The organism is Bacillus sp. PK6-025 (genome assembly GCF_056530265.1).
On sequence record NZ_CP096509.1, the window covers coordinates 160104 to 217774 of the forward strand.

A 57671-nucleotide genomic window follows, 5' to 3' on the forward strand; every position below is an offset into this window, starting at 1 on the left:
GGATTCAGCGTTCCGGATATGATGGGAATCACTGTACGGCCGACGATTGAAGGAGAAAAGGTCGTGCCGGTTGAAAGATTCGGAGTCAAAGTAATTTCGATGGGATTTTTTGTTGAAGACAATGCCCCTGTCATTTGGAGAGGCCCTATGCTTGGAAAAATGCTGAATAACTTTTTCCATGAGGTTGAATGGGGAGATGTCGATTATATTATCTTAGACCTGCCGCCGGGAACAGGCGATGTAGCGCTTGATGTTCACTCAATGCTTCCAAGCTGCAAAGAGGTGATCGTGTCGACGCCGCACCCTACTGCCGCGTTTGTCGCTGCAAGAGCGGGCGCGATGGCTTTGAAGACCGATCATGAAATCTTGGGAATCGTTGAAAATATGGCTTATTACGAAAGCGTCAAAACAGGCGAAAAAGAATACGTATTCGGCAAAGGCGGAGGCGAGAAGCTCGCAGAAGAACTCGGTGTTCCGATTCTGGGCAAAATTCCGCTGAAGCAGCCCGATTGGGATGACAGCGAATTTGCGCCGTCCGTTTATGATGAAAGTCATCCGACCGGTGCCATTTATTTGGATATCGCCAAAAAAATCGACGAAAGCATTGGCGTAAAAGCTTAAAGATCAGAAAAAGCTTCCTCCGCGGAAGAAGCTTTTAGTGAATGAAAAGCGGCTTAGCTTTGTTTTTCTTCGCCGCCTTTCATTTCTTCTTTCATGCTTTCAGAAGCAGCTTTTTTCAGTTCCTCTTCAAACTGCTTTCTGTAGAGCGGGCTTGACAGAGTGTCGGATATTACTTCCTGCAGGTGGGTTCGGAATTCCTGGCTTCTGACAAGTTCGCCGTATTTTTTGGCCATTTCAGGATCCTGCATGACCTGGATCAGCATTTTTTGGTACTCAGGATCTTTCATCAGTTTTTTCAGCACTTTTTCATGTTCATTTTGAAGTGTTTTGGCAAAGCCTTCTGCGAATTTTGGATCTTCGAAGACTTTTTTCCAAAATTCGGCTCCTTTTTTGGAGGTCATTGTTTTTTCAACGGTTTCTTTGACGGTTTTTTCATCCATCACAAGTGTTTCATTTAATTTGTCATCATTTAATATTTCTTGAATCGCTTTTTTTCCGTCATCTGTCTTTAATATATCGACAACCATCTTTTTGGTTTGATCATAGTCCATCTCAGCTGCTTGGTCCGTGGGAGCACAAGCTGTTACAGATAGAAACAGAAAACAGCTTATCGATAGCATTGTGGTCTTGAACATGCTTAAGCTCCTTTCGAAAACTCGTCTTACCTTTAATATGAATGTCTTTTATAAATTTATACATAACAAAATATCGCTGCTACAGCGTTTACTTAGGGGTTGGGAAGTCTACAATGAAAAGCCGTAATCTCGTCCGATTTTTCTTTTCCGTGTTGGGTGTCGGAGCTTTGACTACAAGTATTGTCGGTTTTGCCATTGAGTGGGGAAGATATAAGGAGCTGTTTCTTTCCTTCGAGGTATTGGAGATTCTTTCTGTTCTATTTTGGTTTATCGGGGTTGGCATGATCTTTAGCGTGATTGCTCAAATGGGGTTTGTGATTTTCTTAACGATTCACCGTTTTGCACTGGAAATCTTCAGATCTCATTCTTTGTGGAATTCGATTCAGCTGTTTTTGATTGTATTTGTCGCGTTTGATTTGGTTTACTTGCGTTTTCTGTTTTTTGAAAAAGAGGGAGGCTCCATCATTCCGTATATTTGGCTGCCGCTCTTTATTTTGGCGGTAAGCATTGCGGCCGCTTATGCAAAGCAAAAACAGTCCTCTAAAAAAACGTTCGTTTCCGCATTATTTCTAATGTTTGTTTTTACTGTGATGGAGTGGTTCCCGGCGTTAAGGGTCAATGAAGAGGACTGGCTCTATTTAATGCTGCTTCCTTTATTAGCCTGCAACGCTTTTCAACTTTTAATGCTGCCAAAGTTTCAGGCCCGCGCTTAGACCGGTTGCTATTTTACTTCTGATGATTTTGCATCCGTATTTGCAATTAAATCGCTAACGGTTACATTTTTGAGTCCCTTGCTTCTGAGATGGTGCACGATCTCAGGCAGGGCTTCTTTTGTTTGTTTGGCCGAATCTGAAGCGTGAAAGAGCACGATATCACCAGCGCTCACCGTTTCATTTACGTTTTGTACGATCTTTTGAACCCCCGGGTTCGTCCAGTCATCCGAATTGATACTGTAGTGAACGACGGTATAGCCGTACTGTTTAGCGACATCAAGTACGTTTTTATTAAATTGGCCGGTCGGCGGCCTTAAAAGCGTGAGATCCTCAAGACCGAGTTTTTGAAAAGAGTTTTGTGCTTTTGTTAAGTCTTTTTTGATTTCGCTTTTCTTCATTTGCGAATAGTTTTTATAAGCATAGCCCATGCTCCCGATCTGATGACCGTCTTTACGGATTCTTTCCACGACATCCGGATGTCGCTCCGCCCATGAAGCTGAAAGAAAAAAGGTCGCGTCTTTAATACCGTTTGATTTTAATGTATCTAAAATAGGCATGGCCTTTTGATCTCCCCAGCTAATATTAAAGGTAAGAGCGACTTCGTTTGTATCTGAGTCTCCTCTATATACCGCTTTTGCTCCGCTTTCTGTAGAAAACACAGGAAGAGGGAGCAGGTTTTGTACATAAAAAAAGCTTGCTGTCGCAAAAGCGGCTATCATAATAATGATTAACTGCTTAATCCGTTTCATATGCCACACATAAAAATGGTTCACAGAGAAACTCCTCCTTGTCCATGCTGCTTTGTATTCATCCTATGCTCGTTTAAAATAGAACATAACAATAATTCACCTTAAGAAAAAAATTAAAAAGAGGGTTGACCAGATTTGAATTAACATGTTATATTATTATTCGTCGCTGATAAACAGCTGACATGAAAAAGCTCCAAAAAATAATTTTGAGAAAAGTTATTGACAAATATGTGAGCTTGATGTTATATTATTAAAGCCGCTGAACGAAGCGGAAATGATCTTTGAAAACTAAACAAGACAAACGTACCTGTTAATTCATTAAATAAATCGTACATGCGAATGTGCGTAGTCATTATCAAACTTCATGGAGAGTTTGATCCTGGCTCAGGACGAACGCTGGCGGCGTGCCTAATACATGCAAGTCGAGCGGACAGATGGGAGCTTGCTCCCTGATGTCAGCGGCGGACGGGTGAGTAACACGTGGGTAACCTGCCTGTAAGACTGGGATAACTCCGGGAAACCGGGGCTAATACCGGATGCTTGATTGAACCGCATGGTTCAATTATAAAAGGTGGCTTTTAGCTACCACTTACAGATGGACCCGCGGCGCATTAGCTAGTTGGTGAGGTAACGGCTCACCAAGGCAACGATGCGTAGCCGACCTGAGAGGGTGATCGGCCACACTGGGACTGAGACACGGCCCAGACTCCTACGGGAGGCAGCAGTAGGGAATCTTCCGCAATGGACGAAAGTCTGACGGAGCAACGCCGCGTGAGTGATGAAGGTTTTCGGATCGTAAAACTCTGTTGTTAGGGAAGAACAAGTACCGTTCGAATAGGGCGGTACCTTGACGGTACCTAACCAGAAAGCCACGGCTAACTACGTGCCAGCAGCCGCGGTAATACGTAGGTGGCAAGCGTTGTCCGGAATTATTGGGCGTAAAGCGCGCGCAGGCGGTTTCTTAAGTCTGATGTGAAAGCCCCCGGCTCAACCGGGGAGGGTCATTGGAAACTGGGGAACTTGAGTGCAGAAGAGGAGAGTGGAATTCCACGTGTAGCGGTGAAATGCGTAGAGATGTGGAGGAACACCAGTGGCGAAGGCGACTCTCTGGTCTGTAACTGACGCTGAGGCGCGAAAGCGTGGGGAGCGAACAGGATTAGATACCCTGGTAGTCCACGCCGTAAACGATGAGTGCTAAGTGTTAGAGGGTTTCCGCCCTTTAGTGCTGCAGCAAACGCATTAAGCACTCCGCCTGGGGAGTACGGTCGCAAGACTGAAACTCAAAGGAATTGACGGGGGCCCGCACAAGCGGTGGAGCATGTGGTTTAATTCGAAGCAACGCGAAGAACCTTACCAGGTCTTGACATCCTCTGACAACCCTAGAGATAGGGCTTCCCCTTCGGGGGCAGAGTGACAGGTGGTGCATGGTTGTCGTCAGCTCGTGTCGTGAGATGTTGGGTTAAGTCCCGCAACGAGCGCAACCCTTGATCTTAGTTGCCAGCATTCAGTTGGGCACTCTAAGGTGACTGCCGGTGACAAACCGGAGGAAGGTGGGGATGACGTCAAATCATCATGCCCCTTATGACCTGGGCTACACACGTGCTACAATGGGCAGAACAAAGGGCAGCGAAGCCGCGAGGCTAAGCCAATCCCACAAATCTGTTCTCAGTTCGGATCGCAGTCTGCAACTCGACTGCGTGAAGCTGGAATCGCTAGTAATCGCGGATCAGCATGCCGCGGTGAATACGTTCCCGGGCCTTGTACACACCGCCCGTCACACCACGAGAGTTTGTAACACCCGAAGTCGGTGAGGTAACCTTTTGGAGCCAGCCGCCGAAGGTGGGACAGATGATTGGGGTGAAGTCGTAACAAGGTAGCCGTATCGGAAGGTGCGGCTGGATCACCTCCTTTCTAAGGATATTATACGGAATATAAGACCTTGCGGTCTTATAGACAGGTGCGTTTAGATCTTGTTTAGTTTTGAAGGATCATTCCTTCAAAACGTGTTCTTTGAAAACTAGATAACAGTAGACATCACATTCAATTAGTAATGCAAGATATCACGTAGTGATTCTTTTTAACGGTTAAGTTAGAAAGGGCGCACGGTGGATGCCTTGGCACTAGGAGCCGATGAAGGACGGGACGAACACCGATATGCTTCGGGGAGCTGTAAGCAAGCTTTGATCCGGAGATTTCCGAATGGGGAAACCCACTGCTCGTAATGGAGCAGTATCCATATCTGAATTCATAGGATATGAGAAGGCAGACCCGGGGAACTGAAACATCTAAGTACCCGGAGGAAGAGAAAGCAAATGCGATTCCCTGAGTAGCGGCGAGCGAAACGGGAACAGCCCAAACCAAGAGGCTTGCCTCTTGGGGTTGTAGGACACTCTGTACGGAGTTACAAAAGAACGAGGTAGATGAAGAGGCCTGGAAAGGCCCGCCATAGGAGGTAACAGCCCTGTAGTCAAAACTTCGTTCTCTCCTGAGTGGATCCTGAGTACGGCGGAACACGTGAAATTCCGTCGGAATCCGGGAGGACCATCTCCCAAGGCTAAATACTCCCTAGTGACCGATAGTGAACCAGTACCGTGAGGGAAAGGTGAAAAGCACCCCGGAAGGGGAGTGAAAGAGATCCTGAAACCGTGTGCCTACAAGTAGTCAGAGCCCGTTAATGGGTGATGGCGTGCCTTTTGTAGAATGAACCGGCGAGTTACGATCCCGTGCAAGGTTAAGTTTGAAAAGACGGAGCCGCAGCGAAAGCGAGTCTGAATAGGGCGCATGAGTACGTGGTCGTAGACCCGAAACCAGGTGATCTACCCATGTCCAGGGTGAAGTTCAGGTAACACTGAATGGAGGCCCGAACCCACGCACGTTGAAAAGTGCGGGGATGAGGTGTGGGTAGGGGTGAAATGCCAATCGAACCTGGAGATAGCTGGTTCTCTCCGAAATAGCTTTAGGGCTAGCCTCAAGGTAAGAGTCTTGGAGGTAGAGCACTGATTGGACTAGGGGCCCCTACCGGGTTACCGAATTCAGTCAAACTCCGAATGCCAAAGACTTATCCTTGGGAGTCAGACTGCGAGTGATAAGATCCGTAGTCGAAAGGGAAACAGCCCAGACCGCCAGCTAAGGTCCCAAAGTATACGTTAAGTGGAAAAGGATGTGGAGTTGCTTAGACAACCAGGATGTTGGCTTAGAAGCAGCCACCATTTAAAGAGTGCGTAATAGCTCACTGGTCGAGTGACTCTGCGCCGAAAATGTACCGGGGCTAAACGTATCACCGAAGCTGCGGACTGTTCTTACGAACAGTGGTAGGAGAGCGTTCTAAGGGCTGTGAAGCGAGACCGGAAGGACTCGTGGAGCGCTTAGAAGTGAGAATGCCGGTATGAGTAGCGAAAGAGGGGTGAGAATCCCCTCCACCGAATGCCTAAGGTTTCCTGAGGAAGGCTCGTCCGCTCAGGGTTAGTCGGGACCTAAGCCGAGGCCGAAAGGCGTAGGCGATGGACAACAGGTTGATATTCCTGTACCACCTCCTCACCATTTGAGCAATGGGGGGACGCAGGAGGATAGGGTAAGCGCGGTATTGGATATCCGCGTCCAAGCAGTTAGGCTGGGAAATAGGCAAATCCGTTTCCCGTAAGGCTGAGCTGTGATGGCGAGCGAAATATAGTAGCGAAGTTCCTGATTCCACACTGCCAAGAAAAGCCTCTAGCGAGGTGAGAGGTGCCCGTACCGCAAACCGACACAGGTAGGCGAGGAGAGAATCCTAAGGTGATCGAGAGAACTCTCGTTAAGGAACTCGGCAAAATGACCCCGTAACTTCGGGAGAAGGGGTGCTCTGTTAGGGTGCAAGCCCGAGAGAGCCGCAGTGAATAGGCCCAGGCGACTGTTTAGCAAAAACACAGGTCTCTGCGAAGCCGTAAGGCGAAGTATAGGGGCTGACGCCTGCCCGGTGCTGGAAGGTTAAGAGGAGCGCTTAGCGTAAGCGAAGGTGCGAATTGAAGCCCCAGTAAACGGCGGCCGTAACTATAACGGTCCTAAGGTAGCGAAATTCCTTGTCGGGTAAGTTCCGACCCGCACGAAAGGCGCAACGATCTGGGCACTGTCTCAACGAGAGACTCGGTGAAATTATAGTACCTGTGAAGATGCAGGTTACCCGCGACAGGACGGAAAGACCCCGTGGAGCTTTACTGCAGCCTGATATTGAATGTTGGTACAGCTTGTACAGGATAGGTAGGAGCCTTGGAAACCGGAGCGCCAGCTTCGGTGGAGGCATCGGTGGGATACTACCCTGGCTGTATTGACCTTCTAACCCGCCGCCCTTATCGGGCGGGGAGACAGTGTCAGGTGGGCAGTTTGACTGGGGCGGTCGCCTCCTAAAAGGTAACGGAGGCGCCCAAAGGTTCCCTCAGAATGGTTGGAAATCATTCGCAGAGTGTAAAGGCACAAGGGAGCTTGACTGCGAGACCTACAAGTCGAGCAGGGACGAAAGTCGGGCTTAGTGATCCGGTGGTTCCGCATGGAAGGGCCATCGCTCAACGGATAAAAGCTACCCCGGGGATAACAGGCTTATCTCCCCCAAGAGTCCACATCGACGGGGAGGTTTGGCACCTCGATGTCGGCTCATCGCATCCTGGGGCTGTAGTCGGTCCCAAGGGTTGGGCTGTTCGCCCATTAAAGCGGTACGCGAGCTGGGTTCAGAACGTCGTGAGACAGTTCGGTCCCTATCCGTCGCGGGCGCAGGAAATTTGAGAGGAGCTGTCCTTAGTACGAGAGGACCGGGATGGACGCACCGCTGGTGTACCAGTTGTTCTGCCAAGGGCATCGCTGGGTAGCTATGTGCGGACGGGATAAGTGCTGAAAGCATCTAAGCATGAAGCCCCCCTCAAGATGAGATTTCCCATTCCGCAAGGAAGTAAGATCCCTGAAAGATGATCAGGTTGATAGGTCTGAGGTGGAAGTGTGGCGACACATGGAGCTGACAGATACTAATCGATCGAGGACTTAACCTAAATGTTTGTGAATTGTCTGACCGTTATCTAGTTTTGAGAGAACACCTCTCATACATAGTTTGGTGGCGATAGCGAAGAGGTCACACCCGTTCCCATGCCGAACACGGAAGTTAAGCTCTTCAGCGCCGATGGTAGTTGGGGGCTTCCCCCTGTGAGAGTAGGACGCCGCCAAGCTGTTTATATATCTTTACCCTGCATGAATTGAAGCTTATCTTATTCCGCAGTAGCTCAGTGGTAGAGCTATCGGCTGTTAACCGATCGGTCGCAGGTTCGAATCCTGCCTGCGGAGCCAATGCTTCCATAGCTCAGCAGGTAGAGCACTTCCATGGTAAGGAAGAGGTCAGCGGTTCGAGCCCGCTTGGAAGCTTAAGTGAATACGTTGATATGACAAGGTTTCTCCTATGGTGGAGAAAGCTTTTTTTGTTTTATGATATTTTGCTTTCAACTTATAGAATGTATAAAAGCAGGCTTAACGCCTGCTTACTGCTATACCCTCTCATATAAAACGTTAATTGCGACTTCTAAGACAAGAAGGAACAACATATAACTCCCGTACTTTAACGTATCAGGTTCATGCTGTTTTGAGTCTTTAAAAGTCCATATAAATAATGCTACAACGCCAATAACGGTCACGATTTTGCTAAGCGTTAATAAAGACATGACAACCTTCCTTTATATTGAAAATTATTTATTATCCATCTTCCATATTTATAATTAAAATCCCTTTTAACCGTAAAAACTTTTTCTGCTATTAAACAAGCTCTCTGACTCGGATGACAGAGAGCTTGTTTAAATATGTTTAAAATCCATTTAAAATAGAGAAGATCCGATTGTTTACACTGCCAAAAGATTTGATGTTGTTTTGGATGTTAGAAAATAGAATGACGTATCTGCTCCCTGTCAGACTGAAGCTGTTTAATATGTTATAGCCGGGCATGACACCGTGACTAGAATAGCTTCCCGGCGACACATAAAAGCCCATACCGTATGTTGCTTTGTTTGGCGTAAACATTTTCATAAAACTTTCATTGGAAATGATTTTTCTTTCGTAAAGTGCTTTATCAAATAAATACATATCATAAGCGGTCATATAAATATCACCAGCCCCATAAAGCTGTGATAAATTCGGCATGTCAGGCGTATAAAGCTCTTTTTGCGGGTTTAATTTATACCCTGTCGACGGATTTGACTCTTTAGCAAATGTTTTATAAAAGCCTGCGTGTTTCATACCGGCAGGTTTAAAAACGTGCTTTTTGATGTATTGATCGACTGGTTCACCGCTTACCATGGAGACAATGTATGCCAGAACCGAGTAATTGGAGTCTCTATAATCCCATTTCCCAGTTGGGTATTTTACGCCTCGTTTTTCGATATCTTTCATTAAATCTTCCGGCGAAATATATCCGTGGCCTTCTTTGTGCCCCCTAATCCCTGATGTGTGTGTCAAGAAATGATAAAGGGTGATCTTTGAGCCGTTTGGAAAGTCAGGAAGATACTTAGAAACGGGGTCATTTACTGATAGCAATCCCTTTTCCTCAAGCTGTAAAATTGCCGTTGCAATAATTGCTTTTTGTGATGACCCAACATAAAAGACGGTGTCCGGTGTATTGGGGACCATTTCCTCGCGGTTTGCATATAAATACCCTTTGCTTGTCACAACGTTTCCGTCTTCTACAATTAATGCTGTGCCGCTGAATCCAATGCTTTTTAAATATTGATCCAATTGAGCATTATCATTTTTTGTGATGATAGGGTTCTTTTTTGTTTCATTTTGATTTGTCTTCTTCTTTGCTTCAGGCTGTTCTTTTTTTTCAGTTGCCTGTAGTTGATTTTCTTGGTGATCTCGCATACCGCTTGGAAGTGCAAGATAAATTACCCCACAAACAAGAAGAAAGGAAAGAATGATGAGCCTTCTTTTTGTTTTCTTCTTTTTTCTTTTCTTTATTCGCGTTCTGTATGTTCTTGCCATGGCGGGTACTCCTTCTTTTATATGTGACGTATTTACTGACGCAATAACCCCTTAAAAAGTTTCTTCAAAATGCTAATATTTTCATACATGGTTTGGGATAATGCCAAAATTTACATTTTATTTACACTTGAATAAGAACAAATGTTCTTATAAAATAAAGATGTGAGGTGAGACGATGAATAAGCTGTTGTATCGTTCAATGGAAGACGGTTTTCCGGTAGAAATCATTTACATGAAAGAAAGTAGTTTTTCTAAACGGGCGATTCTCGTGAAAGAAATTAAAAACGGTTATGTGAAAGCATTTTGCTTCCAAAAACAGCAGTTCAGAATGTTTAAGATAGAGGCCATTTTAACCGTGTTCCCCTATAAAAAAAGAAGCATAGCTCATTATGCCTAAAAGCTGCTCTTTCATCTTGCTGTCTTCTTTTCTGTATTCCCTTCCTGTTTTGATATTCCATCTTTTGTTATAATGAATGTAAATTCGATTTAAAGAGAGCGGGCGTTTTACATCTATGCTTCAGACGATCAATAAAACACTTGGTAAGATTATGCCTTTACTGACGCCTTTAAGTGTTGTCAGCGGGGTGTTGCTTGCGGATTACTTAAATGGGCTGGCGGGTCTTGTGCCGTGGATTTTTGCGTTTATGACATTTGCCGGCAGCCTTGGGGCAAATTTTCAGTCGCTGAAAACAGCGATGGTTCATCCCTTGCCGATGCTACTCGCTTTATTTGTTTTGCACATATTTATGCCTGTTCTGGCATGGGGCACGGGGCATCTTGTGTTTAGCGGAGATTCATTAACGATTACAGGGCTTACCCTTGGTGTTGTCATTCCGACGGGTATTACGAGTATGATTTGGGCTGCCATGTATAAAGGAAACATCGGCTTAACCCTATCGATTATTTTAGTGGACACGATTCTTTCGCCTTTCATCGTTCCGTTCAGTCTTTCCATCCTGGCCGGGGCGCATGTTGAAATGGATGTAATCGGTATGATGAAAGGTTTAGTCGGAATGATTGTGATTCCTTCTTTGTTAGGAATGCTCGTCAATCAATTTTCAATACCGGAGCGGACAGCGCGTTTAAGCGCAAATTGCGCTCCATTTTCGAAAATCGGGTTAGCCGCCGTGGTGGCGATTAACAGCTCAGTTGTCGCTCCTTACCTGAAAAACGTCGATTTAAAGTTTTTAACGATAGCCGTTACGGTTTTTTTGGTGGCATTTACTGGATACATGACAGCTTGGCTGATCGGTCGGCTGATGAAACGGCCCAAGGAGGAAATCGTGGCTTTAATTTTTACCGGAGGAATGCGGAATATTAGCGCCGGCGCTGTGTTGGCCACCGGATTTTTTCCGCCGCAAGTGGCGGTGCCCGTTGTCATCGGCATGCTGTTTCAGCAGATCCTGGCTGCGCTATATGGGCATTTGCTTGCAAGAAGCGAGCTGAAAAAAACGTATCATTTAGACAAAAAAACGAGTCTGCCCTCATAGTTGGCAGACTCAAACCTTACAGGAGTGAAAAAAAATGAAAACCAATAGGGTAAGTGTGATGATGTGGACTTTAATTTCCGCATTTTTGTTTTGTTCTTTATTAGTCACAGCTTCACTTTCTCCGCTCGCTCATTCAGGCCCCCATGCTAATGAGTTTGGCACTTTGGGGATGTGGGCGGCAATCGGAACCGTTTTACTCTTTTATATCCTTCCCCTTGCTGTTTATATGGCCGGGTTTGATGCGATGAAGTTTGTAATGGCTGTTCTTTGCGGAATTGGATTAATCATCACGCTGACCATGATTCCAGTGGTTATGTTGATTGGCGCTTTTGGCGGATATGCTTCTGCTTTATTGGGCGTCGTATGCCTTTGCATTCTGTCAGCGATCGTGAATGTGATTTGGTTAGTCGCCGCTTTTCGCAGGCCGTCAGCGGCTGCTTCTTTCTAATATTTAAAAACCGCTTTCCCGCGTTGTGTTCAAGTTCGCCAAGTTCCTTTTGCGATCAGGTGGACGTTTCCCCCGATGTGAATTTCTATGCTGTTTTCCGTTGTATGCGCTTCAATATAAAGCAGGGAAGGCCGGTTTATTTCATACCCTTGTTCAGCCCTTATGCTGAGGTCATTTTGATTAAAATAACCGTGATGCAGTAAATATCCTGCGAGATCCCCGATCGCGCTTCCTGTTGCCGGATCTTCGGGAACGCTGAGACAGTCGCAAAAAACTCGTGTATTGATATGATTTTGTTCATGATAGGTTTCCGTAGAAAAAACGAGCAGACTGGCTTCTGTTTCTTTCATAAAAGCTTCAAACCGATCCTTGTTGATTTTGCATTTTTTAACTGCACTTAGCGAATTTAACGGGACGATAACTGCTGGCAGACCTGTGGAAACCTCTTGTATCGGGAAATCCAAATCCATATCACATGTGTCGATACCGAGTACTTCTGCCATCATTTCTTTATCAAAAGTTCGATTAAATACAGGCGGATTTTGCTTCATCCAAATGATCTGATCTTCACCTTTGTCAAACGATACCGGTATTGCGCCTGCTCGAACATTTAAAATGACGCTTGAAGATGGTTCAGTTTCGATTTCATTCTTTATGATAAACGCTGTGCCCAGCGTCGGATGTCCTGCAAACGGAATTTCTTTTTCCGGGGTGAAGATTCGGACATCATACCCGCTGTTTTCCTGTTTCCCTAATATAAATGTTGTTTCGGAAAAATTAATTTCCCTAGCTATTTTTTGCATTTTATCACTTGATAGGTTCTTTTCTGCTTTAAAAACGGCGAGCTGGTTTCCTGTATATTTTGTTTCTGCAAACACGTCCACAAGGTAAAATTCCATCCGATGTCTCTCCCCTTTAAAATGACCTTCCTGCCCTAAAGGCAGTTTTACATATCTTACATGAGATGAGAATCATTGAACAGTCTAAAAAAATAAAGAAGAGCGGATCCCGCTCTTCCTAATAAAGCAAATACTTCTTTCTGATATTCATAAACCGTTTTTGATCTGCTTCGTATTTTTTGACGATTTCATCAATTGAAGCGCCTTGTTCAATCATAGCTTTGACCCATCCATTCCCGATCAGACGGTTGAAATTGCCTGAAGGGAGGAACTCAAAGTCGTCCGGGTAGAGGTCATGGACGGTTTTGATGATCGCGATACCGGTATTTACAGGCTTAAAAGCGGACCTGTTTGTCACGTAAAGCTCCACCCCGTGGCACAGTTTATTTTGATGCTTTGAAAATGTCGGAGTGAACGAGGCGGCTCTGAATCGGACGCCAGGAAGCTTCAGACCGTTTAATTTTTCGGCGAGTTCCGTACTTTTCATGTAGGGCGCACCAATTAATTCAAAAGGCTTTGTCGTGCCCCTTCCTTCTGACATATTGGTTCCTTCAATTAAACCTGTGCCCGGGTAGACGATGCCCGTATCCGGCGTCGGCATGTTCGGGGAAGGCAGGACGAAAGGAAGACCAGTGTCTTCAAAGAACATCTGTCGCTTCCACCCTTTCATTTTGATGATGGTTAAATCGGCGCCGATGTTAAATTCGTCATTAAACAGCTTTGCCAGTTCTCCTGCGGTCATTCCGTGCTTTAAAGGGATGGGATACATTCCGACAAATGAAGAATAATCTGGATCAAGGACAGGTCCTTCAACTTTTAAGCCGCTTTGCGGGTTTGGCCGGTCAAGAACAATGAATGGAATGCCGTTTTCTTTTGCCGCCTCCATCGCATAAGCCATTGTGTAAATGTAAGTGTAAAACCGCGTTCCGACATCTTGGATGTCAAATAGCAGGACGTCAACGTTTTTCAACATCTCCGGTGTCGGTTTTCTCGTATCTCCGTAAAGGCTGTAGACGGGGAGACCGGTTTTTTCATCAATATAAGAGTCAACCTTATCGCCGGCTTGAGCGTCTCCCCTTACACCGTGCTCTGGACCATAGAGAGCGGTCAGCTCAATACCGGGGGCTTGGTGAAGCAAATCGATGCTGCTTGTTAATGCTGAATTGACACCGGTTGGATTTGTGATGAGACCGACCCTTTTTCCTTTTAATATGCTTTTCTTGTTCATGATCACTTCAATACCCGGTGAGACCTTTGCTTTCTTTTCTTTGTCCGGAAAGGCCGCTGCTGCGGTTAATGTACTGAAGACAAACATTCCCGCAAGCAGCCAGATCGCTTTTTTTCTCATTATGACCCTCCTTTGTGAAGCGGCTTGCCGTTTTTAATATTCAACCCGTAGCCGAACGGGTAAAGGGTTTCTCCGGGGCGTGTGACCGAAGGAATGTCTACGGGCAATGTTCCTTTAGGCTTTGCCTTTCCGAAGATAACTTCCACTCCGGCCGGAATATTCGGCTGCCTGAAGCCCCCGTTTGCATAGCCTTTAAAGCCATATACTGCGATCACGGCAGCGGCTTCTTCAAAATTTGCCGTGTCATAAGGGTTTCGTAAGCTCATTAAGACAAATTTTTTCCCGTTTGCCTGAGCGTATTTCATGGCGGCGCGCGGAAAAGCAGTTGCCCACTTGCTTGAGTCTTGAATGCTGTCATCAATGACACCGTCGTTCACAACAGGATCGTTTTTGACTACATATGATCCTGTGATGACATAATCGGCCTCGTCAATTTTCTTTTGAATCTCTTCATCAAACGTTTTTTCTGCAAATCGATATTCGACGACCTTGATGTTTTTCTTTATTTTGCTGATGGTTTTGGCGATTGCTGCTGTTTGCTCTTCGTATGGGGCGAGAATGAGGACGGTATCCCCTTTTTTCGGTTTGAATGGCAAGGTGCTTTTTTCATTTTTAAGAATGGTGACGCTTTCTCTTGCCATTTTCCTTTCGGATTTCATGTGTTTGTTGCTGCCGACCGTTTTCAAGGCGTATTTGATTTTTTTCTGAAGCGGTTCGGAGCCGGTGTGATCGATGATACCGCGGTTTATTTTTAATTGAAGGATTCGCTCCACCGACTGATCGATTTGTTCGATAGGGATCTCACCTTTTTTAACGGCTGTCAGAAGAGCTTCGAATACACGCGCTAGATTTTTTTCGGTCTCAAGCGATGTGACTTGTGCGGGCATGAGGGCGATGTCGACTCCTGCTTTGACAGCCATGACGACGGCTTCCTCCTGTCCGAAATTATCAGAAATGGCTTTCATATTTAAAGCGTCTGTTACGACAACGCCCTTAAAGCCGAGGTCTTTGCGGAGAAGGTCTGTCATGACTTTTTTGGAAAGTGTTGCAGGCACCATGATGTCCTCGCCGTCTTTTTTGCTTTTATAGGTTGTATTGTCAAAGGCGGGGAACTGGACATGCGCTGTCATGATCATGTTAATCCCTGCATCGATCGCTTTTTGAAATGGCGCAAGTTCAATGCTTCTCAGCCTTTTTTCATCATGCGGAACAAGCGGCAATCCGTAATGACTGTCAACCGCTGTATCGCCGTGTCCGGGAAAGTGCTTTGCTGTAGCGATCATTTGCTCGTCCTGCAGGCCCTTCATCATCTGGATGCCGAGCTTTGAAGTCAGCTCAGGCTTGGAACTGAAAGAACGAACGCCGATGACCGGGTTGCCGGGATTGTTGTTGACATCAAGTACAGGACTGAAGTTCACGTTGATGCCCAGCGATGCTAATTCTTTTCCGATGATTTTTCCTGATTTGAAGGCATTTTTGCTGCTTCGCGATGCACCGACTGCCATATTGCCGGGCAGGTTTGTGCCTGATTCAAGTCTGGTGACAATCCCGCCTTCCTGATCGATCGTGATAAAGAGCGGAATGTCAGGACTCGCTTTTTGCAAGCCGTCCGTTAACCGTACAGTCTGCTCTGTGCCTGTGACATTTTCAGCAAAAAGAATGACACCGCCGAGCCGGTATTTTTGAATGATTCCCGCGACTTCGTCATTCATTTTTGTTAATCCTTTGGCGTTCGATTCCCCTTTTTTCTTCCAGTTTCTAAAGTCAGGCATCAGCATTTGTCCGATTTTCTCTTCAAGCGACATGCTGCTGACCATTTGTTTGAGGTGTTGTTCCGGCTGCTGTTTCGCTTCTGCTTCGCGAGCGGCGGGCTGCAAAGCGAGAGACGATAACAGCAATGCAATCAACGCGCATTGAAGAAATCTTTTCATATAAGGGTCGCCTCCTATTGGTGATGTAACGCCTCGTAAATAGCTGTAATGACGCTGCCGTACTTTCCGGTTGCAAATGCGTCACCTTCAAATTGATTCGGGTTTTCTTTAGGGTTGATGACAGGAGAGTGCTTTTTATTGGTTAACAACACAATGCCGATTTGATACACGGGATCGATGATAGTGACGGTTCCCGTCCAGCCGGTATGGCCGTATGCCTTGTTGCTGGCGTGCTTGCCGAACATCCACTCCATATCGGTATTGCCGTTAAGCCGCCATCCTAGTCCATATGTGGGATTTGTTTTTGACGGCTCAGTAAATTGTGAAATGACCGAACGGCTGAATAGATGTTGTTTCCCGTAACCGCCGCCGTTCAGCATGACTTGAAGGAGCACTGCTGCGTCGTCAACGGTGGAAAAAAGGCCGGCATGCCCAGAGACGCCTTCCATTGAATAGAACGCTTTTTCATCGTGGACTTCCCCTTGAAGCGTGTAAGTTCTGATATTTGGAAACAAGATGGTGCCATCTCTGGTGTTTCCCTTTCGTTCCGTAGCTGCAAAATGCGGCGGTTTAAAGCCCTTTTGGAGCGGATTAAACAAAGTATGCCGCAACCCGAGAGGCCGGTAAAATTGGTTTTCAACAAAGGTATCTAAACGCTCGTTTGTGACTTTTTCTATGATCAGCCCGAGGAGCATATAGTCGATGTCACTGTAAATTTGTTTTGTGCCGGGTTCATATGACAAGGGGGTTTTGACAAGATATTCAAGCGTTTTGCTCCGTGACTGAGAGTAGAGGTGTCCGGCTGCTTTCGGGTCGTAATAGTTCCAGCTTGCAGGGAAGCCTGCGTGATGGTGGAGCAAATCTATGACGCGGAGCCGGTTTTTTCCCTTTACATCGTCTTCCGGGTGATCATTGAAATCAGAAAGATAATGTGAAATGTTTTTGTTCAAGTCAAGCTTTCCGGTGCTCACTAAATGCTGCAAGGCAAAATTGACGGCATACATTTTTGTATTGGAGGCGAGGTCAAACATCGTGTTTGCTTTCATTTTTTTTGGATGTTTGAGCGTCGAGAGGCCGTTGTATTTCTGCTTGTAGCCGTATGCTTCTTTTTTGACGATTTTTCCGTCTTTTATCAAAATCAAGGCAGCCCCGGGAAAGCCCGCTTTGACATCCTGTTCGATCAGACGGTCCACGACTTTAAGCTTTTCCGAAGAAAAACCGGCTTCTTCAGGTGTTTTCGCCTTCGTTAATACGGGATATGTCAGCTGACCTGTTGTCTCGTTCGCAATTGCAGTCTGTGCTGATGACGGAAGCGGGAAAAAGCATGTCAGCAACAATAGGGACGATGCTGCAGCGCTGATCATAAACTTTTTCAGCTTGCTTCACTCCTTTCTGTCAAAAAATGCATAGTGGGAATTTTAAACAAACGTTTAATCAAATTCAACTGCCATATCGTCTTTAAAACCAAAGAGATATGTTAAGGCAAAGCCGGCAGCATAGGAAATAAACAAACCGAGAATATACAAAAGAACTTGGTGGGTATGGACTAAAAATGACAAAGGAAGACCTGATACGCCTATCGATTCGGTCGCGATTTTGAAATACGCTTGAAAGGCTCCACCTACTCCGGCGCCGAGGCACGCGGTTAAAAACGGACGTCCGAGTGGAAGAGTCACACCGAATATGAGCGGTTCACCGATTCCGAGCAGGCCTGACGGCAGTCCGCCGGCAATGGCTCTTTTGAGCTTTGCTTTTTTTGTTTTGAAATAGATCGCAAAAGCGGCGCCTACTTGACCTGCGCCCCCCATAGCCAGAATCGGCAGCAACGGGTCATCGCCGATTGAATTGATTAATTCCATATGAACGGGTGTCAATCCCTGGTGCAGTCCGGTTACGACGAGCGGAAGGAAGGTGGCCCCCAGTACAAAGCCGGCGATAATGCCGCCGAGATCTAAGATGGCGAGAAGTCCTGACGTAATGGCGTCAGATATCAAGCCGCCGACAGGCATGAAGACAACGTAAGTGACGATTCCTGTGATGAGAAGGGAGACTGTAGGTGTGATGATGATGTCGAGTGAATGAGGTACAATGCGCCTGACCCGTTTTTCGAGAAAAGCGATAAATGCAGCTGCGAATAAAATACCGATTAAACCGCCGCGTCCCGGCAAAAGCGCTTCACCGAAAAGCGAAATATCACCAACGGCCGGGTTAATGATTAAAATACCGGCTAATCCGCCGAGTGCGGGGGAGCCGCCAAATTCTTTCGCCGTATTGACCCCGACCAGGATGCCTAAATACGTAAATAAACCTGAACCTATTACCGTTAAAATAATGGCGGTTTGTGATGTATCAGCGAGCCAGCCTGCTTGGATAACGGCTTTGGTGATTCCGGTAATCAAGCCTGAGGCGACCAAAGCGGGGATCAGCGGTATAAAAATGCTTGCGATCCGCCGAAGAAACAATTTAAAAGGCGTCGCGTTTTTCTTGGAAATCTCAGCTTTATGTTTGGCTGCGGATTGTTTTAAGTCAACGTCTTCCGCGGATTGAAGCAACTTCCCGAATTCGTCTGATACGTGCTGTACGACGCCGGTGCCGAGGATAATCTGAAGCGTTTCCTCCTCAACGACGCCAATCACGCCTTCAAGCGCTTTGATTGAGCCGATGTCGGTTTTTTGACTGTTGACAGGCGTGATGCGCAGGCGCGTCATACAATGGGTATAATCCGCGACGTTAGACGGGCCGCCGATGTGTTGTAAAATCAGTTTTGCCAGGCCGGCATATTTTTTCTCATCGCTCATTTTATATCCCCCTTTTTTACAATTCGCTCATTCCCATCATGCGGATGGCCGCTTTTGTTTGATCAATATACTGAATGATGTCCTCGTAGCGCTCCGCGGCTATGCCTAAAAACAGAATGTCAATCATGTAAAGCTGAGTTAAACGAGAGGAGGTGGCGGCGCTGCGAAACGGCGCTTCGTTTGAGCATGACGTATACAGGGCGATATCGCTTAATGAAGAGACAGCAGACTGTCCAAACCGCGTCAGTCCAATGGTTTTAATGCCATGTTTTTTGGCGAGTCTGACTGCATTGGCGATTTCATGCGTTTCTCCTGAATGGGATATGGCAAACAGAACGTCATTCTCGCCGGCATTGGCGATTAATGTCGCGACAAGATGCATATCACTAAAAGCGGTGGCTTTTTTATTGATGCGCAAAAATTTCTGCTGGGCATCTTGTGCGACGATTCCTGAAGCCCCGATCCCGCAAAAATGAACCGTTTCTGCGTTGATCAGTATTTGAATCGCTTTTTGAAGATCTTCGTGGTCAATGTTTTCAAAGGTATCGCGAATCGCCTGAATCGAATTGCTGGTTGTTTTTTGAACGATTGAATGGAGCGGCTCTTGCGGTTCGATATCCCGGTATCCCTGATTAGACGGTTTCATTAAATCGCCGGCGACCCTCATTTTTAAATCTTGAAAGCCTTTCAGCCCCAGAGATTTGCAGAGCCGTATTGCCGCCGCCCCGCTTGTCTTTGCCGAAGAGCTCATCTCTTGAATGGTGCCGTTTACGACCTCGTGTGGGTTTTTCAAAATGTATTCGGCAAGCTTTCGTTCAGATTGCGGCAATCTGTGAAGCATATTCTGAATGATTTCCAATCCTCCTGCAGCCATTGTTTCTTCCTTTCTTCTTTAAACTTGATCTTCATAAATGGATAGAGCTTTTTCGATATCGCCTTCTGATTTCTCAAGCAGGTTTTCGGAAGCGGCCGCATCTTCGTTTGTTTTCAGCATGATGATGGCGGTTTTGACTTGGTTATGGGATTTTTCTAACGCTAGTGCCGCCGCTTCTTTTGGAACACCTGTGACCGTTTGGATGATGCGAATCGCCCGCTCCTTTAATTTGTCATTGCTTACTTTTACGTCTACCATGAGGTTTTCATAGACTTTTCCCATTTTGATCATGGCCGCCGTTGAAATCATGTTTAAAATCATTTTATGAGCGGTTGCTGCTTTCATTCTCGTCGATCCGGCAATAACTTCAGGGCCGACGACCACTTCTATGCTGTGATCTGACACCTGGCTGATCGCCGAGTTTTTGTTGCATGTCAGTGAGACGGTCTTGGCGCCACTTTCCCTGGCATACTTCAAAGCGCCGAGAACGTATGGAGTCCGACCACTGGCGGCGATTCCGATTACGGTATCATTGTTTGAGAGGTTAACGGCTGATAAATCCCGTCTGCCGAATGCCTCGTGATCTTCAGCGCCTTCGACGGCTTTGTACAGAGCTTTTTCTCCTCCTGCAATGATGCCAATGACCGACTCGGGAGATATGCTGAACGTCGGCGGGCATTCAGCTGCATCGAGTACGCCGAGTCTCCCGCTTGTACCGGCACCGATGTAGATGATCCGTCCCCCTTTCTTTAACGACCCGACGGCGAAGTCAACGGCGGTCTTAACTTCTGGTAAGACTTCTTGTACAGCTTCGGCCACAGTTTTGTCTTCATCATTGATGATTTTCAAAATATCAATCGTCTTTGACTGGTGAATGCGCCTGGATCTTTCATTTCGGCGTTCGGTCGTTAATGAACCTAAATGGCTGTTTTCCATCGACAACTCCTCCTGATGATGAAGTGCATATATTTCTTAATTTTCAGTATATTAAGGGTGGAATATTATTTCAATAACAAAAGGTAAATATTAAAATTTTATTTCAATAAAGTTCTAAACAACGGATTGCCGACATAAAATAAAGCGCAGATGAACTGCGCTTATGTTCAGGTATTACAGCTCGTCTATTTGGTGTTCGGAAATCACGCGGAAGCCTTCTTTTTTCAGAAGCGCCGCCGTAACGCCGTTGCCGGCTATTTTTTGGCTTGAGAAACTTCCATCGTATATATGGCCGCTACCGCAAGACGGGCTGTTTTCCTTCAACACGATCGTATCAGCCTTGATTTGCCTTGCCATCTCCAATGTTAGATAAGCTCCTTTTATATACAGGTCTGTTACGTCTTTTCCCGATTCTGTGTTGATCACCGCCCTGCCGTCTAAAACGTCTTCTCCCGACCCGCCTATAATTTCGGCCGGTTCCCTTGGCGTTTGAAATCCGCCGAGCAGCTCGGGACAAGCAATCACCGCTTTTTTTTCTTCAACAAGCTTATTGATTTTCCCCACATAGCTGTGCGATCCGTTATAGCGGCATTCCACCCCAGCCAGACATGAACTTACCAGTATCATTTTTCGCGTCCCCTCTCTTGCACATCAGATAGCCCTATTTTAAACAAAATTTCTGCGTTTTTCTCAATGTTTATGAATAAAAAATTTGAAAATAAAAATTTTAATTTACCCCTTTACAAATGGGGAGGAACCTGTATATAATAACTTTTGTCAGCTTTACGAGAGCTGCTTGAAACACGATGATGGCCCGTTGGTCAAGTGGTTAAGACACCGCCCTTTCACGGCGGTAACACGGGTTCGAATCCCGTACGGGTCACCATTCTTTTTTGGACAGCACGCTGCGAATGCCGGAATTTTTAAAAGGAAGGCATGCTAAGATCGCAACGTCCTGTTGCAACGCATGCACTTGTACGTCCTGTACTGCGGAGGATTAGCTCAGCTGGGAGAGCATCTGCCTTACAAGCAGAGGGTCGGCGGTTCGATCCCGTCATCCTCCACCATTTTTCTGGATCGGTTTATGTCACAACCGCGCCGGTAACTGCATAAGATACCGTATCATGCCGGTCTAGCTCAATTGGTAGAGCAACTGACTTGTAATCAGTAGGTTGGGGGTTCAAGTCCTCTGGCCGGCACTGTTTTTGGAGGGGTAGCGAAGTGGCTAAACGCGGCGGACTGTAAATCCGCTCCCTCAGGGTTCGGCGGTTCGAATCCGTCCCCCTCCACCATTATTGGGCTATAGCCAAGCGGTAAGGCAACGGACTTTGACTCCGTCATGCGCTGGTTCGAATCCAGCTAGCCCAGTTTTTGGACATCCTGTTAGGATGTCCTTTTTATTTTGTCTTTTTTGTATAACTATTCAAAAAAATGTCTTGTTGAGTCAATTCCGAATTGGAAGGTACAATGAAGGTCTGAAAGGGGGATATCATATGTTAAAACAGCAGATTTCAATGATTGGCGTACCGATGGATCTCGGTCAGCTGAGGCGGGGAGTCGATATGGGACCGAGCGCGATTCGCTGTGCCGGTGTTAATGAACGGTTGGAAAGCCTTTGTCAGGATATTGAAGACCTCGGCGATATGACAATCGGGCAAAGAGAGGATGAGAAAGAAGGCGGGGAGCCGGCATCTGAAGAGCTGAGAAACTTGAAAGCGATTACAAAAGCGAGTGCAAAACTTGCTGAGACCGTTGATAAGATCGTGGCTTCAGGTGCTTTTCCGCTCGTGCTGGGCGGTGACCACAGCATAGCGATCGGAACGCTGGCCGGCCTTGTGAAGCATTATCAAAACCTGGGTGTGATCTGGTATGATGCCCATGCTGATTTAAATACGAAAGAAACGTCTCCTTCAGGCAATATTCACGGTATGCCGCTCGCCATCAGCCTGGGGATCGGCCATGAAGGGCTGACAGGCATCTATGGAAAAGAAACGAAAATTAAAGCGGAGAACATCGTCATCATCGGTGCGAGGTCACTTGATGACGGGGAAAAAGAATTGATTCGCGACAAAGGGATCAAAGTGTATACAATGCATGAAATCGACCGCCTCGGTATGACGAGGGTGATGGAAGAAACGATAGACTATTTGCACGGCAGAACGGACGGTGTCCATCTGTCACTCGATTTAGACGCGCTTGATCCGAACGATGCGCCTGGTGTCGGAACCCCGGTAGCGGGAGGCATCAGCTACAGGGAAAGCCACCTGGCGATGGAAATGCTGGAAGAATCGAAGCTGATTACGTCCGCTGAGTTTGTCGAAGTCAACCCGATATTGGATGAGAAAAACAGGACGGCTGAAGCGGCAGTCGCCTTAATGGGGTCGCTGTTTGGCGAAAAGCTGCTTTAGGTGCGGTTGAAGAGCGGCCTTAGGCTGCTTTTTTTTATAAAAAAGTCTCAACTTCATAATATTTAGGTTGTATAATAATTTTAAGCTAATATTAAGCGCATGATCCCTGTCAAAGCATCTACACCCTGCCAAAAATTTGATAAACTATTTTTATGAATTTAATGAAACCTTATAAAAATCAATTCGTATACATAAAGACCGGTGAAGGCAGAGGTTAGATAAATATGGAAACAATGATTAAAAAAAGAATCAAACAGGTGAAAAAAGGCGATCGTAATGCATTTGCAGACATCGTGGATATTTACAAAGACAAAATTTATCAGCTTTGCTACCGTATGCTCGGCAATGCGCATGAGGCGGAAGATATTGCGCAGGAAGCGTTTATCAGAGCATACGTGAATATCGACAGTTTTGATATCAACCGGAAATTTTCCACATGGCTTTATCGAATCGCAACCAATTTGACCATCGATCGTATCCGTAAAAAAAAGCCGGACTATTACTTGGATGCAGAGGTGGCGGGGACTGAAGGACTGACGATGTATTCCCAGGTTGCGGCGGATGTTGCGCTTCCAGAGGATGAAGTGGTTTCTTTGGAGCTGCACAGCACCATCCAGGAAAAAATCTTAAGGCTTCCCGATAAATACAGGACGGTCATCGTATTAAAGTACATTGATGAGCTCTCACTCATTGAGATCAGTGAAATCCTTAATATTCCCGTAGGTACGGTGAAAACGAGGATACACAGGGGCAGAGAGGCTCTCAGAAAACAATTAAGGGATCTTTAAGTGGGGTGATGAAATGAGCTGTCCGGAGCATATTGTTCAGCTTATGCATAAATACCTTGACGGAGACATACTACCGGAAGATGAATCGCAATTAAAAGAGCACCTCCAATCATGCGAAGACTGCAAAAAGCACCTTCATGAAATGGAAAAATCCATCGCTCTTGTCCAGAGCACGTCGCATCTTACAGCTCCGGCGAACTTTACAGCCGATGTGCTGGCGAATCTGCCGAAGGAAAAGCGAACGGCATCGATCAACAGGTGGCTTAAAGCCCATCCGTTTTTAGTGGCGGCAGCTTTGTTTATCATTTTGATGGGCGGCAGCTTTTTCTCCAGCTGGAAAAACGATCAGGATTTCAGCGTATCAAGCCAGCCCAATCTCGTAGTGAAAAACAACACGGTCATCGTACCTGAAGGCGAAGTTGTCAAAGGCGATGTGACCGTGAAAAACGGAAAGCTGATTATAGAGGGCAAAGTCGACGGCGATGTCACGATTGTTAATGGCGAAAAATATACGGCTTCAGCAGGACAAGTCACCGGTCAGATCCATGAGATCAACGAAGTGTTCGACTGGATGTGGTATAAGATTAAATCGACCGGAAAATCGGTTTTTGACATGAAGGAGTCTAAAGAGTAGAGCAAAGCGGGCGAATGAGCTTTGCTCTTTTTTTATGAAGGGCCGCCATTTCACTTGGAAAATCAATTTGTGCTATAATAGCCTCTGTATATGTAAAAATAATAGATCATACCATTTTGAAACATATTAACCTTACTAATGACTGAATTCTTGGAGGACGAGGAAATGGCTTTTGAGGATATCCCTTTCTTGCAGTACCTCGGCGATGCCGTTGATATTCTCCTTGTTTGGTACGTAATATATAAATTAATGATGGTCATCCGCGGGACAAAGGCGGTTCAGCTTTTAAAGGGAATCGTGGTCATTGTTCTCGTCAGGCTGGCCAGTCAATATTTAGGATTAAGCACCCTGCAGTGGCTGGTTGACCAGGCGATCACATGGGGGTTCCTAGCGATCATTATCATCTTCCAGCCTGAATTGAGGAGAGCGCTGGAACAGCTGGGGCGGGGGCGCTTTTTTTCGAGGAGCGGAACACCTGAGGAAGAGCAGCAGCAGAAAACGATTGATGCGATTACAAAAGCGATTAAATATATGGCGAAACGCCGGATTGGCGCGCTTCTGACGATTGAACGGGAGACGGGAATGGGCGATTACATAGAAACGGGGATCCCTTTAAATGCAAAGGTCAGCTCTGAGCTATTGATCAACATCTTTATTCCGAATACACCGCTTCATGACGGCGCCGTAATTATGAAAAATGATGAGGTTGCTGCAGCCGCCTGCTACCTTCCGCTTTCTGAAAGCCCTTTTATTTCAAAAGAGCTTGGGACGAGGCACAGAGCAGCAGTGGGAATCAGTGAAGTGACCGACAGTCTGACGGTTGTCGTATCCGAAGAAACGGGCGGCATCAGCGTCGCCAAAAACGGAGACCTTCACCGTGATTTATCGGAAGAGGCATTGAAAAACATGCTTGAAGCGGAATTCAAGAAAAATTCGCGAGAAACTTCCTCAAATCGCTGGTATTGGAGGGCGAAGAAAAATGGATAAGTTCTTAAACAATCCCTGGGCTGTCAAAGTAGTCGCATTATTATTCGCGTTTCTTCTTTACTTTGCGGTCCACAGCGCTCAAGCGCCGACTCCGAAGAAACCAGGTGAATCGTTTTTCCCGACATCGACGACAGACGAAGCGACGCTCACCGATATACCGGTCAAATCGTTTTATGATGATGAAAACTACGTCGTAACAGGCGTGCCGCAGACGGTGAATGTCACGATTAAAGGCCCGACAGGAACCGTCAAGAAGGTCAGACAAGTGAAGGATTTTGAGATTTATGCCGATATGCAGCATCTGAAAACAGGCAGGCACAAAGTCGAGCTGAAGGCCAGAAATGTTGCCGAAGGCCTCACTCTGACCATCAATCCATCGGTGACAACCGTGACCATCGAAGAAAAAACGACGAAGGAATTCCCGGTCGAGGTTGATTTTTATAATAAAAACAAAATGAAAGATGGCTACACGCCGGAGCTGCCGATTATCAACCCGAAAAACGTCAGCGTCACCGGCTCAAAAGCCGTGATCGACAGAATCCAAAACATCAAGGCGACGATCAATTTAGAGGGCGTCGACCAGACGGTTGAAAAAGAAGCCAAGCTAACAGTATACGACAGGGACGGAAATGTTCTTCCGGTTGAAGTCAGTCCATCCGTCGTTAAAATCACCGTTCCCGTGACAAGCCCTAGCAAAAAGATTCCCGTCAAAGTTGACCGGAAAGGGAGCCTTCCGGACGGTATCAGCATTTCCAGCCTTGATATCAGTCCGGGAGAGGTAACCGTCTACGGGCCGCAAAATGTTCTTGATTCGTTAGAATTTGTCGAGGCTGATGAGGTTGATTTAAGTAAAATGAAAGATGACACTGAGTTGGAAGCCAACATTAAAGTGCCGGACGGCGCTAAAAAAGTGTCACCCGAAAAAGTGAAAATCAAGGTGAAAGTTGACAAGGAAGAAGAGAAAAAACTGAAGAACGTTTCAATTAAAACCGCGGGGCTGAATGACAGCCGGGATCTTGAATTTCTCGATCCGAAGTCAGGCAAGCTGGATATCACGGCAAAGGGCTCGACAGCCGCGATCGAAAAACTCCAGCCTTCCGACGTCGAGCTCTATGTCAATGTGGCGGATCTCGATGACGGCGAGCATAACGTGAAGCTGGAAGTAAACGGACCGCAGAACATGACATGGTCGCTTTCGCGGCAGAGCATTCGAGTGAAAATCTCATCTCAAACAACCCACAACGAAAAAAATAATGGTCAGAATGAAGAAGAAGAGAATCATTCTGAAAAGGATTCACAACCTTCATGAATCAAAAAGGAGCGATATTAATGGGCAAGTATTTTGGTACAGACGGTGTAAGAGGCGTGGCAAACAGTGAACTTACACCCGAGCTGGCCTTTAAAGTCGGACGCTTTGGCGGATATGTCCTAACAAAAGATAAGGAGCGCCCCAAGGTGCTGATCGGCCGTGATACGCGCATTTCCGGGCATATGCTGGAAGGTGCCCTTGTTGCGGGCCTTCTTTCGATAGGAGCAGAAGTCATGCGTCTCGGTGTGATTTCGACGCCCGGCGTCGCATATTTGACGAAGGCTATGGACGCGGAAGCGGGTGTAATGATTTCAGCTTCCCACAACCCTGTCGAGGACAATGGAATTAAGTTTTTCGGCGGTGACGGATTTAAGCTTTCCGATGAGCAGGAGCTTGAAATCGAGCGTCTGATGGATCAGCCTGAAGATCACCTGCCAAGGCCTGTAGGCGCTGATCTGGGTATGGTGAACGACTACTTTGAAGGCGGACAGAAATATTTGCAGTTTCTTAAGCAGTCTGCTGATGAAGACTTCACAGGCATTCATGTCGCGCTTGACTGTGCGCACGGGGCGACATCTTCGCTGGCGACCCACCTGTTTGCCGATCTTGACGCAGATGTATCAACGATGGGAACTTCTCCGAACGGATTAAACATCAATGACGGAGTCGGCTCGACCCACCCTGAAGCCCTGGCCGAATTTGTGAAAGAAAAGGGAGCTGACGTCGGCATGGCGTTTGACGGGGATGGCGACCGCTTGATCGCTGTTGACGAAAAGGGGAATATCGTAGACGGCGATCAAATCATGTACATATGTTCGAAGTACTTGAAGAGCGAGGGGCGCCTGGCGGACAATACAGTTGTCTCTACGGTGATGAGCAACCTCGGCTTTTACAAAGCGCTTGAAGCGGAAGGCATTAAAAGCGTTCAGACAGCTGTCGGCGACCGCTATGTAGTGGAAGCGATGAAAAAGGACGGGTTTACTTTCGGCGGAGAACAGTCGGGACATCTGATTTTCCTTGATTACAATACGACAGGCGACGGACTGCTTTCTGCGATCATGCTGATGAACACGATCAAAATGACAGGTAAGTCTTTGTCAGAGCTTGCGGCAGAGATGCAGAAGTTTCCACAGCTCCTCTTGAACGTGAAAGTAACCGATAAACATAAAGTAGCGGAGAACGAAAAGGTAAAAGCGGTCATCGAAGAGGTTGAGAAGGAAATGAACGGTGACGGCCGCATCCTTGTGCGCCCGTCCGGCACCGAGCCGCTTGTCCGTGTTATGGCTGAGGCGAAAACGAAGGAGCTTTGCGAGAAATACGTAGGCCGCATTGCAGATGTCGTGAAAGCTGAAATGGGAGCGGAGTGATTTTCCGCAGAAGACTGACGAACGAGACATGCTGATTTGACATAAGATAAAGGGAACCGTTCAATCTTGGAAAAAATGTGAACCATTTTGAAAAATGTTTGACGGTTCCTTTAGTGTATAGTAAAATCAGCTTGTCTTGTTTAATTTAAAAGGAAAGGCAGGGCAGAACCATTTTTTATAGTTATAGCGCCCGGACTAAGCGTGCGGATGAAACAGCTTAGTTGACGAGGATGGAGGTTTATCGAATTTTCGGCGGATGCCTCCCGGCTGACCACAAGATCACAGCCGCAAGGATTTCCTCAAACCAAAGAGGCGACTCTTTGAACAAAGGGAAATCGCATGATCTTCCATAAAAAACATGTAGGAGGGGACGAAGAATGTCCCCGCCTGATAAGCAGACTTTCTTCGTCTCCTGCCTGCGACCTTAGGAGGAAGAAAATTATGTGTGGTATTGTAGGTTATATTGGCCAGCTTGATGCAAAGGAAATTTTACTTAAAGGTTTAGAAAAGCTGGAGTATCGCGGCTACGATTCAGCTGGAATCGCTGTAGCGAACGAAGACGGCGTACACGTGTTTAAAGAAAAAGGACGGATTGCCGATCTTCGCGAAGTCGTTGATGCAAATGTGATATCGCAAGCGGGAATCGGACACACACGCTGGGCGACTCACGGGGAACCGAGCCGTCTAAACGCTCACCCGCATCAAAGCGCATCAGGCCGATTTACACTTGTTCATAACGGCGTCATCGAAAACTATGTTCAGCTGACGCGCGAATATTTACAAGATGTAACCCTTAAAAGTGATACGGATACAGAGGTTGTCGTTCAAGTGATCGAGCAATTCGTCAATAACGGTCTTGACACGGAAGAAGCGTTCCGCCAAACGCTTATGCTGCTCAAAGGCTCTTATGCGATTGCATTATTCGATCATGAAAACAAAGAAACAATCTATGTTGCGAAAAATAAAAGCCCGCTTCTTGTCGGCCTTGGAGACAATTTCAATGTGATCGCGTCTGACGCGATGGCGATGCTTCAAGTGACAAACGAATACGTGGAGCTTATGGATAAAGAAATGGTGATTGTCACAGACAAAAAAGTTGTGATCAAAAACCTTGACGGAGAATTGATGTCACGTGCCTCATATATTGCAGAGCTTGATGCGAGCGATATCGAAAAAGGCACATACCCTCACTACATGTTAAAAGAAATCGATGAACAGCCGCTTGTCATGCGGAAAATCATTCAGACGTACCAAGATGAAAACGGCAAGCTTTCCATTCCTGGAGACATTGCAAATGCTGTTGCAGAAGCGGATCGCGTCTATATCATCGCCTGCGGAACGAGCTATCATGCCGGTCTTGTCGGCAAACAATTTATCGAAACATGGGCGAAAGTTCCGGCTGAAGTCCATGTCGCAAGCGAATTCTCTTACAATATGCCATTGCTTTCTGAGAAGCCGCTGTTTATCTTTATTTCTCAAAGCGGAGAAACGGCTGACAGCCGCGCGGTTCTCGTACAGGTGAAAAAGCTCGGACACAAAGCGCTGACATTGACCAACGTACCGGGATCCACGCTTTCCCGTGAAGCGGACTACACGCTTTTACTGAATGCCGGCCCGGAAATCGCGGTAGCGTCAACAAAAGCATATACGGCGCAAATCGCAGTTCTCGCTATTTTGGCAGCTGTGACTGCGGAAACCCGCGGCAAAGCACTCGGCTTTGATCTTGTTAAAGAGCTCGGCATCATCGGAAACGCGATGGAAGCCCTTTGCGACCAGAAAGACGAAATGGAAATGATCGCGCGCGAATATTTGACAGTAACACGCAATGCTTTCTTCATCGGCCGCGGCCTCGACTATTTCGTCTGCCTCGAAGGATCCCTGAAGCTGAAAGAGATTTCTTACATTCAAGCTGAAGGCTTCGCCGGCGGTGAATTGAAGCACGGTACAATCGCATTGATCGAAGACGGCACACCAGTCATTGCCCTTGCGACACAGGAGCACGTCAATTTAAGCATCCGTGGAAATGTCAAAGAAGTGACAGCCCGCGGCGCCAACCCTTGCGTGATCTCCTTGAAAGGCCTGGAAGAAGCAGACGACCGCTTCGTCCTGCCTGAAGTGCATCCGGAGCTCGCACCGCTCGTCTCCGTCATCCCGCTGCAGCTAATCGCATACTACGCAGCGCTGCACCGCGGCTGTGACGTTGATAAGCCACGGAACTTGGCGAAGAGTGTGACGGTGGAGTAAGGCGACGTTTGAAATAATAGTTTGTACCCCTCTTGGATTGGATGATCTGGAGGGGTATTTTTGTGTTTGAAAGAGAAATAAGTCTTATCAAAAATCGAACTCTGGTAGTCTGAAAGTGCGCTAGATTATAATTGAAAGGATGTGTAACCATGAACAACGAGACGTACATTGAAGTCAACAGAACATCGCAGTTGATGAATAAAATGAGAAAATTCTCAGTGCTGATTGATGGTGTCGAGGCTGGGAAAATCAAAGATGGCGGGAGGCTGCGAATTGATTTGGAGCCTGGCGAACATGAGATCCAAGTGAAAATTGATTGGTGTGTAAGCCAAGCTTTGAGGTTTACGTTAGATGAAGGAGAAGCTTTAAAGTTTAGATGCGGAAGTCCGGTTCGTGGATGGAAGATGTTCTTCGGACTTTTTTATGTATTGGCCGATCCAGAAAAGTATTCGTTTATTGAGCAGGAATAGGCGGTTGCAAGCAGCTTTGGTCTGCATCATCGCCATCATACGCTGCACCGTAACAACCTGACGAAAAGTGTGACGGTGCAGTTTTTTATCCCCAGGTGAATATGAAGCGGTGTCGATGAAAGAAAAAGCCTAAAACACCTTATTTCTATAAATCCGAATCGACAGAAGCCATGAACACCCGTATAGCGTAATAATTGATATGGCAACGATCAGATACAGCAGAGCATTTTGTAAGGATAGCAGCATGTGAATCAACTCTCTAATTTGATCGTTCAAATTTTGGACAACAAAATTAACCGTTAGCATATACAAGCCAAATGCAACAATAGAAGCAGTCAACAAATAGTTACTTTTGAATTTATAACAGAATGGCAGCATGAATGAAGCAGCTGTCATCACAATAGCGACCATTAGCAAAATGTCTTTCCAGATCGTAAGTTCCTGGTGAATGATAAAGTTTACGATCAATATGGCTGCAGCCACCATAGATGTAAAGAGAACGACGACAATATATTTTGAACTGACAATCTCCTTCCGTGTATAAGGCAAAGAATTGAGAAGCATATGTATAGAGGACTTTTCATCTATTGAAATGGTATTCATAAAAATAGCAATACTAAATGCAATTCCAACCCAGATGGGGGAAGCATCTAATGTTAAATAAACACATAACCCCAAAAATAAAACTGCCAATGTTTTTTTCTGCAAGACAATGTCCTTACGTATTAAGTTGAACATGCTCTTTAGCTCCTTTCTTCGTATAAAACATAATATCTTCCAGAGTCGGTTTTTCAATTAACACCATATCCCCAAAAATGTTTTCTGTTCGTGATTTATTCGCAGTCAATGCTTCAAATCCATGAGTTGATTTTCGAACCGCTATAAACTCCTGTTCGGTTTCCCGGTCCAACAACTCCATGCCGCCTTTTACAATTGCATATTGTTCTTCAATCTCGTAAAAGTCCTTTGTAAAGATATGCTCTCCTTTATGAATGAACGTGATATAATCTGCAATCTTATCTAAATCAGTTGTTATATGAGTTGAAAAAAAGATCGTCTTATCCCCATCTTGCATGAGCTGATGCAAGATTTCCAACAGCTCACGGCGGAAAATCGGGTCCAGTCCGGCCGTCGGTTCATCCATAATAATTAGTTCCGCATGATGGGACAAAGCGACGGCTAATGATGCTTTCATCATCATCCCTTTTGAGAACGTCTTGATTTTTTTAGTGAGCGGCAAGTTAAATGTGTTCACATAATCATTGAATACTTGTTCATCCCAATTGACATAGGATCTTTTCACAATATCTTTCATTTCAGTCAATGTTAAATGTTCATAAAATATGTTCGAATCAAATACAAAGCCAATTCGTTGTTTGATTTCTTTCTCATGCTCCTTGTAATTCAAGCCAAATACCGTAATCGTTCCGCTATCAGGCTGCAATAAGTTCATGATCAGTTTAATCGTTGTCGATTTCCCCACGCCATTTCCGCCGATAAATCCGGTGACAAAACCTTTTTTTACATTCATTGAAAAGTCCTTTAGTTGAAAACCATCGAACGATTTATGAACATGCCGGAGTTCAATTACATTGTCCATCATTCTTCCTCCTGATATAAAATGGTAAGCAAATCTTTTAATTCTGTAAGGGGAACGCCAATGTCTTTGCTGTTTTTTATCGCTGCTGTCAACTGCTCTTCAATTGCTTTCATTTTTCCTTCTTTCATCATTTCGTTATTCTGATCTGATACAAAAGAGCCTTTCCCGACTACGGAATAAATGAAGGCATTTTTCTCAAGTTCTTCATAGGCGCGCTTTGACGTAATAAGGCTGACATTTAGATCTTTTGCCAATTGGCGCATAGAAGGCAGCGGCTGTCCAGGCTTCAATTCATCGGCAAGAATATGATCCTTAATTTGGGTGTAAATTTGTTCATAAATGGGTTGCTTTGAACGATTCGAAATTATAATTTTCATTTCAAAACCTCTTTTATTTATACACAATATATACAATATGTACAATATACACAAAGATTACCTGAATGGCAACGATTTTTTGTGCTGAAATTTTCTTGATACTCTACTCACGTCACCTTTTACACTTATATTGAAGAATAGATAGGAAAGGTGACTAAAATGGATGAAGAGCCATCAAAAAAAGCAATCTTTTCAGTACAATTAATGCTTGGAATTTCACTTATTCTTGGTGTTATACCTCCCCTTATTATGTTTTTAATTTCAAGAAAGAAAGACTTATATTACGGTGAATCAAGTCGCAAAGCACTTAACTTTCATTTGACGATTTTCCCATTGTTTGTAATTGGTAGTTTTCTGCCTTCATGGATTAAGTACGTTATATTGGCTATAGAAACATTAATAATCATGTATGCTATTATTCGAATAGCTTTTCAAAAACCATATTATTATCCAGCCATTCCTTACATTAAAAGTAAAGATGAAAATATAGAAAAGAGGTATTCGCATGTCAAATAATATGTTGACAATCGGACAATTGGCTAAACGAACAGGAGTTTCTATAAGAACACTTAGGTATTACGATAAAATTGGTTTGCTAATACCAACCGACTACAAAGAAGGAGGACACCGACTTTATAGCCTTGATGAACTCTCACGTTTACAACAAATACAATCTCTTAAATTCATAGGCTTTTCACTTAAAGACATCGCAGATTTATTAAAATCGCAATTTATAGAAGAACAGCAACTTAGCTATTCAATTTCATTCAAAAAAAGAGAACTTATTGCAGAACAAGAAAGAATTCGTCAAACGATTGATCAGTTGGATCATATGAAAACTATTATCTCAGGGTATGAAAAGGTAGATATAAAATTATTCAGCTTTATTATTCACTCTATTCTTTTTGAAGAGGAAAATTTTAATGAATATAGTCAAGCTAAAGGTTCTATTCACAATTTTAGAAGCAGTGAAAGAGCTAATTTAGATAAAGAGTACTTTTCATTGTTTATGGATTTGAAGGAACTTATAGCAAACGAAACAAATCCTGAATCCGATGAAGCATTAAAATTTATCAAACAGTTGGTAGATATTTCTAACCGAACGTTATTAAAGATTGATACAGCAGAAATAGAATCAACGGTTCAATATAATGAACCCAATATACTCAATCCCTTCACGGAAGAAGAAAGAGCCTTTCTTAAAAATGCTTTTGCTTATATGTCAAAGTTACAAGAATGATTAATTGAAAAAGAGTACACCCAATGGCTAAAGAAAAAAATTGGCGCTCCCACTTTCTGTGTATAAAGCTTATTTACGGAGGTTTTAGTTTTGGTTCAAGAAATTTTCCAAAGGGTAGAAGAAGTCAATATTATTTATCAATTTATAGCAGTATTTATAATTGGATTTGTGCCTTTCCTTGAGGCTTTCGTAGCTGTACCAATCGGAATACTTTTAGGCCTACCATTTATTCTCGTAGTTTTAGTGGGGGCTACCGCTAACTGGCTGTCTGTTATGGCTGTAATAGTATTTTCTTCTTTTATGAGATCTTGGTTTTCCAAAAAAGAAAAGAATAACACTGATCATTACATTAACAGACGTTTTCAAAAAGCAAAGTCATACTTCAATAAGTACGGAGTTCCCGGGATCTCACTTTTGGGTCCTATAATAGGAACAAATCACATTGGAGCATTGGTATGTATAATAGCGAAAGCAAATAAAAAAAGGATCATCGTTTGGCAAACTGTCAGTATAGTTATGTGGGCTGCGGGAACTGGAGTTCTGTTAATTTTCGGAGTTGATATCTACAGTAATATAAAGAACTAGAATATACTCAATACACCAAATTTTATAATTCTCGATTTGGAAGAGGGTATCGCTTTTTGTTAGAAATATTATCTTATCCTTCACTCCGTCCAAAGTGTGGTGCTATTGCAAACTTATATAAGTATGGCAACTAACAATTATTTTTCGATCTACCAACGTATGCGTGTTGGTATTCATATCAAACGCCAACGGTAAAAAGGTAGGGAATGTGTCGTTCAAGAAGTAAAAATTACCGTTGTATCATCACATGTTATGAGTGAGTTTATAAAGAAATATATGTTGCTGTCTTTTCCAAAAAGCAATGGTGGAAGTTTTTTTAATCCTCTTTCACAATATTTCAATTACCCGAAGAAAAAATAAACGGGCATATAACATATTGACAATTTGCGATATGAAGATATAATGATTGGTATGGAACCTATTGAAGTTTTCAAAGCTTTATCAAATGAATCAAGGCTGCAAATTTTGCAATGGCTGAAGGAGCCTGATCGTCATTTTGAACCCCATGAAGGGATTGATATGAACACAATCGGGGTATGTGTCAGCCAAATCACAGACAAATTGAAAATGACGCAATCAACGGCTTCTCAATATCTTGCCATTCTTTTAAGAGCCGGCTTGATTAAGGCGGAACGAATCGGAAAGTATACGTACTACAAAAGAGACGAAGAGGCCATCAGAAAGCTTGCTGAATTTCTTAAAACAGAGATATGAGCATTCAAAAAATAAACATCTCTAGATGATGTTTATTTTTACACCATACATATCGACATATTCCGATGTGTTTATTTTTTTGATTTACATATCGTTATTTCGTGATATGTAAATGTATAAAACGAAGAAGGAGCGAACGATGATGTTTAGTGCTTGGAAAATTTATATTTTAGCGATCATCAGTTTTTTGGTAGGGACCTCAGAGTACATTATTTCCGGGATTTTGGATCAGATCGCCCAAACACTCGGAATAACTTTAGCTGCCGCGGGCCAGCTGATTACGATCTTTTCACTTGTGTATGCAGTTTTCACACCGGTTCTCATGGCGTTGACGGCAAGTATGGATAGGCGCAAGTTAATGATGTATGCTCTCGGTTTGTTTGTGATAGGAAATATTCTGGCCTTTACCCTGCCTGGCTATGGCTGGTTTGTTGCAGCGCGGGTCATTATGGCCTTGGGGGCAGGCATGGTTGTGGTCACGGCATTAACGATTGCCGCCAAAATCGCACCGGCGGGTAAGCAAGGCAGTGCAATTGCTACAGTGGTCATGGGGTTTACCGCTTCTTTGATCATAGGTGTTCCACTCGGAAGAATGACGGCAGAAGCATTAGGCTGGAAGTCTGTATTTGGAGGAATTGCTTTACTGGGATTCATCGCAATGATTGTTATATTCTTAATCTTGCCGCATACTGAAGGCGATAAGCCCGTCCCTTTGCTTCAACAGCTTTCTCTTTTAAAGAACCGGAAAGTAGCAATGGGGTTATCAATCACTTTTTTCTGGCTCGGAGGATATTCCGTAGCATATACTTATCTGTCTCCTTACCTTCTGACCGTTTCAGGGATAAGTGGCAATTTGCTTAGCGGCTTTTTGCTTATATTTGGAATCGCCAGCTTGGTTGGATCGAAGTTTGGCGGATATAGCACCGATAAATGGGGCGTTCCCTTTACACTCGTTGGCGGGATGACGCTGCATATCATCGCATTGATTTTACTGTCGCTTGTCACCCATTCCTATGTCGGAGTACTGTTGATTCTCATCTTATGGTCGTTTGCCGCATGGTCTACCGGCCCGACACAGCAATATCACTTAGCGACGCTCAAACCGGAAGTGTCAGGTGTATTGCTCGGCATTAATCAATCGATGATGCAATTCGCCATGGCCGCAGGTGCAGGAATCGGAGGGATTTTTGTAGAAAAAATATCGCTGGCTTCTATTACGTGGTTTGGGGCACTGGAGGTTACACTTGCGATTGTTGTTGTTTTGGTGACTTTCAGTTCGCATTACAAACGGAAAGCAGGATCTGTAAGAGAAATCAGCTCATAATACGTTGCGGGATTGGTGTTGAAAATTCAATGGTTTCATTCCTCATATCTTACTTGTTTTTTTGGAAGTCTGGCAGGTAGTGTTGAGCCGAAAAATCTAACACCCGCCCGTTGTAAAACGAGCGGGTGTTTTTTATTTAGTCCGCTAAAATCCGCAAATAAGCCCTCCAGGGGCCGACATCATCCTGATACCGTTTCGCCAGCACTCTTGCAATTTGCGAGATGTGAGTAAGGTCGTGGGCAACCCATGTCGAGATCTGTTCTCTCAGTTTGACGATTCCAAACTCAGGGTGCATCCCCGTTTGTTCGAAGTCGGTTTCAGGATCAATGATCTGCTGTAATGTTTTCAGGTTCGCCCGTCTGATGTCTGCAAACTCGTTAAGCAACTGTTCCATCGTTTTTCCGTCGTTTTGATTCAACTGGCTGAAGCGGTCGAACGGCGGAAAAGGTTCCGTTGCTCCTTTTGTCACGATCAATTTGATGCGCGGCAACCAATTGTTTTTTTCTCCTTCAATCAGATGGCCGACGACATCAAAGGCGTTCCACGTGTCTTCGCCTTCATTGCAGCTGATCCAGGGACTCGATAATCCGGTCAGCAGCTGACTCAGCGTTTGTGGTGTGCGCTCCAGGATTTCGATTGCTTCCTCGAGTTGAAAGTTCATGTGAATGACCTCCATTCATAAAAGTTCACGTCAACTGCCGCTCCGCAAACTCACGATACAGCGCATGCGAAGCAATCAGCTCGTGGTGCCGCCCCCGCCCTGTGATCTCGCCTTTTTCGATAAATATAATTTGGTCCGCGTTCACGATTGTCGATAGCCGGTGGGCGATGACGAAGGTGGTGCGGCCTTCCATGAGGCGGGCGAGCGCCTGCTGGACGATGGCTTCTGATTGGCTGTCGAGGCTGGCTGTCGCTTCGTCCATCATTAAAATTTTCGGGTCGCGCAGGAAGGCGCGGGCGATGGCGATCCGCTGTCTCTGGCCGCCGGATAGCTTGACGCCGCGTTCGCCGACTTCTGTATCAAGCTGCTCTGGAAATTGTTTAATAAATGTGTCGGCATACGCCATTTCCGCGACTTTCCACAGTTTTTGATCGTCAATGCTGTCGGCGTGGTCCAAGCCGTAGCATAAGTTCTCACGGATGGTGCCGGACATCATCGGGCTGTCTTGAGATACGTAGCCGATCTGGCTGCGCCACGATTTCATCGACAGCTTGTTGATCGGTGTTTCCCCGATATTAATGACCCCTGAGTCCGGTTCGTAAAATCGTTCCAAGAGGCCGAACATCGTCGTTTTTCCGCCGCCGCTCGGACCGACAAATGCAATCATCTGCCCGGGATCGACGTCAAAAGATACCTCCCGCAAGACAGGCTCGTCATCGCCATAAGAGAAAGATACATTCTCGACGCGTATCGGCAGATTGGAGATGTCCATCTCAAGTCCTTCCTGGCCCTCTTCCTCTTCAGTATGCAAAATCTCGATGATCCGCTCTGTTGCCCCTTTTGCTTTTTGCAGCTGAGTGAAAAACATTGTGAACGATGTGATCGGGAAGATGATTTGAAACAGATAAAGCAAAAAGGCGATCAGTGAACCTGCCGACATCGTCCCCTCAGAGACGCGGATGCCGCCGTAGCCGATGATGGCGACGATCACAATCATAATGACAAGGTGCATAAACGGGGAGACAAGCGCAAATATACGGGCTTCCTTGAGTCCGTATTGAAAGAGCTTCGAAATGCCTGATAGCCCTTTCATTTTTTCTGTATGCTCGGCGTTTGATGCTTTCATTAATCTGATTTCGCTTAATGTCTGCTGGACATGTCCGGTGAAGGAAGCTGTTTCATCCTGCAGCGTTTTGGAGATGCGCTGCATTTTCATGCCGAGCGGGATCATGATGAAGGTCGTGATCGGAACGGAGATCAGCATGAGCAGTGTCATTTTCCAATCCATGATCAGCAAAATGATCACCGATCCGACAATGGTGATGATGCCGGAAACAAACTGCGGAAAATGGTCCGAAATCAAGCTTTCAACAATGCCGGTGTCATTGACAACACGGCTGACGGTTTCACCGCTCGTCTTTTCGTCAAAGTAGCGGACAGGCAGGCGCAGCAGCTTGAACCACATACGCTCGCGCAGGGAAGCGACCACTTTTTGCCCGGCATAGGAAAGAAAATAGGTCGAAAACCCGTCGCAGACCGCTTGAACAATAAAAACGAGCGCAAGGATTCCCGCTAAGGCCAGATTGATCGAATGGACGGAAAAGCCGTCAACCATTTCCCTTGTCAACAGTGGAATGGACAGGCCGACCAATGTAGTGACGAGGCTTGCGGCCAAACCGACGGTTAAAGCCAGCCTGGGGACGCCGGATGTGAGAATCATGGTGAAAAACGGTTTCATGCTATTGTTGTTTTCTGTTTTCATTTGATAAACTCCTTATCGATATAATGTCAAAGAAGTGGATGGCGCAAGCTGTAACTCATCATATTACGATATACACAGCAGAAAGTTCCCGATCATTGCCGATTTTAGCTTCATGCTAAAAAGATTGACAGGAGAGATAATTGTAACTATTATTGTTACATATGGTTGATTGCATATAAGAAAGGAAGAAAAAACATGACGATAAATATTAAAGTATATTCCGATTATGTCTGTCCATTCTGTTTCCTCGGAAAAGACCAATTCGAAAAAGCGATCGAAGGCAAAGATGTGGAAGTCGAGTGGCTGCCATTCGAACTGAGGCCGCGTCCATCTGAGCAGCTTGATCCGTTAAACGACCCGTCCAAATTGGCAATGTGGGACGGCGCCATTAAGCCGCGAATCGAGGCTTGGGACGTCAACATGAAGCTGCCAAACGTCTCACCGCATCCTTATACAGATTTGGCTCATGAAGGCTATCACTTTGCAAAAGAACACGGTAAAGCGAAAGCGTACAATGACCGGGTTTATCAAGCCTTTTTCCAGGAAGATCAAAATATTGGCGACATCGACGTATTAACAGCGCTGGCTAAAGAAGCCGGACTGGATGAGCAGGCTTTTAAAGAAGCTTTAAGCTCCAGAACATATCAGGACGTGCAGCGGAAGGCGCTCCAACACGCTTACGAAGAAGCAGGCATTACGGCCGTTCCGACATTTATCATTGGCAATGAACGGATCGCCGGGGCCGCTGCGAGGGAAGTGTTTGAACAGGTGATTGAAAAAGAAAGCAAACAAAAGCCTGCAGCCGGCTTGCAGTGCGACCTTGACGGAAATAACTGCTGAGCAGGAAAAATGAGCGATTTGAAGAACCCTTTAATAGGGTTCTTTTTTATACCGGAAAGAAGAGGGAAGACAGTTGACACTCCATCATTTTATTGCAGCCGATCAGGAGCTTCCGCTGGGGAGTTTCCTGGATCAAACAGAAGAAGGTTTGATTAGCATCGATGAGCTTGATCAAGGGTACGAAATGATCAAAACAAAATTCAGCAAGCCGTTTGTGTATGAGGCAACCGGCTGTTTGCATAGACCCGGAAATGGTATACGAGCGCTATTCAGCTATATCAATTCAAATATTGCCGATGGCGAAGATATTGAAGTTTACTCTTGCTGGGACGGTGAGGAAGACAGAGAAAAAGACGACCGCTTAGACTTTTTTATTGATCTAAAGGCTCTTCAGCTGGGCAAGCATGTCAAGCTGGATAAAAAGAAATACATCGATGAAATTGCAGGCATGTTTTATTTTGAGGAGCGGCAGGTGGTCAAGATTCGTAAATAAAACATTTGCTGGCGCAGGGTTTTCACACCTTTTTTCGGCCGGTTCATTTAGATGTTCAATCAGTGCACGCGCATTGTCATAGCTCACAGGCTAAGTACGATTAAGGATGCAGATCTCATATTAGTGCTAAAAGACGGGGAGATTCAAGAGATGGGCAACCATTTACAATTGATTCGCAACCAAGGGTTTTACACCAAATTGTACAATTCAAACAATGACCAAGCGATTGTGGGAGGAGGCTAAAACAGTGAATGATTTATTTGATGAAATAAGAGATGAGTCGATTAATATTGGGGGGATTGATGGTTACAAATTCGGCTCCTTAAAAGAGATATTGCGAAATAAAAGATTTGTATTTCTTGGTGAAAGCAGCCATTGCGTCAAAGAATATATTGAGGCGAAGGCAAGCTTGATCAAATATCTGCATCAGGAATTAGGATTTCGTATTCTTGCTTTCGAAAGTGAATTGGGAGATTGCAGCATAGGAAATTATCTTTCAGAAGAACTTAGTGCCAAAGAAAATATGTCCGGTTCCATCGGGAAAGTTTGGCAAAACGAATTTATGCTTGATTTGTTTGAGTATATGAAGGAAACTCAACAGCGGCAGCCTTTGCATTTAACAGGCGTTGATGTTCAGCAGAGCATGGATAAGCACTTTTCCTCCTACATGCGTTCGCATTTGACAGGGGATCTCAGGAAAACGTTTGTAACATTTGATACGCGTACAAATGAGATGCTCGATAAAGATTATATGTTAAAGCGGCGTTTTAGGAAAACAGTAGAAGAAATTGAAAGAATAGGCCAAGGACTGATAAGGGAGCTTGAAAAACAGACTTTCCCCTCTGCTATGCTTCGTGATGTCGTGTTACAGACGATGAAAAACAGACTCAATTATTTTAAGGCGAATTTTACAAAAGGTTTTTCAAAATTGTTTGAATATCGTGATGAATTAATGGCGAAGAATCTTGAATTTTTATCTCAGCATGTTTATCCTGATGAGAAATTTATCATTTGGGCTCACAACCTTCACATCAAAAAACAAAGCAGCGTCAATCGGTTTTCACCATATCGATCATTTGTAGAAAACCTTCCGGAATTTATGAAAGAGGACAGTTTTGTTATTGGTCTTTACGCGGGAGAAGGAAGAATGGGTGACAACCAAGGAGGCGATCATCCTATCAAAAAAGTTAACAAAAAGCACATGGAGTGGTTGCTCAGCAATTCACCCCATCCCAATTTTTTTATACCATGTGCTTCAAAGTGGGGGGAAAAAAAGTGGAAGGCTTTTGAGGGAGGAGGCTTGCGTATTTCTTTCAAGCCGGTTCAACAGTATGACGGAGTTTTATTCTTTAAAAAAGTAACCCCAGCAGTTGTTAATGTTGAATAGGATGTTGACGGGTTAAGCATAACCTCTAAGGTGAAGATCTCTGCTTATAGGAATTTTTTGTTGGGAAAAGAACTTTTTCGTTATATTAAATTGCTGGTGGCGGCCAAAGGGAGGAAAACTGAAAGCTGTTTTTTTGGTTTTCAATGGTGAATGGGATTATTGCATAGAGTGCACAAGTCAGACCCAGGGTAATTTCATGGACGTATTAACTTTTGGTAAAGGCGTTTATCAGGACATCCATGAAAAGATATGTTCGGCAGATGAGGAAGGGAATCCTGTTCCCGAGATGCCGGAGATGGTGGTTGAGGAGAAATATGAAGAACTCCAAAGGTAAATTGGTAACGCGTTCACAGTTTCTTGAGAGGAAGATCTTCAACAAATCATGATAAAGGGATGGCCGAAGGCTTTTCTTCACAGCTGGATCGCCTTGAAGACGATCTGAAAGCCATTCGTTAAAAGAGGGAGGGTATATTGATGACGACGTTTCCTGAGCATTTCATATAACCACGTAATCGCGGACCTCCTCATCAAGTTTTTCTATAACCATTAAAAAGAGGAGGTTGATATACATGCGTACAGAGCAGGAAATCATCGATTTGGTGCTGAATGTCGCACGGGAGGACGACCGCGTTAGAGCGGTCGGTATGAACGGTTCGCGGACGAATCCGAATGTTCCGAAAGACCCTTTTCGCGATTATGATATGGTCTATGTTGTAACAGATATGCAGTCTTTTCTTGATGAGCCGGGCTGGGTTGACGTTTTTGGGGAGCGGATCATCATGCAGACGCCGGAAGCGATGGAGCTGTTTCCGAATGAGCTTGGCAACCGCTTTTCTTATTTGATGTTATTTACTGACGGCAGCCGCATTGATTTGATTCTTGTGCCTCTTGAAGAAAAGCTGGAATACTGCCGGGAAGACGGATTAACCGTGATCCTGCTCGATAAGGATCAGGATCTGCCCGTTATCCCGCCGCCGACGGATCGGGAATATTGGGTGCAAAAACCGTCCCCGCAATGCTTCGCCGACTGCTGCAATGAATTTTGGTGGACGTCGACATATGTGGCCAAAGGGTTGTGGCGGCAGGAAATTCTTTATGCACTCGATCATTTAAACCTCGTCAGGGCCATGCTGCTGAAAATGCTCGAATGGAAGGTCGGTTTTGAAACGGGCTTTTCGCTGAGTATAGGCAAGAATGCAAAGTTTCTTGATCGCTATGTTGATCGAAATACGTGGGAAAGGCTTTTGGAGACGTATCCGCCAGCTGATTATGAGCGTGTATGGAACAGTTTGTTTAAGATGTGGGATCTGTTTGAAGAGACAGCGGCAGCAGTCGCTGAACATCTGGCTGAACAATATCTTTTCGCAGAAGCCGAGAAAGTCAAACAGTATGTGAGACGCGTTCAGCAGCTGAAGCCTGATGCAAAGGTAATAGACTAATCAGATGATGGCCGCACTCCCGGCAGGTGAGCCGGGAGTGTGTTTTTTGTGGAGGTGAACGCCATGTTCAGTCTTAAAAAAATATTGAAGGAGCATTATGGAATCGACAGTGTGAACATTTCTCCCGAGCAAGGGGGATGGACAGCACTCGCTTATCAAGTAACCGATGGAAAAGCCGCTTTCTTTCTAAAAGTGTATGATAAAAATAGGGCATCGACAGCGAAATGGACGGCTCTGATTGATGATTATATGCCTGTTCTCAGGTGGCTGAGTGACCGCACCGCTCTCAGCGGGAAGCTGCCTGTGCCGCTTTTAACAACAAATGGAGAATACAAGTGCGAAGATGATGATGCGGTTTATGTGCTTTATGAATACATCGCCGGGGAAACCATTGGTGGCCGGCCGCTCGGCAAAGGCTGCGAGGAGAAGCTCGCCAGCATCATAGCGGAGCTGCACCGATATGACGAGACGATCCCGGTGAAGACAGAAAGAATAAAAGAAAACTATGATATTTCGTTTTTAGGCGAGATGAAACAATGGCTTGATCACCTTCCTTGTGAGCTGGCGCCACTCATTCAACCCTACATCGGATCAATCCGCGAGATGATGGAGGCAGCCTTGTCCCTGGCGGATGATTTGAAATGCAGCGACAGAAGATTGGCTTTGTGCCATACAGATATTCATGGATGGAATATGATGAAAACGGGCGGGGAATTGATTCTGATCGATTGGGAGGGCTTGAAATTGGCCCCTGTTGAAGCGGATCTGATGTTTTTTGCCAATCAACCGTATGTACAAGAGTTTTTGCGGGTTTATCGTGAGACTCATAAAGGGTTTGAAATTGATCAGAACGCATTGCGGTTTTATCAGATCAGGCGAAGACTGGAGGACATATGGGAGTATACAGAGCAGCTGGCGTTTGACATTCAGACAGAAAATGAAAAGGCAGAGACGATGAGCTTGCTGAAAAACGAGCTTGAGGCCATAGAGGACAGCAAGATCGACTGTTAAAAAGCTAAATGGAGGAACATCTGTGAAAAATTATCGTACTTTATTTTTTGATGTGGATGACACACTATTAGACTTCGGTGCAGCGGAAAAGTCAGCACTGCGGAAGCTTTTTCAGGAACAGCAAATTCCTTTAACAGCTGAAATAGAAGCGAATTATAGACGTATCAATCAAGGTTTATGGAGGGCGTTTGAAAAAGGGGAGATAGACCGCGGCCAAGTGGTCAATACGCGTTTTTCCCTTTTATTCAAAGAATATGGTCTAGAGGCTGACGGCGTTTTGCTTGAGGAGAAGTATCGCAGCTTCCTTGAAGAAGGGCATCAACTGATAGACGGCGCTTTTGAATTAATTGAAAGCCTGCAGGATCAATATGATTTATATATCGTGACGAACGGTATTTCAAAAACGCAGTATAAGCGTCTGCAAGCTTCGGGATTATACCCGATGTTTAAAGGGATTTTTGTTTCAGAGGACACCGGTTTTCAAAAACCGATGAAAGAATACTTTGATTACGTTTTTGAACGAATTCCTCATTTTTCTGCCGATCAAGGGCTGATCATCGGGGATTCATTGACAGCGGACATAAAAGGGGGGCGGCTGGCCGGATTGGATACATGCTGGATGAATCCGGGCATGTCAGCGAATGATACGGACATTGAGCCGACTTATCAAATTCAAAGGCTTAATGAACTCCAGCACATTTTAAATCATGGAAAAGTACCTTCGGCCTGATTGCTGCCGATACGAGTAAAGAACGCGATGCTTGACTGGCTCAAGTCATAAAGAAAGCTCTCGCTTTTTGCGAGAGCTTTTTTGAAGTATTTATGATCTGTTGACCTTGAAAACGCCTAACCCCTGCTCAGTCACAACTGCCGGCTAAGGCCTATACGAAGCCGTTTGAATCATTTGAATAAAGTTGCTGGCGGAAGGAGCAAGGTGATCATCTCTTCTAATGCATAATGAAATAGGATTTTTTAAATCGACTTGTTCGACATGAACCCGCGCTATATCTCCCCGGTCAATATATTCGTTTACTTCAAGAGAGGATGTGAAAGCGACTCCATAACCTTCCATAACCGTTCTGATCGTTTCATTCAATCCGTTTATTTGTATACCTATTCTGGGTTTGTCGACATGATGCAATGTGCATAAAGAAATTAATTTCTCCCGGGAAAGACTTCCTTCTTCACGAAAGATAAACGGTTCTTTCACCACTTCTTCCAATGTCGTGTACTGTGATGCAAGCCTATGATTTTTATTGACGACAAACAGCATGTCATCTTCTAAAAGCAGCGTCCCTTTTATGAAAGGATCGAATTCCGTTGTCCCGCCGATCAGGCCAATGTCCGCTTCATAGTTGATCAGCTGTTCACAAGCTTTTTGAAAGTTCGTTGTCGTGATTTCAACTTCTGTCTTGGGAAATTGCTGTTTATAGCGGCTGAGCCATCTTGGCAGCAAATAATTGGCGGGGAGGAAGGTGGCGGCAATACGCAGTTTTCCAATTGACCCTTCCCTTAACTGTTCCACGTACAATTCAATTTCTTTTTCAAGTGAAAACAGCCGCTTTGCCTGTTTTGCAAGCTCTGCGCCGGACTGTGTCAGCAGAATCCCCCTGCCTTTAGGAACGAATAAGGTACAGTCGATCTCGCGTTCTAATTTCTTAATTTGGGAGGTGACGGCAGGCTGGCTGATGTTTAGCTGTTTGGCAGCTTGGGTGACGCTGCCTGTTTCCGCGACCGAATAGAACAATCGCAGTGCATGAAGATTCATATTTCACACCTCTATTTATAAATAAAAGTTATCAATATCAAATAAAGATATATTAGAGTTATCTAAATACTTTTACTATTATAAAGTTGAACAACATGTTTTACAAGAAAGGAGAAACGGCTATGAGTACGCTTATCCTAAATAAAACAGCTTATTGCAAGTCTCCGTATGATGTATGGCTGGAGGAATTGAACGAACCGGTGGCCATGCTGACTTCAACCGATCGTGCGGATGAATGCAGAAATTATGATGTGATCGAAGCGTTTGACGATTATCCGGTTAATGGATGCATCGAGATGCGTGCTTTGGAGCTGAATGAAACGTATCACTTTAAAACGATTATTGCATCATCAGAATTTGATATGTTGAGGGCGGGGAAGCTGAGGTCGCTTTTGGGTATAAAAGGGCAGTCTTACGAAAGCGCTCTGTTGTTCCGCAACAAAATATTAATGAAAGAGCAGGTCAGAAAATCCGGTGTAAAGGTTCCGGACTTTAAGAAAATCGACTCGGCGGCCGACTTATATACGTTTGTTCAAACTTTCGGTTTTCCTGTGGTCGTTAAGCCTATTTGCGGATCGGGGTCTGTTGATACAACCGTTTTAAGGCATCGGCAGGACGTGTGGAATTTTCTTTCGAAAGGTCTTCCTGATCATCTGGAGGTTGAGTCGTTTATCGAAGGGGATATGTATCATATAGACGGTCTGATCCTTGATGGAGAGACTGTCCTCAGCTGGCCGTCGCGTTATATCAACGGATGTCTGGCTTTTCAGGAACAACAGTTTTTAGGCAGCCTCCAGCTTGAACGGGAAAATCCGCTCACCCGTCGGTTGATTGATTTTGTTCAAAAAGCGCTTGCTGCCCTTCCTGTTCCGGATATTACAACATTCCATGCTGAAGTGTTTCATACACCGGATGATGAACTGGTGTTTTGTGAAGTGGCCAGCAGAACCGGCGGCGCTATGGTCCGTGAAGCTACTGCGCAGACTTTCGGCTTTGATATCAATGAAGCGTGTGTTAAAGCGCAATGCGGCCTGGACTTTCATATTCCGGCGGTGAACAACAATCCGCGCCGCCTAAGCGGCTGGCTGTTGATTCCACCAAAAGACGGCGTGCTGAAAGAAATCAAGCCGGCACCAGCTACAGACTGGCTAGCGCAACAAAATATTTTCGCTCAAGCCGGAGACAGGTTCCACGGCTCGTCTTCCAGTGTAGACGCAATTGCAGGCTGTTTGATTACCGGGCACACAGAAGCCGAATTAAGCGGCCGCATCAGCTGGCTTGCAACGTGGTTTTATGATCATACCGAATGGGAAAAGACTTCGGATGTTTACGCAATTTAAAGTATTCAGCCGCCTTCACCCGTTGATCCGATTTTTGCTGATAGGCACGCTTGTCACAAAGGCGGCTAAGTCGATGACAACCCCGTTTTTGGCACTCTATCTTCATATGAAAACGGGATCCGATTTTGGAACCATCGGGCTTGTGATCGGTTTCGGCTATTTTTCAAGCACTGTAGGAGGGGTAGTCGGGGGAGCGCTTTCAGATAAAATCGGCAGAAAAAAAGTGATGCTTTCATCCATTTTCATTTGGAGCTTTGTATTCATTCTTTTTGGACTTGTCCATGATTTCATGTGGTTTTTATTGCTAAATATTTTAAGCGGGCTTTGCCATTCGTGTTTTGAACCTGTGTCAAAGGCTTTGATGGCTGAGTTATCGGAACGGGAGATGAGATTCCGCATTTTCTCTTTGCGGTATTTGGCCATTAATATTGGAGCCGCTGTCGGACCTTTATTGGGCACTTATTTCGGTCTTGCCAAAACCGGAACGCCGTTTATCATCACAGGGCTTGTCTATTTTGGCTATGCTGCACTTTTAAGCTTGATGATGATTCGGCTGATCACGGTGAAAGAGACAAAAACCGCTTCTGAAAAAATTCAGGCAGGTTCCGTTTTAAAAACGTTAAAGCAAGACAAGGCTCTTCGATTTTACATAGCCGGCGGCATCCTTTTTTTATTCAGCTATTCGCAAATGGAAAGTACCTTGCTGCAGTATTTAAATAACGACTTTGCAAACGGAGTTAAAATATTTTCGACTTTAATTACGTTAAACGCAGTGACGGTCATCCTTTTACAAGTGCCGCTCACCCGTTTATTTGAGAAGTATAAATCCTTAACAACAATATCAATTGGAACCGTTTTTTGCATGTTGGGGAATGTCGGTTTTTCTGTCGCAAATGGCTGGATTGTTTTTATGCTTTCGATGTTTGTTCTGACAATCGGCGAAATTTTATGTTTTCCTTCAATGAATGTCCTTTTGGACGAGCTTGCTCCGGATCATATGAAGGGCGCGTATTACGGCATGCAAAACTTATACAACATCGGTGAATTTTTAGGGCCTTGGCTGGGGGGAATGATGCTTGCCTTGTACGGGGGAAAAGCCGTCTTTCTCATTGCTGCGTGTTCAGTCTTCTTCGCTCTAGGTGCCTACCATCTGGGAAGGAGAAAGTTTTTATCTGCACAGCATCATGGTGTATCGCCTTTTTCTTATTGAAAATTTAGGCCGCTCATGCATGAATCATCAAGAATTCACCCAACCTATAAGGTAAAAAAGGAGATTGAATCATGGACACAACATTGGGCTACCTCCGTGAGTCACTGTCGAATCACCTTGAACACGGCATAGGACAAAACATTTACAGAAAAATCGTTTCCGGGCGATATGCCAATGAAGAAGAGTTTGTCGAGCACTTGGAGGAGCGGGAAATGGAATTTCTGAATCAAGTGCTTGAACATGAGATGAAATATGCGCTGAATGAACAGGACCATAAACGAACAAGAGAATTAAACGAAGTGTATGAACTGTTGTTTTGAAAGGCGGGCATGAACAATGGGTGCAATAGAGCGGAACGGATACACGTTTGAACCGGAATACAGCGTGACCAGACAAAACGGCGCCATCCATGTATACCGGCGCGGCCGGTTTGTCGAGGAGATTCCCTTTGAGTTTCACGGAGAGTTTCCAGAACATGATTTAATTGAAGAGCTTGTCAATCATTATTGCTATGAAAATAAAATATAAGGTTTGAAGAGGCTGCCGACGGGCGGCTTTTATTTTTGGATTTTTTGATATCTATCATCCGCCTGCAGTTTTTACACGGCAGCAGAAAAGCTGCCATAAATATGACAGCTCATGCATCGCTATTTTTTCTTTTCATCGTAGTATTGAACAGGGTACATGGATCCTTCCGATACCATTTTGTTATCTTCGATATCATGCGGAGACGGATGGCCTGCTTTTTCAACCGGGAATGAATCTACGTTGTGTTTTTCCGAAAAGTAAGGGATCTTTTCTTTGACGCTTTGCAAGTGCGATTTCAGTTTTTGTCTTCTTGTTTCGTCTTTGAGCATATATGCGGTGACTCCGGCGGCAACGGCGAGACCTGAGATCAGATTCTTTTGCTTCATGGTCATAACCCCTTTCTGATTAGGTGTTTGCAGATGTTATTCCCATGATGGCATCCGTTTAAACCAACTGATCGAGCGCTTCGTCTATATTCGTCGTCGGCTGTCTGCAGGCGAAGTTTTCACAAATATAGACAGTCGTTTTGTTATCGACTGCTTTGTATTCGGCCGCAAAATCGGCAATCCCTTTGAAATCGTCAGGCGATTCTGCGGCGAGGACGGCGTAATTCGGCTGGAAAGCCTGCTGCAAAGTGCTTACGATCTTCTGTCTGTCCGGGTCATGGCGCTTTCCGAGCACAACGATTTCTTTTTGCGGCATGACATGGCTCAACAGGCCTTGGAGAAAGTTTGTATGGCCGCTCGGATAAGCGGAGACATCTCCATTGAATGCAGAAAACATTTTTGCCGCTTGATCATGGAGCGTTAAATCGCCGGTCAACCGACCAAGCCGGGACAGCTGCACGGCCAGGACGCCGTTTCCGGACGGGAGGGCGCCGTCGTATACTTCTTTATCCCGCACGATCAAAGCCTCGGCATCGCTTCCCGTAAAATAAAAACCCCCGTGCTCTTCATCCCAGAACAGCCCCGTCATGTCCTCTGCGAGCTTTTTGGCTTTTCGCAAATCGGTTAAATCAAGTGATGCTTCATACAATTCGATGTAGGCCCACAGCAGGAAGGCGTAGTCATCGATAAACCCTTTATGTTTCACCTCGCCGTCACGGTAGCGGACCATGACGCGTCCGTCTTGAATCAATTTATTCTCGATGAACGCGACTGCAGCTCGCGCCATCTCCAAGTATTCGGTCGCATTGTAGACTTTCGCCGCTTTGGCAAGAGCCGCGATCATCAGAGCGTTCCAAGATGTCAGCACTTTGTCGTCGACATGGGGATACGTTCTTTCCTGCCGTTTTTCAAAAAGTTTTATTCTCGCTTCTTCAAGCTTGTTCTGAAGCTCTTCATCTGTCAGCGCGAATTCATCCTTGATGTTTTCCAGCCTGGTGTAGATCAAGTTTGGGATATTGTGTCCTTCAAAATTCCCTTCTTGCGTGATGTTGTAAACAGCGCAATACAATTCGCCTAGTTCATCCCCGAGCGTTTCGAGGACTTCGTCTTTTGACCACACATAATATTTGCCTTCCACGCCTTCTGTGTCGGCATCAAGCGCTGAATAAAAAGCGCCTCTGTCATCGGTCATTTCGCGGCGGACAAATGTGATGATCTGCTCGGAAATCTGTTTATACCGTTCGTTTTTCGTGATTTGATAGGCTTCAGTATATGCGATCAGCAATAAAGCATTATCGTAAAGCATTTTTTCAAAGTGGGGAACGAGCCATTCGTCGTCTGTCGAATAGCGGGCGAACCCGTAGCCGACATGATCGTAAATGCCGCCGTTCGCCATGCTGTCCAACGTTTTCGTCACACTGTACAGCGCGTTCTCCTCGCCGCTATATTGATGATAGCGAAGCAGAAATGCCAGCATATGGGGGATCGGAAATTTCGGTGCGCTTCCGAAACCGCCGTACGCCGCATCGAAGCTGTTGATCAGCTGTTGATACGTCCGTCTCAACATGTCTTCGCCGAGCGAATCGCCGGCATCGCTTTTCGCTTTGATTCTCAGGTTGTTGGCGGCTTTTTCAGCAATATCCTCAACATGTTCCCGGTTGTTCGCAAAAGTATCGGAAAGCTGCTTCACCACCTCAACAAATCCCGGCCGGTTAAACCGGCTCGTCTTCGGAAAATATGTACCCGCATAAAACGGCTTCTGATCAGGCGTTAAAAACACGTTCAGCGGCCAGCCGCCCTGCCCCGTCATCATCTGGCAGATCGTCATATAAATTGAATCCACATCAGGCCGCTCTTCGCGGTCCACTTTAATAGAGACGAATTTTTCATTCAGGAGCTTCGCAACTTCTTCATCTTCGAAGCTTTCATGAGCCATGACATGGCACCAATGACAAGTCGAATAACCGATGCTGACAAGTACCGGCTTGTTTTCGCGTTTCGCTTTTTCGAAGGCTTCTTCGCCCCAGGGGTACCAGTCAACGGGGTTGTGGGCGTGTTGGAGTAAGTATGGTGACTTTTCAGCGATTAATCTATTGGGTTTACTTTTGTTTGGCATGGGATCACCTTCTTCCTATAATTAGTGTATATTTAACTTAACACATTTTTTCAAAAATAATCCCTGTTTCTTTATACAGCTGACTGTTCTTTAAAATTGTACGTATTATCCCCGAAGCATTTAAAACACCTAATATAACTAACAAAGACAATAACTTGAAATACCTTTATCGGTGTTCCAACGGCAAATGAAATAATCATCGTTACAACGGGAACAAGGTTGAAAAATAAAGATGTTTTACTTGCCCCAATCTCCTTAATCCCCTGGAAAAGTATCAAACAAAGTTGATCAATTCCCTGTTAACAATATAAACAAATTGTTTGAACGGCTTTTCATGGGGATAAGGCTAGAACAGATAATCAAGGAACCGGACTTGGGCTTGCTATATCAAAAAGAATTGTAGAACTTCACCATGGTCATATCCATGCGGAGTATAAAGAAGGCTGGATCAGCTTTATTGTTGAACATCCAATCCGGATGTAATGGCATATGGGATTAAAAGTTCCCTAGGCATTGTGAAAGGTGTTTTTTCATTCTCATAGCTTATGAGGGGTTTGTTTTGATTTCTATTGTATCCCCATTAAAATTTGAGCCAATTTAAAGCAGAAGCAAAGTGAAGTTACCGAACGACTTTGCAGCTTTGTTGATTTTGCCATAGAGATACTAGTCGAATAGCCGATGCTGACGAGCATCGGCTTTTTTTCGCGATTAGACGTTTTGGAAGCACAACAGCACTTCCTCGCATCTTTGATTGTAAAAATAACCGCAAAATACTCAAAACCTTTTCATGGCCCCTCTTTTCATTCCCTCCTTGGACAAGATTATGCACAGTTTTCAAAAAAAATTTAAAAAACGACCCTTATCATTTTTTCATAAAACGAACCAAATATTTTCATAAAAAGACAAATGATGAACCGGAAAATTGGAAATTTATGAACCCGATTATTAGCAAATATCTTTGATGAGATGTAAAGCATCTGAATTGCGAACCCGACTTGAAGAATGAAAAAAAGCTAAGAAGAGACAAAGATAGGATTGGTAAAAAAACTATATATTGGATGCTCCTTGGCTTTGATTCGGTTTGCGAAATTTGAGTGTATCGTCACATTCAGTGTTTTCATTCTTCTTGGTACTATTGGTTTACAGAGAAGGAAGATTTTTAATTGGGAACGAGTATCGCGGAGGAAAGATACAGCTCTTTGTCAGCTCAAATGTTCATGCCTCGGATTAGTCATAAGATTTAGCTCGGATTCAAGACTCTCAAAATAATATAGTTTCATAAACTGTCATAAAAATGATCTTAAATCATCTTGATAATTTCCATTTATTAATAATCGACAGATAAAAAATATACAAATTTGTCGATTATTTGAATTTAAATATCAATATTTTGTTATATTGTGAAATATAAAACTATTTTGGTAAGTTTTTATTGAAAGGAGGGTCATATTGAGAACATATTTGAAAATATTAGGTTGAAATATGATATTTCAGCAACCGTTACAGCAAATATTGTCTGTGAAAAAATGACTATTGGAGTGAGGAATTGATGCAAAAGAATTTTCTGCCTAAAGCTTACAAACTGAAGCTCAGAAAATGTCTAATGTTTTTTGCAATCTTGCTATTAATCGCAAGCAATCTGTCGGCTGCTGTTTTGCCTAATCAGGTGCATGCGGAGGAAAGTACGGAAGCAACCCAAGCGGCAGAAAATCCTTGCCCAGCTCCGGTAGCGCTGATTAACGGCAGCTTTGAGCAAGGTGCTGCCAGAGGAACTGCATATAATAATTCAGGTTATTTTTTTTACGAATCTGAAGTTCCAGGCTGGAAGACAACTGACGAAGCCGTTGGTTATAAAGTGATTGAAATATGGAATTACGCAGAGAATCTCCCTTCAACGGTGAAAAATTGGCCTGCACCTCCTGATGGAAACAGGTGGGCTGAATTGAACGCTTTTGAAAACGGCATGCTGTATCAAGATGTGAAGACAACGCCTGGTCAAACCATCTACTGGCGCTTGTCCCATATGGGAAGGCAAGGCGTTGACACCATGCAGGTTCGCATTGGGGCAGCGACTAATAACCCGTACGATACCGTGGTCCAAAAACAACTGTCTGATGGGAGAGCAGCATGGGGGACTCATACTGGTTCTTATACCGTTCCAGCTGGACAGACGACAACACGATTCGGCTTTGAGGCAGTGAGTTCCGCCGGCGGAAGCTTAGGAGCCGGGAACTTTTTGGATGATATCTTCTTGGGCACAGAACCGTGTATAACTGCCAATAAAACGGTTTCTCCGCAGGGAGAGGTGCACGCCGGCGATGAGCTGACGTACTCGGTTCAAGTCAAAAACGAAGGCGGAGACATCGCTGCAAATGCAAACTTCACCGATCTTATCCCGGAGGGAACGGAATATGTCCCTGGATCGTTAAAATTGATCAAAGGTTCGACGACAAAAAATCTAACTGATGCATCAGACAGTGACGAAGGCCATTTTGACGGCAGCAAGGTAAACGTCAAGCTAGGTAATTTGCCAAATACGACCGACTTGCCTAATGGAGTCACTGTTGAATTTAAAGTGAAAACGCTAACGGACTACGACGTTACAAAAGTCAATAACAAGGCGCAAATTAACTACGACAATTTATTAACGAAAAAAGATGAACAAACGGAATCAAATGAAGTAACGACGCCGATCATCTTTAATGAACCCAAGCTTGAATCAAAGAAAACCTCATCCATACAACAAAAAGGGGACGGCAACACAGATGCCGACCATCCGGAAGTGGGAGATACGCTTCTGTACACGATTCAGACCCGAAATACCTCTGAAGACAGTATTGTAAAAAATCTCACCATTTCAGACGCGATTCCGGAAGGTTTGGAATATGTCCCGGATACTTTAAAAGTGGACGGTAAAGCGGTAAGCGATGCCCAAGACGGTGATCAAGGCCATTACGCCGAAGGAAAAGCGACAGGCCAGTTTGGCAATGTAACGGACACCGAATGGCACACCGTGACATTCCAGGCGAAGGTAAAGTCCGGCCAATCCGGTAAGGATATTGTCAACACGGCAAACGTAGACGGAGACAATATCAATGATCCGGATAAGCCGAACAACGAAGTGAAAGTGTATCCGCGTAATCCGGAGCTCGAATCGAAGAAAACCGCGTCCATTCAGGAAAAAGCTGAAGGAAATACAGACGCAGACCATCCTGAAGTCGGGGACACGCTTCTGTATACGATTCAGACCCGAAATATTTCTGAAGACAGTCTCATAAAAAATCTTACGATCTCAGACGCGATTCCGGAAGGACTTGAATATGTTCCGGGGACATTGAAAGTGGACGGTAAAGCGGTAACTGACGCACAGGGCGATGATCAGGGCGATTATACAGATGGCACAGTAAACGGCCAATTCGGCGATATCACCGATATGGAATGGCATCATGTGACATTTGAAGTGAAGGTGCAGCCTGGCCAAGCAGGGAAAGATATTGTCAACACGGCAACCGCCGGCGGCGATAATGTTGACAAGCCTAATAAGCCGAATCATGAAGTGAAAGTCTATCCGCGTGATCCAGTTTTAGAATCTGAGAAAACGGCAAAGAACCTCGATTCGGACAAGGATATATTTGAAGTGGGCGACACGGTCGTCTACACGATTAAGACACGCAATAAGATAACTGAAAGTACGATAGAAAATCTCGTCATTTCCGACGAACTTCCAGCCGGCCTGACATATGTCGAAGGCAGCATAAAAGCGAGCAACGGCGGCGAAGCGAAAATTGAAAATGGAAAGATCACGGCGAATTTCGGTGACGTCACCGACACAGAGTGGCGAACTGTGACGTTCCAAGCGAAAATCGAGTCCGGCTATATAGGCAAAACGATTAAAAACGTGGCAACCGTTGACGGCGGAAACATCGATGATCCTGACAAGCCGGGAACAGACATCAAAGTTGATCCGAAAAAGCCAAAGCTTGACTCAAAGAAAACGGCTAGCCTTCAAGAAAAAGCTGAAGGGAACACCGATGCGGATCACCCTGAAGTCGGGGACACGCTTCTTTACACGATCCAGACCCAAAACAAGGTTGAAGACAGCCTTGTCAAAAACCTCACCATTTCCGACGCCATTCCGGAAGGCCTTGAATATGTTCCAGGTACATTGAAAGTGGACGGCACTGCGGTGACAGACGCTCAAGACGATGATCAAGGGCATTATGGAGACGGAAAAGTTTCAGGGGAATTTGGCGATGTCACGGACACGAAGTTGCATACCGTAACATTTGAAGTGAAAGTTAGGTCCGGCCAAGCGGGCAAAGACATTGTCAATACAGCGACGATCAGCGGCGGCAATGTTGACAAACCTGACAAGCCGAGCCATGAAGTGAAAGTGTATCCGCGTGATCCAATTTTAAAATCTGAGAAAACAGCGAAAAACCTGGATTCAAATAAAGACAAGTATGAAGCGGGCGACACGGTTGTCTACACAATTAAAACCCGCAATACGGTAACAGAGAGCCTGGTAGAAAACTTGACGATTTCGGACGAACTCCCAGCCGGCCTGACATATGTCGAAGGCAGCATAAAAGCGAGCAACGGCGGCGAAGCGACATTTGAAGACGGCAAGATCACAGCAAACTTCGGCAATGTCACCGACACGGAGTGGCGAACTGTGACGTTCCAGGCGAAAATCGAGTCCGGCTATATTGGTAAAACGATTAAAAACGTGGCAACCGTTGACGGCGGAAACATCGATGATCCTGATAAACCGGGAACGGACATCAAAGTCGATCCAAAAGATCCTAAGCTTGAATCAAAGAAAACGGCAAACCTTCAAGAAAAAGCTGAAGGGAACACCGATGCGGATCACCCTGAAGTCGGAGACACGCTTCTTTACACGATCGAGACGCGAAACACAATTGAAGACAGCCTGGTGAAAAACCTTACGATTACGGATGCGCTACCAGAAGGCCTTGAATATATCCCAGGTACATTGAAAGTAGACGGCACTGCAGTAAGCGACGACCAAGACGATGATCAAGGCCATTATGAAGACGGAACGGTTGCGGGCCAATTTGGCGATGTCGCCGACACGAAATGGCATACCGTGACCTTCGAAGTGAAAGTCAAAGCGGGTCAAACAGGCAAAGACATTGTCAATACAGCGACGATCGGCGGCGGCAATGTTGACAAACCTGACAAGCCGAGCCATGAAGTGAAAGTGTATCCGCGTGATCCAATTTTAGAATCTGAGAAAACAGCGAAAAACCTAGATTCTGATAAGGAAAAGTATGAAGCGGGCGACACGGTGGTCTACACGATTAAAACCCGCAATACGGTAACAGACAGCAAAGTTGAAAACCTGGTCATCTCAGACAAGCTTCCAGCCGGCTTGTCATATGTAAAAGGCAGCCTAAAAGTGAGCCATGGTGGTAAAGGTACATTTGCAGACGGCAAGGTTACAGCGAACTTTGGAGATGTAAGCGATACCGAATGGAGAACGGTGACATTCCAAGCGAAAATCGAGTCCGGCTATGCGGGCAAAACGATTAAAAACGTTGCATCTGTGGACGGGGGAAATATCGATACACCGGATAAACCGGGAACAGACATTACGGTTGAACCGAAGGATCCCGAGCCTAATAACCAAGGAGAGCCTGAAAAACCAGAAAAGCCAAGTCCATCTGAACCGAAAGATAAAGCTAAGAAGACAGGCGGAGTACATGAGCTTCCGGATACTGCTACAAATACATTTAATCTGATTCTTGTCGGCTTAGGATTGCTGTTGGTTGGATCGGCCATTTGGTACTTGAGAAGAAAGAGAAGTGTCTAATCTCTGTCGTGAAAAAGAATCTTCCTATCCTCATCATTGCAGCCGGACTCGTCCTTATTGGCTATGGTGTCTGGAAGGTGATGGATACCAGCAAAAAGACGGAGCAAACATTAGAAGCAGCTAAACTCGCAATCGAGCATCCTCAAAAAGCAGATCGAGACCGGTTCAAACCCAAGTTCGGCGAAGCAGCCGGTATTCTGGAGATTCCAAAAATCCACGCAGAGCTTCCGATTGTGGAGGGAACGGATGCCGATGACTTGGAAAAAGGAGTCGGGCACTATAAAGGCAGCTACTATCCAAATGATAATGGTCAAATTGTTTTGTCGGGCCATCGGGATACAGTCTTTCGGCGAACGGGTGAACTAAAAAGAGGGGATCGATTGAAGATTTTGCTGCCTTATGGAAGCTTTTCATATAAAATTGA

50 protein-coding genes, 7 tRNA genes, 3 rRNA genes and 3 pseudogenes (2 of these 63 cut by a window edge) are annotated in these 57671 nt (G+C 45.0%); 43 read left to right on the forward strand and 20 right to left on the reverse strand.

Annotated elements, in window-relative coordinates; all coding sequences use genetic code 11:
* Positions 1–621, forward strand: the 3' portion of a protein-coding gene (locus tag M1D67_RS00935; protein WP_020449903.1) for an Mrp/NBP35 family ATP-binding protein. Its footprint begins 441 nt before the window's first position; only the last 621 of its 1062 coding nucleotides appear in the window; its start codon lies off the left edge, out of view; the stop codon is at positions 619–621.
* 53 nt (positions 622–674) lie between these two features.
* On the opposite strand, the gene gerD is transcribed toward M1D67_RS00935, so the two are convergent.
* Positions 675–1256, reverse strand: coding sequence for a spore germination lipoprotein GerD (gene gerD / locus M1D67_RS00940; RefSeq protein WP_023855899.1), 582 nt, complete (start codon positions 1254–1256; stop codon positions 675–677).
* A 113-nt stretch (positions 1257–1369) separates the two neighbouring features.
* Here gerD and M1D67_RS00945 point away from each other — a divergent pair, with 113 nt between their 5' ends.
* Positions 1370–1969: a KinB-signaling pathway activation protein gene (locus tag M1D67_RS00945; protein WP_020449905.1), complete on the forward strand. Its 600-nt coding sequence runs from the start codon at positions 1370–1372 to the stop codon at positions 1967–1969.
* An 8-nt stretch (positions 1970–1977) separates the two neighbouring features.
* On the opposite strand, the gene pdaB is transcribed toward M1D67_RS00945, so the two are convergent.
* Positions 1978–2742 (reverse strand): polysaccharide deacetylase family sporulation protein PdaB, encoded by a 765-nt coding sequence (gene pdaB / locus M1D67_RS00950; RefSeq protein WP_101561969.1) that lies wholly within the window; start codon positions 2740–2742, stop codon positions 1978–1980.
* Between the two features lie 337 nt (positions 2743–3079).
* Between pdaB and M1D67_RS00955 the strand changes: the two genes are divergently transcribed.
* From M1D67_RS00955 to M1D67_RS00975, 5 genes are all read left to right on the forward strand, one after another.
* Positions 3080–4629, forward strand: a 16S ribosomal RNA gene (locus tag M1D67_RS00955).
* Positions 4630–4800: 171 nt separating this feature from the next.
* Positions 4801–7730, forward strand: a 23S ribosomal RNA gene (locus M1D67_RS00960).
* 58 nt (positions 7731–7788) lie between these two features.
* Positions 7789–7904 (forward strand): 5S ribosomal RNA (rrf, locus tag M1D67_RS00965).
* The 16S, 23S and 5S rRNA genes sit together here with 2 tRNA genes alongside, the layout of an rRNA operon.
* A 43-nt stretch (positions 7905–7947) precedes the next feature.
* Positions 7948–8022: transfer RNA gene (locus M1D67_RS00970), tRNA-Asn, on the forward strand.
* A 2-nt stretch (positions 8023–8024) separates the two neighbouring features.
* Positions 8025–8097 (forward strand) — tRNA-Thr (locus M1D67_RS00975).
* A gap of 432 nt (positions 8098–8529) precedes the next feature.
* Here M1D67_RS00975 and M1D67_RS00980 read toward each other — a convergent pair.
* On the reverse strand, positions 8530–9699 hold the full coding sequence (locus tag M1D67_RS00980; protein WP_023857673.1) for a serine hydrolase domain-containing protein: 1170 nt from the start codon (positions 9697–9699) through the stop codon (positions 8530–8532).
* Positions 9700–9874: 175 nt separating this feature from the next.
* Here M1D67_RS00980 and M1D67_RS00985 point away from each other — a divergent pair, with 175 nt between their 5' ends.
* From M1D67_RS00985 to M1D67_RS00995, 3 genes are all read left to right on the forward strand, one after another.
* Positions 9875–10096 carry a hypothetical protein gene (locus M1D67_RS00985; protein WP_020449908.1) on the forward strand — a complete coding sequence of 74 codons (222 nt, stop codon included), beginning with the start codon at positions 9875–9877 and terminating at the stop codon, positions 10094–10096.
* 151 nt (positions 10097–10247) lie between these two features.
* Complete coding sequence (locus M1D67_RS00990; protein WP_479831833.1) at positions 10248–11189, forward strand: bile acid:sodium symporter family protein; 942 nt, start codon at positions 10248–10250, stop codon at positions 11187–11189.
* A gap of 34 nt (positions 11190–11223) precedes the next feature.
* Positions 11224–11637, forward strand: a complete 414-nt coding sequence (locus tag M1D67_RS00995; RefSeq protein WP_026580420.1) for a DUF5391 family protein — start codon at positions 11224–11226, stop codon at positions 11635–11637.
* Positions 11638–11666: 29 nt separating this feature from the next.
* On the opposite strand, the gene M1D67_RS01000 is transcribed toward M1D67_RS00995, so the two are convergent.
* The 8 genes from M1D67_RS01000 to M1D67_RS01035 all read right to left on the reverse strand — a co-directional run bounded on the left by M1D67_RS01000 (position 11667) and on the right by M1D67_RS01035 (position 21050).
* Positions 11667–12536 (reverse strand): PhzF family phenazine biosynthesis protein, encoded by an 870-nt coding sequence (locus tag M1D67_RS01000; protein ID WP_025810886.1) that lies wholly within the window; start codon positions 12534–12536, stop codon positions 11667–11669.
* A 118-nt stretch (positions 12537–12654) separates the two neighbouring features.
* A complete protein-coding gene (locus M1D67_RS01005; protein ID WP_020449912.1) occupies positions 12655–13884 on the reverse strand; it encodes an exo-beta-N-acetylmuramidase NamZ family protein in 1230 nt (409 codons plus the stop codon).
* Positions 13884–15815, reverse strand: coding sequence for a glycoside hydrolase family 3 protein (locus M1D67_RS01010; RefSeq protein ID WP_458117713.1), 1932 nt, complete (start codon positions 15813–15815; stop codon positions 13884–13886). The genes M1D67_RS01005 and M1D67_RS01010 overlap by 1 nt, the downstream gene beginning before the upstream one ends.
* Before the next feature lie 14 nt (positions 15816–15829).
* Positions 15830–17179 (reverse strand): penicillin binding protein PBP4B, encoded by a 1350-nt coding sequence (gene pbp4b / locus M1D67_RS01015; protein ID WP_039073107.1) that lies wholly within the window; start codon positions 17177–17179, stop codon positions 15830–15832.
* Positions 17180–17245: 66 nt separating this feature from the next.
* Complete coding sequence (locus tag M1D67_RS01020) at positions 17246–18613, reverse strand: PTS transporter subunit EIIC (RefSeq protein WP_025810882.1); 1368 nt, start codon at positions 18611–18613, stop codon at positions 17246–17248.
* A 16-nt stretch (positions 18614–18629) separates the two neighbouring features.
* Positions 18630–19487 (reverse strand): MurR/RpiR family transcriptional regulator, encoded by an 858-nt coding sequence (locus tag M1D67_RS01025; RefSeq protein ID WP_479831536.1) that lies wholly within the window; start codon positions 19485–19487, stop codon positions 18630–18632.
* Between the two features lie 18 nt (positions 19488–19505).
* Entirely contained in the window at positions 19506–20423 is a 918-nt protein-coding gene (murQ, locus tag M1D67_RS01030) for an N-acetylmuramic acid 6-phosphate etherase (RefSeq protein ID WP_245117834.1), read from the reverse strand.
* 174 nt (positions 20424–20597) lie between these two features.
* The gene (locus tag M1D67_RS01035; RefSeq protein ID WP_145624774.1) at positions 20598–21050 is read right to left on the reverse strand and encodes a 2-thiouracil desulfurase family protein; all 453 of its coding nucleotides are present in this window, start codon (positions 21048–21050) and stop codon (positions 20598–20600) included.
* 184 nt (positions 21051–21234) lie between these two features.
* Here M1D67_RS01035 and M1D67_RS01040 point away from each other — a divergent pair.
* From M1D67_RS01040 to M1D67_RS01100, 13 genes are all read left to right on the forward strand, one after another.
* Positions 21235–21309, forward strand: a tRNA-Glu gene (locus M1D67_RS01040).
* 105 nt (positions 21310–21414) lie between these two features.
* Positions 21415–21490 (forward strand) — tRNA-Val (locus M1D67_RS01045).
* Positions 21491–21549: 59 nt separating this feature from the next.
* Positions 21550–21622 (forward strand) — tRNA-Thr (locus M1D67_RS01050).
* A gap of 8 nt (positions 21623–21630) precedes the next feature.
* Positions 21631–21715, forward strand: a tRNA-Tyr gene (locus M1D67_RS01055).
* A 4-nt stretch (positions 21716–21719) separates the two neighbouring features.
* A tRNA-Gln gene (locus M1D67_RS01060) sits at positions 21720–21791 on the forward strand.
* Positions 21792–21916: 125 nt separating this feature from the next.
* Positions 21917–22831, forward strand: a complete 915-nt coding sequence (gene rocF / locus M1D67_RS01065) for an arginase (RefSeq protein ID WP_458117714.1) — start codon at positions 21917–21919, stop codon at positions 22829–22831.
* A gap of 224 nt (positions 22832–23055) precedes the next feature.
* Positions 23056–23619: an RNA polymerase sigma factor SigW gene (sigW, locus tag M1D67_RS01070; RefSeq protein ID WP_003178438.1), complete on the forward strand. Its 564-nt coding sequence runs from the start codon at positions 23056–23058 to the stop codon at positions 23617–23619.
* 13 nt (positions 23620–23632) lie between these two features.
* Positions 23633–24253 (forward strand): anti-sigma-W factor RsiW, encoded by a 621-nt coding sequence (gene rsiW / locus M1D67_RS01075; RefSeq protein ID WP_035337451.1) that lies wholly within the window; start codon positions 23633–23635, stop codon positions 24251–24253.
* 165 nt (positions 24254–24418) lie between these two features.
* Positions 24419–25240 carry a diadenylate cyclase CdaA gene (cdaA, locus tag M1D67_RS01080; protein WP_003178443.1) on the forward strand — a complete coding sequence of 274 codons (822 nt, stop codon included), beginning with the start codon at positions 24419–24421 and terminating at the stop codon, positions 25238–25240.
* Positions 25233–26549, forward strand: coding sequence for a CdaR family protein (locus M1D67_RS01085; protein WP_023857684.1), 1317 nt, complete (start codon positions 25233–25235; stop codon positions 26547–26549). The genes cdaA and M1D67_RS01085 overlap by 8 nt, the downstream gene beginning before the upstream one ends.
* Positions 26550–26569: 20 nt before the next feature.
* Positions 26570–27916: a phosphoglucosamine mutase gene (gene glmM, locus M1D67_RS01090; RefSeq protein ID WP_023857685.1), complete on the forward strand. Its 1347-nt coding sequence runs from the start codon at positions 26570–26572 to the stop codon at positions 27914–27916.
* Positions 27917–28357: 441 nt separating this feature from the next.
* Positions 28358–30160, forward strand: coding sequence for a glutamine--fructose-6-phosphate transaminase (isomerizing) (gene glmS, locus M1D67_RS01095; protein ID WP_023857686.1), 1803 nt, complete (start codon positions 28358–28360; stop codon positions 30158–30160).
* Positions 30161–30309: 149 nt separating this feature from the next.
* Entirely contained in the window at positions 30310–30630 is a 321-nt protein-coding gene (locus tag M1D67_RS01100) for a hypothetical protein (RefSeq protein WP_216921758.1), read from the forward strand.
* 129 nt (positions 30631–30759) lie between these two features.
* On the opposite strand, the gene M1D67_RS01105 is transcribed toward M1D67_RS01100, so the two are convergent.
* From M1D67_RS01105 to M1D67_RS01115, 3 genes are read right to left on the reverse strand one after another with little or no spacing between them, the layout of a single operon-like run.
* Positions 30760–31368: an ABC-2 transporter permease gene (locus M1D67_RS01105; protein WP_458117715.1), complete on the reverse strand. Its 609-nt coding sequence runs from the start codon at positions 31366–31368 to the stop codon at positions 30760–30762.
* Entirely contained in the window at positions 31349–32230 is an 882-nt protein-coding gene (locus tag M1D67_RS01110) for an ABC transporter ATP-binding protein (RefSeq protein WP_023857689.1), read from the reverse strand. Before M1D67_RS01110 ends, M1D67_RS01105 begins: the two co-directional genes overlap by 20 nt.
* Positions 32230–32607, reverse strand: coding sequence for a GntR family transcriptional regulator (locus M1D67_RS01115; RefSeq protein ID WP_023857690.1), 378 nt, complete (start codon positions 32605–32607; stop codon positions 32230–32232). Before M1D67_RS01115 ends, M1D67_RS01110 begins: the two co-directional genes overlap by 1 nt.
* A gap of 159 nt (positions 32608–32766) precedes the next feature.
* On the opposite strand from M1D67_RS01115, the gene M1D67_RS01120 reads away from it, so the two are divergent.
* From M1D67_RS01120 to M1D67_RS01140, 5 genes are all read left to right on the forward strand, one after another.
* Complete coding sequence (locus M1D67_RS01120; protein WP_479831537.1) at positions 32767–33123, forward strand: magnetosome magnetite crystal formation protein family; 357 nt, start codon at positions 32767–32769, stop codon at positions 33121–33123.
* Positions 33113–33847, forward strand: a complete 735-nt coding sequence (locus M1D67_RS01125; RefSeq protein WP_023857692.1) for a MerR family transcriptional regulator — start codon at positions 33113–33115, stop codon at positions 33845–33847. The genes M1D67_RS01120 and M1D67_RS01125 overlap by 11 nt, the downstream gene beginning before the upstream one ends.
* A 90-nt stretch (positions 33848–33937) precedes the next feature.
* On the forward strand, positions 33938–34432 hold the full coding sequence (locus M1D67_RS01130) for a small multi-drug export protein (RefSeq protein WP_224146520.1): 495 nt from the start codon (positions 33938–33940) through the stop codon (positions 34430–34432).
* A 411-nt stretch (positions 34433–34843) separates the two neighbouring features.
* Positions 34844–35146, forward strand: coding sequence for an ArsR/SmtB family transcription factor (locus M1D67_RS01135; protein WP_101561695.1), 303 nt, complete (start codon positions 34844–34846; stop codon positions 35144–35146).
* A 142-nt stretch (positions 35147–35288) separates the two neighbouring features.
* Positions 35289–36470, forward strand: a complete 1182-nt coding sequence (locus M1D67_RS01140; protein WP_479831538.1) for an MFS transporter — start codon at positions 35289–35291, stop codon at positions 36468–36470.
* A gap of 136 nt (positions 36471–36606) precedes the next feature.
* On the opposite strand, the gene M1D67_RS01145 is transcribed toward M1D67_RS01140, so the two are convergent.
* Positions 36607–37131: a DinB family protein gene (locus M1D67_RS01145; RefSeq protein ID WP_039073112.1), complete on the reverse strand. Its 525-nt coding sequence runs from the start codon at positions 37129–37131 to the stop codon at positions 36607–36609.
* 25 nt (positions 37132–37156) lie between these two features.
* Positions 37157–38893 (reverse strand): ABC transporter ATP-binding protein, encoded by a 1737-nt coding sequence (locus M1D67_RS01150; protein WP_479831539.1) that lies wholly within the window; start codon positions 38891–38893, stop codon positions 37157–37159.
* Between the two features lie 195 nt (positions 38894–39088).
* Between M1D67_RS01150 and M1D67_RS01155 the strand changes: the two genes are divergently transcribed.
* The 8 genes and pseudogenes from M1D67_RS01155 to M1D67_RS01190 all read left to right on the forward strand — a co-directional run bounded on the left by M1D67_RS01155 (position 39089) and on the right by M1D67_RS01190 (position 44793).
* On the forward strand, positions 39089–39733 hold the full coding sequence (locus M1D67_RS01155) for a DsbA family oxidoreductase (RefSeq protein ID WP_039073117.1): 645 nt from the start codon (positions 39089–39091) through the stop codon (positions 39731–39733).
* 73 nt (positions 39734–39806) lie between these two features.
* The gene (locus tag M1D67_RS01160; protein WP_479831540.1) at positions 39807–40226 is read left to right on the forward strand and encodes a hypothetical protein; all 420 of its coding nucleotides are present in this window, start codon (positions 39807–39809) and stop codon (positions 40224–40226) included.
* Positions 40227–40292: 66 nt separating this feature from the next.
* A pseudogene (locus M1D67_RS01165) lies at positions 40293–40469 on the forward strand (hypothetical protein); the annotation flags it as partial.
* 4 nt (positions 40470–40473) lie between these two features.
* On the forward strand, positions 40474–41613 hold the full coding sequence (locus M1D67_RS01170) for an erythromycin esterase family protein (protein ID WP_023857707.1): 1140 nt from the start codon (positions 40474–40476) through the stop codon (positions 41611–41613).
* Positions 41614–41809: 196 nt separating this feature from the next.
* Positions 41810–41947 carry a hypothetical protein gene (locus tag M1D67_RS01175; RefSeq protein WP_153247060.1) on the forward strand — a complete coding sequence of 46 codons (138 nt, stop codon included), beginning with the start codon at positions 41810–41812 and terminating at the stop codon, positions 41945–41947.
* Between the two features lie 235 nt (positions 41948–42182).
* Complete coding sequence (locus M1D67_RS01180) at positions 42183–43052, forward strand: aminoglycoside 6-adenylyltransferase (protein WP_479831541.1); 870 nt, start codon at positions 42183–42185, stop codon at positions 43050–43052.
* A gap of 63 nt (positions 43053–43115) precedes the next feature.
* Positions 43116–44063 carry an aminoglycoside phosphotransferase family protein gene (locus M1D67_RS01185; protein WP_479831542.1) on the forward strand — a complete coding sequence of 316 codons (948 nt, stop codon included), beginning with the start codon at positions 43116–43118 and terminating at the stop codon, positions 44061–44063.
* A 22-nt stretch (positions 44064–44085) separates the two neighbouring features.
* Positions 44086–44793: a YjjG family noncanonical pyrimidine nucleotidase gene (locus M1D67_RS01190; RefSeq protein WP_145624761.1), complete on the forward strand. Its 708-nt coding sequence runs from the start codon at positions 44086–44088 to the stop codon at positions 44791–44793.
* Between the two features lie 144 nt (positions 44794–44937).
* Here the strand turns inward: M1D67_RS01190 and M1D67_RS01195 are convergent, their stop codons facing one another.
* Positions 44938–45831, reverse strand: a complete 894-nt coding sequence (locus M1D67_RS01195) for a LysR family transcriptional regulator (RefSeq protein ID WP_095292727.1) — start codon at positions 45829–45831, stop codon at positions 44938–44940.
* A 122-nt stretch (positions 45832–45953) separates the two neighbouring features.
* On the opposite strand from M1D67_RS01195, the gene M1D67_RS01200 reads away from it, so the two are divergent.
* From M1D67_RS01200 to M1D67_RS01215, 4 genes are all read left to right on the forward strand, one after another.
* On the forward strand, positions 45954–47171 hold the full coding sequence (locus tag M1D67_RS01200) for an ATP-grasp domain-containing protein (protein WP_479831543.1): 1218 nt from the start codon (positions 45954–45956) through the stop codon (positions 47169–47171).
* Positions 47155–48381 (forward strand): MDR family MFS transporter, encoded by a 1227-nt coding sequence (locus M1D67_RS01205; RefSeq protein WP_479831544.1) that lies wholly within the window; start codon positions 47155–47157, stop codon positions 48379–48381. Before M1D67_RS01200 ends, M1D67_RS01205 begins: the two co-directional genes overlap by 17 nt.
* A 71-nt stretch (positions 48382–48452) precedes the next feature.
* A complete protein-coding gene (locus M1D67_RS01210) occupies positions 48453–48701 on the forward strand; it encodes a sigma-G-dependent sporulation-specific acid-soluble spore protein CsgA (RefSeq protein WP_003178498.1) in 249 nt (82 codons plus the stop codon).
* Positions 48702–48717: 16 nt separating this feature from the next.
* On the forward strand, positions 48718–48909 hold the full coding sequence (locus M1D67_RS01215) for a YbxH family protein (protein WP_003178500.1): 192 nt from the start codon (positions 48718–48720) through the stop codon (positions 48907–48909).
* Positions 48910–49028: 119 nt separating this feature from the next.
* Here M1D67_RS01215 and M1D67_RS01220 read toward each other — a convergent pair whose 3' ends face one another.
* The 3 genes and pseudogenes from M1D67_RS01220 to M1D67_RS01230 all read right to left on the reverse strand — a co-directional run.
* Entirely contained in the window at positions 49029–49295 is a 267-nt protein-coding gene (locus M1D67_RS01220) for a hypothetical protein (protein WP_039073125.1), read from the reverse strand.
* 58 nt (positions 49296–49353) lie between these two features.
* Complete coding sequence (locus M1D67_RS01225) at positions 49354–51411, reverse strand: thioredoxin domain-containing protein (RefSeq protein ID WP_479831545.1); 2058 nt, start codon at positions 51409–51411, stop codon at positions 49354–49356.
* 37 nt (positions 51412–51448) lie between these two features.
* A pseudogene (locus M1D67_RS01230) lies at positions 51449–51677 on the reverse strand (EamA family transporter); the annotation flags it as partial.
* Between the two features lie 2 nt (positions 51678–51679).
* Here M1D67_RS01230 and M1D67_RS01235 point away from each other — a divergent pair.
* The 3 genes and pseudogenes from M1D67_RS01235 to M1D67_RS01245 all read left to right on the forward strand — a co-directional run.
* Positions 51680–51894, forward strand: a pseudogene (locus M1D67_RS01235) (ATP-binding protein); the annotation flags it as partial.
* 1066 nt (positions 51895–52960) lie between these two features.
* On the forward strand, positions 52961–57247 hold the full coding sequence (locus M1D67_RS01240) for an isopeptide-forming domain-containing fimbrial protein (RefSeq protein WP_479831546.1): 4287 nt from the start codon (positions 52961–52963) through the stop codon (positions 57245–57247).
* Positions 57248–57255: 8 nt separating this feature from the next.
* On the forward strand, positions 57256–57671 hold the 5' portion of the coding sequence (locus M1D67_RS01245) for a class D sortase (RefSeq protein WP_128823272.1). The gene runs 145 nt beyond the window's last position; the window shows 416 of its 561 coding nt (coding positions 1–416); the start codon lies at positions 57256–57258; the stop codon falls past the right edge of the window.

What these genes read in the sequence shown, in the direction of transcription:
- gerD (WP_023855899.1), bottom strand. Translation starts at nt 1,256, where the DNA reads ATGTTCAAGACCACAATGCTATCGATAAGCTGTTTTCTGTTTCTATCT.
- M1D67_RS00945 (WP_020449905.1), top strand. Translation starts at nt 1,370, where the DNA reads ATGAAAAGCCGTAATCTCGTCCGATTTTTCTTTTCCGTGTTGGGTGTC.
- M1D67_RS00980 (WP_023857673.1), bottom strand. Translation starts at nt 9,699, where the DNA reads ATGGCAAGAACATACAGAACGCGAATAAAGAAAAGAAAAAAGAAGAAA.
- M1D67_RS00985 (WP_020449908.1), top strand. Translation starts at nt 9,875, where the DNA reads ATGAATAAGCTGTTGTATCGTTCAATGGAAGACGGTTTTCCGGTAGAA.
- M1D67_RS00990 (WP_479831833.1), top strand. Translation starts at nt 10,248, where the DNA reads ATGCCTTTACTGACGCCTTTAAGTGTTGTCAGCGGGGTGTTGCTTGCG.
- M1D67_RS00995 (WP_026580420.1), top strand. Translation starts at nt 11,224, where the DNA reads ATGAAAACCAATAGGGTAAGTGTGATGATGTGGACTTTAATTTCCGCA.
- M1D67_RS01000 (WP_025810886.1), bottom strand. Translation starts at nt 12,536, where the DNA reads ATGGAATTTTACCTTGTGGACGTGTTTGCAGAAACAAAATATACAGGA.
- M1D67_RS01005 (WP_020449912.1), bottom strand. Translation starts at nt 13,884, where the DNA reads ATGAGAAAAAAAGCGATCTGGCTGCTTGCGGGAATGTTTGTCTTCAGT.
- M1D67_RS01010 (WP_458117713.1), bottom strand. Translation starts at nt 15,815, where the DNA reads ATGAAAAGATTTCTTCAATGCGCGTTGATTGCATTGCTGTTATCGTCT.
- pbp4b (WP_039073107.1), bottom strand. Translation starts at nt 17,179, where the DNA reads ATGATCAGCGCTGCAGCATCGTCCCTATTGTTGCTGACATGCTTTTTC.
- M1D67_RS01020 (WP_025810882.1), bottom strand. Translation starts at nt 18,613, where the DNA reads ATGAGCGATGAGAAAAAATATGCCGGCCTGGCAAAACTGATTTTACAA.
- M1D67_RS01025 (WP_479831536.1), bottom strand. Translation starts at nt 19,487, where the DNA reads ATGGCTGCAGGAGGATTGGAAATCATTCAGAATATGCTTCACAGATTG.
- murQ (WP_245117834.1), bottom strand. Translation starts at nt 20,423, where the DNA reads ATGGAAAACAGCCATTTAGGTTCATTAACGACCGAACGCCGAAATGAA.
- M1D67_RS01035 (WP_145624774.1), bottom strand. Translation starts at nt 21,050, where the DNA reads ATGATACTGGTAAGTTCATGTCTGGCTGGGGTGGAATGCCGCTATAAC.
- rocF (WP_458117714.1), top strand. Translation starts at nt 21,917, where the DNA reads ATGTTAAAACAGCAGATTTCAATGATTGGCGTACCGATGGATCTCGGT.
- sigW (WP_003178438.1), top strand. Translation starts at nt 23,056, where the DNA reads ATGGAAACAATGATTAAAAAAAGAATCAAACAGGTGAAAAAAGGCGAT.
- rsiW (WP_035337451.1), top strand. Translation starts at nt 23,633, where the DNA reads ATGAGCTGTCCGGAGCATATTGTTCAGCTTATGCATAAATACCTTGAC.
- cdaA (WP_003178443.1), top strand. Translation starts at nt 24,419, where the DNA reads ATGGCTTTTGAGGATATCCCTTTCTTGCAGTACCTCGGCGATGCCGTT.
- M1D67_RS01085 (WP_023857684.1), top strand. Translation starts at nt 25,233, where the DNA reads ATGGATAAGTTCTTAAACAATCCCTGGGCTGTCAAAGTAGTCGCATTA.
- glmM (WP_023857685.1), top strand. Translation starts at nt 26,570, where the DNA reads ATGGGCAAGTATTTTGGTACAGACGGTGTAAGAGGCGTGGCAAACAGT.
- glmS (WP_023857686.1), top strand. Translation starts at nt 28,358, where the DNA reads ATGTGTGGTATTGTAGGTTATATTGGCCAGCTTGATGCAAAGGAAATT.
- M1D67_RS01100 (WP_216921758.1), top strand. Translation starts at nt 30,310, where the DNA reads ATGAACAACGAGACGTACATTGAAGTCAACAGAACATCGCAGTTGATG.
- M1D67_RS01105 (WP_458117715.1), bottom strand. Translation starts at nt 31,368, where the DNA reads ATGTTCAACTTAATACGTAAGGACATTGTCTTGCAGAAAAAAACATTG.
- M1D67_RS01110 (WP_023857689.1), bottom strand. Translation starts at nt 32,230, where the DNA reads ATGGACAATGTAATTGAACTCCGGCATGTTCATAAATCGTTCGATGGT.
- M1D67_RS01115 (WP_023857690.1), bottom strand. Translation starts at nt 32,607, where the DNA reads ATGAAAATTATAATTTCGAATCGTTCAAAGCAACCCATTTATGAACAA.
- M1D67_RS01120 (WP_479831537.1), top strand. Translation starts at nt 32,767, where the DNA reads ATGGATGAAGAGCCATCAAAAAAAGCAATCTTTTCAGTACAATTAATG.
- M1D67_RS01125 (WP_023857692.1), top strand. Translation starts at nt 33,113, where the DNA reads ATGTCAAATAATATGTTGACAATCGGACAATTGGCTAAACGAACAGGA.
- M1D67_RS01135 (WP_101561695.1), top strand. Translation starts at nt 34,844, where the DNA reads ATGGAACCTATTGAAGTTTTCAAAGCTTTATCAAATGAATCAAGGCTG.
- M1D67_RS01140 (WP_479831538.1), top strand. Translation starts at nt 35,289, where the DNA reads ATGTTTAGTGCTTGGAAAATTTATATTTTAGCGATCATCAGTTTTTTG.
- M1D67_RS01145 (WP_039073112.1), bottom strand. Translation starts at nt 37,131, where the DNA reads ATGAACTTTCAACTCGAGGAAGCAATCGAAATCCTGGAGCGCACACCA.
- M1D67_RS01150 (WP_479831539.1), bottom strand. Translation starts at nt 38,893, where the DNA reads ATGAAAACAGAAAACAACAATAGCATGAAACCGTTTTTCACCATGATT.
- M1D67_RS01155 (WP_039073117.1), top strand. Translation starts at nt 39,089, where the DNA reads ATGACGATAAATATTAAAGTATATTCCGATTATGTCTGTCCATTCTGT.
- M1D67_RS01175 (WP_153247060.1), top strand. Translation starts at nt 41,810, where the DNA reads ATGGACGTATTAACTTTTGGTAAAGGCGTTTATCAGGACATCCATGAA.
- M1D67_RS01180 (WP_479831541.1), top strand. Translation starts at nt 42,183, where the DNA reads ATGCGTACAGAGCAGGAAATCATCGATTTGGTGCTGAATGTCGCACGG.
- M1D67_RS01185 (WP_479831542.1), top strand. Translation starts at nt 43,116, where the DNA reads ATGTTCAGTCTTAAAAAAATATTGAAGGAGCATTATGGAATCGACAGT.
- M1D67_RS01195 (WP_095292727.1), bottom strand. Translation starts at nt 45,831, where the DNA reads ATGAATCTTCATGCACTGCGATTGTTCTATTCGGTCGCGGAAACAGGC.
- M1D67_RS01200 (WP_479831543.1), top strand. Translation starts at nt 45,954, where the DNA reads ATGAGTACGCTTATCCTAAATAAAACAGCTTATTGCAAGTCTCCGTAT.
- M1D67_RS01205 (WP_479831544.1), top strand. Translation starts at nt 47,155, where the DNA reads ATGTTTACGCAATTTAAAGTATTCAGCCGCCTTCACCCGTTGATCCGA.
- M1D67_RS01210 (WP_003178498.1), top strand. Translation starts at nt 48,453, where the DNA reads ATGGACACAACATTGGGCTACCTCCGTGAGTCACTGTCGAATCACCTT.
- M1D67_RS01215 (WP_003178500.1), top strand. Translation starts at nt 48,718, where the DNA reads ATGGGTGCAATAGAGCGGAACGGATACACGTTTGAACCGGAATACAGC.
- M1D67_RS01220 (WP_039073125.1), bottom strand. Translation starts at nt 49,295, where the DNA reads ATGAAGCAAAAGAATCTGATCTCAGGTCTCGCCGTTGCCGCCGGAGTC.
- M1D67_RS01225 (WP_479831545.1), bottom strand. Translation starts at nt 51,411, where the DNA reads ATGCCAAACAAAAGTAAACCCAATAGATTAATCGCTGAAAAGTCACCA.
- M1D67_RS01240 (WP_479831546.1), top strand. Translation starts at nt 52,961, where the DNA reads ATGCAAAAGAATTTTCTGCCTAAAGCTTACAAACTGAAGCTCAGAAAA.